Origin of the sequence: Pseudomonas sp. PAGU 2196 (genome assembly GCF_022179005.1) — a bacterium.
Lineage (GTDB): Bacteria > Pseudomonadota > Gammaproteobacteria > Pseudomonadales > Pseudomonadaceae > Aquipseudomonas > Aquipseudomonas kermanshahensis.
This window is the reverse complement of sequence record NZ_BNTL01000045.1, coordinates 1-55,736: the sequence shown is the minus strand read 5'-3', so window position 1 is coordinate 55,736 and position 55,736 is coordinate 1. Positions and strand designations below refer to the sequence as shown.

Sequence of the window (55,736 nt, the reverse complement as noted above, 5' to 3'; positions counted from 1 at the left end):
GGCCGAGCGCATCGCCTTCGGCAAAACCCTGAACGCCGGCCAAACCTGCGTGGCCCCCGACTACGTGCTGGTACCGCGCGAGCGGCTGGGGGCCTTCAGTGACGCTTACCAGTCCGCCGTCCACCGCCTGTTCCCGCGTATCGCCAACAACCCCGACTACACCGCCATCATCAACCCGCGGCAGTTGCAGCGCCTTCAGCACCTGCTGGACGACGCCCGTGACCAAGGCGCCCAGGTGCTCGACCTGTACCCAGGCGAGCCGCGCCAGGGCCGACGCCTGCCCCCTCACCTGCTGCTGGACGTGAACGACGAGATGCAGGTGATGCAGGACGAAATCTTCGGCCCGCTGCTGCCGCTGGTGCCCTACGACAGCCTCGACCAGGCATTGGCCTACATCAACCAGCGCCCTCGCCCACTGGCCCTTTACTACTTCGGCTACGACCGCAGCGAACAGGAACACGTGCTGCGTCACAGCCACTCCGGCGGCGTGTGCCTGAACGACACCCTGCTGCATGTGGCTCAGGACGACCTGCCCTTTGGCGGCATCGGGCCTTCCGGCATGGGCCATTACCACGGCCACGAGGGTTTTCTGACCTTCAGCAAGGCCAAGGCCGTGCTGGCCAAACAGCGCCTGAACGCTGCCCGCCTGATTTACCCACCGTATGGCAAGGCCTTGCAGCGCCTGGTCTACAAGCTGTTCATCCGCTGAGCCCAGGCCCATGCAGCGTCGCGACTTGCTCCGTTTCAGCCTGGGCGCCAGCGCCTTCCTCGCCACCACCAGCCTGGTCGGCTGCACGGCACAGTCGGCCGCGCCCGGTTACAACGTGCTGCGTGATGACGACCTGCCCCTGTTGAGCGCGCTGATCCCGGTGGTACTGGCCGGCACCCAGGCCGTCGAGGCGCTGGTGCTGCACAGCCTCGATCACAAACTGGCGGCGCTGTCGCCAGAAATGCTCAAGCTCACCCGGCAACTGTTCGACGTGCTCAGCCTGCCGCTGACCCGTGGCCCGCTGACTGGCGTGTGGGGCGCCTGGGAGCAGGCCAGCAGCGAGCAGATCAACGCATTTCTGCAACGCTGGCAGGACAGTTCGCTGAACCTGCTGCGCATGGGCCACGCCTCGTTGCTGCAATTGCTGCAGATGGCCTGGTATGAACGGCCGGAAGCCTGGGCCGCCTGCGGCTACCCAGGGCCACCGAAGATCTGACGACCACAAGAGCCTTGCCAATGCCTGTAATCGACCCGTTTCGCCAAGGCCTCGAACGCGGCTGGATCACCCACGACGGCTCGCGCCTGGCGCATGACCTGGCCCTGCAGGCCGATATCGCCGTGATCGGCAGCGGCGCTGGCGGCGCCACCAGCGCGCAGTTGCTCAGCGCCGCGGGGTTCAAGGTGCTGCTAATCGAAGAAGGCCCCCTGAAGACCAGCAGCGACTTCCACCTGCTGGAGAGCGAGGCCTACGCCAGCCTCTACCAGGAAGGCCTCGGCCGCATGAGCAAGGACGGCGCCATCACCATTCTGCAGGGCCGCGCCGTGGGCGGCACCACGCTGGTGAATTGGACCTCGAGCTTTCGCACGCCGCCACAGACCCTGGCCCATTGGGCCCGGGAGCACCAGGTCAATGGCTTGGACAACGAGGCGCTAGGCCCCTGGTTCGAGCGCATCGAACAGCAGCTGGGCATCAGCCCTTGGGCCTTGCCACCCAACGCCAACAACGAGGTCCTGCGCCGTGGCTGCGAACAACTCGGCTATCGCTGGGCGGTAATCCCGCGCAACGTGCGGGGTTGCTGGAACCTTGGCTATTGCGGCATGGGCTGCCCGGTCAACGCTAAGCAATCGATGCTGGTGACCAGCATTCCCGCCACCCTCGACCAGGGCGGCGAGCTACTCTATCTTGCGCGTGCCGAGCGCTTCGAGCACAACGGCGAGCGCATTACCCAGTTGCAGTGCACAGCCCTGGATGCCCAAGGGATAAACCCCACCGGCCGGCAGATCAGCGTGCGCGCCCGCCACTACATCCTCGCCGGGGGCGGTATCAACAGCCCAGCCCTGCTGCTGCGCTCCAACGCTCCCGACCCACACGCCCGCCTGGGCAAACGCACCTTCCTGCACCTGGTCAACTTCAGCGCGGCACGGTTCAAGGCGCGCATCGACCCCTATTACGGTGCTCCGCAGTCCATCTACAGCGATCACTTCCAATGGCTGGGCGGCAGCGGCGGCCCGGTCGGCTACAAACTGGAAGTGCCTCCGCTGCACCCGGCCCTGGCCAGCACCCTGCTGGGCGGACATGGCAGCGAAAATGCCCAGCGCATGGCCGAGCTGCCGCATACCCACGTGATGCTGGCGTTGCTGCGCGATGGCTTTCACCCAGAAAGCCAGGGTGGCACGGTCGAGCTGCGGGGCGATGGCTCGCCCGTGCTGGATTACCCGGTCAATGACTACCTGCGCGACGGTTTGCGCCGCGCCTACCGCAGCATGGCGCAGATCCAGTTTGCCGCCGGGGCCGAGCAGGTGTTGCCGGTGCACAGTGATGCCCGTTACACCAACAACCTTGGCGAAGCCCTGGCGATGATCGACGGCCTGCCACTGGCGCCGTTCCGCACACGCCTGGGCAGCGCCCACGTGATGGGCGGCTGTGCCCTGGGTGAAGACCCGCGACACGCGGTGTGCAACAGCCTGGGCCAGCATCACCAGCTGGAAAACCTGTCGATTCACGACGGCTCACTGTTCCCCACCAGCATCGGCGCCAACCCGCAATTGTCGGTGTACGCCATCAGCGCCAAGCTCACCGAGGCCCTGATCGCCCGCCTGGCACACAACGCATGACAACGAATGCACCCACTGTCTATAGTGCCATCAGCCGGCCGCATGACTTGGCCGGGCGCTATCGCTGCGCTACCATCCGACTCCCCAACGCACTCCAGCCAGGATGACGCGATGAACCGAGTGTTGTACCCGGGTACTTTCGACCCCATTACCAAAGGCCATGGCGACTTGGTCGAGCGCGCCTCGCGGCTCTTCGACCACGTGATTATCGCAGTGGCGGCCAGCCCGAAGAAAAACCCCCTGTTCCCGCTGGAACAACGGGTTGCGCTGGCCCGTGAGGTCACCAAGCACCTGCCCAATGTCGAAGTCATCGGCTTCTCTTCCCTGTTGGCGCATTTTGCCAAGGAACAGGGCGCCAACGTCTTCCTGCGTGGCCTGCGCGCGGTCTCCGACTTCGAGTACGAGTTCCAGCTGGCGAACATGAACCGGCAACTGGCACCCGATGTCGAGAGCCTGTTCCTGACGCCGTCGGAGCGTTATTCGTTCATTTCCTCGACGTTGGTCCGGGAAATCGCGGCATTGGGGGGCGATATCAGCAAATTCGTCCACCCCGTAGTGGCTGAGGCGCTGACCGAACGGTTCAAGAAGTAAGCCTGCACGCCTGATCATCGCGCCCGCGTGCACTGCGGGCGCGAATGCGGCACAATTGTGCCCACAGCGTTGAACATGCCCGGGCTGAGAGCCCCGGCCGGAGTCCCCATGTCCCTGATCATCACCGACGATTGCATCAACTGCGACGTCTGCGAACCCGAGTGCCCGAACGAGGCCATCTCCCAAGGCGAAGAGATCTACGTGATCGACCCTAACCTGTGCACCCAGTGCGTGGGTCATTACGACGAGCCCCAGTGCCAGCAGGTCTGCCCGGTCGACTGCATCCCCCTGGATGAAGCGCACCCAGAGACCGAAGAGCAGCTGATGGCCAAGTACCGCCTGATTACTGGCAAGGCCTGATAAGCGCCGACATCAGGGAATGCACGCTCCTCTGTAGGAGCAGCCTTGCGCTGCGAAGAGGCCGGTGAAAACGCTGCAAAACGTCGCTGCGTTCACCGGCCTCTTCGCAGCGCAAGGCTGCTCCCACAGGGCGCGCTTACATCCCACAGTGGTTCAGCGCTGGCAGCGTGGGCAGAACACGCTTGCCCGCTGGCCGAGCTTCACCTCGCGCAAGGTCGTGCCACACAGTTTGCACGGCATCCCGCCCCGCCCGTAGACGAACAGTTCCTGCTGGAAGTAGCCCGGCTGCCCATCCCCGCCAATGAAATCACGCAAGGTCGTGCCGCCCTGCTCGATGGCCGCTGCCAGCACGCGTTTAATCTCGATGGCCAGCTTCAGGTACCGCGCCCGCGAAATACCGCCCGCCTCGCGGCGTGGGTCGATGCCCGCAGCAAACAACGCTTCGGTGGCGTAGATGTTGCCCACCCCCACGACGATGGCGTTATCCATGATGAACGGCTTGACCGCCATCGAGCGCCCACGGGACAGCTGGAACAAACGCTCGCCATCGAACAGGTCGGTCAACGGCTCTGGCCCCAGACGCAGCAGCAGTTCGTGGTTGAGCGGGTCGAGGCTCCAGAGCATGGCGCCGAAACGGCGCGGGTCGGTGTAGCGCAGCATCAGCCCCGACTCCAGCTCGATATCCACGTGCTCGTGCTTGGCCGCCGGCAGGCCAAGCTCGACCAGGCGCAAATTGCCCGACATGCCCAAATGGCTGATCAACGTACCGACCTCGGCATTGATCAGCAGGTACTTGGCCCGCCGCTCGACGCTGACGATACGCTGCCCCGACAAGCGCACATCCAGGTCTTCGGGGATCGGCCAGCGCAGGCGCCGGTCACGCACCACCACCCGGCTGACCCGCTGGCCTTCCAGATGAGGCGCAATGCCGCGCCGGGTGGTTTCTACTTCGGGTAGTTCCGGCATGTGTCAGTGCCCGCCCAGCTCTCGAATATTCTGTTTGAGGTTTTCGAAGTCGTAGTCCGACAAGCCAATGTAGTCGAGCACCAGTGGCCCGACCACTTCCCATTCGTGGTCGACGCTCTGGCTGCCCAGTACCCGGTAGGACGCGCAGATGTGCTCGGCCATCTTCAGCACCGCCAGCAGGTTCTTCAGCTGGCTCTGGGTATTGCGCGAAGACTCGTCGCGGAACACGGCCAAGGCGTTGTGGTGGTTGGCGATGGCCGCTGTGAGGTGCTCGGGCAGGCGCCAGGACTTGGCGGTGAAGTACCCCACCACCGAGTGGTTGGTGTTGAACGCGCGGTTTTCCGTATCGACCACCCGCGTTTCGGCGCTGGCCTCGGCATAGGCCTCTTCCAGCACGTCCATGTAGTTGGGGAAGCGCTTGAGCATCAGCGGCACACCGCAATCATGGAACAGCCCGAGGGTGTAGGCCTCGTCAGCCGTCTGCATGCCGGTACGCTTGGCCAAGGTCAGGCAGGTCATGGCCACATCCTGCGCGGTGTCCCAGAAGCGGTTCAGGGTGACGATGGTCTCGTCGCTCATTTCGCCTTTGATCGACTGGGCGTTGATCAGGTTGATGATCGAACGGCTGCCCAGCAGGTTCACCGCCCGCTGGATCGAGCCGATCTTGTTGGAGAGGCCGAAATGCGGGGAGTTGACCAACTTGAGCAACGCGCCGGACAAGCCAGGGTCCTGGGAAATCAGCTTGGCGATGGTTTCCAGGTCTGGGTCGGGCATGTATTGCTCGAACTGCAGGTCGACCATGATCTGCGGTTGCGGCGGGATGGTGATGCCTTGCAAGGCTTGCTGGATCTGTTCGGCGCTGAGTTCTTGGGACATGCGTACACACTCATTGAGGACGGCGAATTCTAACACCGGATCGGCTGGCTTTAGCCCTGGCCAGCACTTTGTCGCGCCTGACCCCGAAGCGAAGGCCAACACGGTATACTCCCGCTCTTTTTTCCCGGAGCGACGTCATGTCCCTGCCCAGCCTACGCCTCAAAGCCAATGCCGACCGCCGCCTGCGCGCCGGCCACCTGTGGGTCTACAGCAATGAAGTCGACGTCGCCGCGACCCCGCTGCAAGGTTTCCAGGCCGGCCAGCAAGCGGTCCTCGAGGCTGCCAACGGCAAGCCGCTGGGCATCGTGGCGCTGAGCCCGAACAACCTGATCTGCGCGCGCCTGCTGTCGCGCGACATCAAGCTGCCGCTGGACAAGTCGCTGCTGGTACACCGCCTCAACGTCGCCCTGTCGCTGCGTGAGCGCCTGTTCGACAAGCCGTGCTACCGCCTGGTCTACGGCGACTCCGACCTGCTGCCAGGCCTGGTGGTCGACCGTTTCTTCGACATCCTCGTGGTCCAGCTGGCGTCGGCCACCATGGAACTGCACAAGGACGACGTGATCGCCGCCCTGGTGCAAGTGCTCAAGCCAAGCGGCATCTTGTTCAAGAACGATTCCGCCGCGCGTGATGCCGAAGGCCTGCAGCGCTACGTCGAAACCGTCTACGGCGAAGTGCCGGACTGGGTCCCGCTGGAAGAAAACGGCGTCAAGTTCGAAGCACCGGTACGTGAAGGCCAGAAGACCGGCTGGTTCTACGACCACCGCATGAACCGCGCACGCCTGGCGCCCTACGTCAAAGGCAAGCGCGTGCTCGACCTGTTCAGCTACATCGGTGGCTGGGGTGTGCAAGCCGGCGCGTTTGGCGCCAGCGAAGTGTTCTGTGTCGATGCGTCGGCTTTTGCCCTGGACGGCGTCGAGCGCAATGCCGCGCTCAACGGCATCAGCGAGAAGCTGACCTGCATCGAAGGTGACGTATTTGAAGCGCTGCGCGAGCTGAAGGCCGCCGAAGAACGCTTCGACGTGATCATTGCCGACCCACCCGCCTTCATCAAGCGCAAGAAAGACCTGAAAAACGGCGAAGCGGCCTACCGCCGCCTCAACGAACAGGCCATGCGCATGCTCAACAAGGACGGCATTCTGGTCAGCGCCTCGTGCTCGATGCACCTGCCCGAAGATGACCTGAACAACATCCTGCTGACCAGCGCCCGCCACCTGGACCGCAACATGCAACTGCTCGAGCGCGGCGGCCAAGGCCCGGACCACCCGGTGCACCCGGCCATTACCGAAACCCGCTACATCAAGAGCATTACCTGCCGGTTGCTGCCTAACAGCTGATTGGGCAATCACTGAAGCGTGCATTACCTCCCCCCTGTGGGAGCGGGTTTACCCGCGAAAGCGTCGGTGCATTCACCCTCGCATTCGCGGGTAAACCCGCTCCCACAGGGGTCGAGCTTGGGCTCTAAGGGATGCGCTCTGTCAGATATCCAGCACGTACGACGCGATCCCGAAGTACACCAGCACCCCCGCCGCATCGGCAATCGAGGTCACCAGCGGGCCACTGGCCGTCGCCGGGTCGAGCTTCAGCTTGGTGAACATGAACGGCAGGCTCATGCCGATCAGGCTACCCAGCAACACGATCACCAGCATGCTGCTGGCAACGATCAGGGCAATGTCCCCCCCACCGCGCAGCACGCCCAGCGATGCCACCGCCACGGCCATGGTCGCCCCCAGCGCCAGCGCAACCCCGCATTCGCGCCCGAGCATGCGCAGCCAATCACGCATGTGTACTTCGCCTGTCGCCAGGCCCCGCACCATCAAGGTCGCCGACTGCGCCCCGGCATTGCCCCCGCTGTCCACCAGCAGCGGCAGGAAGAACACCAGCACGATGTGCGCGGCAATGGTTTCCTCGAACGCCGCAATCCCCGCCCCCGAGAACAGGTTGCCAAAGACCAGCAACACCAGCCACAGCACCCGTTTGCGGTACAGCAGGCTGACGGTGGCATCGCGCAGGTTGCCCACATGGTTGGTGATGGAGGCGCCTTTGTGGAAGTCCTCGGTGGCCTCATCGACCACCACATCAAGTGCATCGTCGCAGGTCACCAGGCCTACCAGCCGCCCGGCCTCGTCCAGCACCGGCACAGCCAGCAGGTCGTGCTCGCGGATCAAGCGGGCCACGTCTTCCTGACGGGTCGTGGTACAGACGCAAATGACCTTGTGCACCATGATGTGATCAATCAGCGCTTCAGGCGCCGCCAGGATCAACTCGCGCAAGGACAAGGTCCCGAGCAGGTTGCGCTGCCCGTCGAGCACATAGGACTGGTAGATGGTTTCGGCATCGGCGGCCTCGCGGCGCAGCATGTCGATGGCCTGGCTGGCGCTGAGGCCGGCGTCCAGGCACGAGTACTCACTGGTCATCAGGTAACCGGCCGTGCCTTCGGGGTAGCCTTGCGGGTGAAGCAGGTCGTCACGACGGGCCTGGGCGGCCTGGCGCAGGTCAAGGGGTGAAACGAGCGTATCGGAGGTGTGCTGCATGAGGTTCTCCAGGCGCCGACGCAGGCACCCGCACACCTCAGCCACAGGGGCTCAAGCCTTCGGAAGCCCTGGCGACGACGCGCTCAGTGCCAATTTGCGAGTTCGGTATGAACTGAAACTGGGAAGGTCCATTGAGGGTGTATCTCGTGAAGCCGCACATGCGGCGGGCGGATCATAGTCAGCTTGGGCGGGCAGGTCAGCCCCTGAACCGGCGTTTCGGAAGCGTCCTACAAGCGACCGGTCATGAGGCGAAAGCCACCGCCCAGACACATCGCCATTCCCTCACAGCGCCAGCGGTGTAGAATCGGCCTATTCATCGCCAGTCATCCCCGGCGGGTTTATGAGCTCTGGTCGAGCACGCGGCGATCCCGTGGTGTCTTCGGCCCCATCCGTGCCAGTGGCAACCGGCCTAAGGCGCATAGGACAAGAGAAGCTCACTCCCCTTTTTGTGACCTGATTAAGCCGCCAGGAGTGCTTCATGCCTGATTATCGTTCCAAGACTTCCACCCAAGGCCGCAACATGGCTGGCGCCCGAGCCCTGTGGCGCGCCACCGGGATGAAGGACGAAGATTTCAAGAAACCGATCATCGCCATCGCCAACTCGTTCACCCAGTTCGTCCCGGGCCACGTGCACCTGAAGGACCTGGGCCAGCTGGTTGCCCGTGAGATCGAGCGCGCCGGTGGCGTGGCCAAGGAATTCAACACCATCGCGGTCGACGACGGCATCGCCATGGGCCACGACGGCATGCTGTATTCGCTGCCAAGCCGCGAGATCATCGCCGACGCCGTGGAGTACATGGTCAACGCCCACTGTGCCGACGCCATTGTCTGCATCTCGAACTGCGACAAGATCACCCCCGGCATGCTGATGGCCGCCCTGCGCCTGAACATCCCGGTGATCTTCGTCTCCGGCGGCCCGATGGAAGCCGGCAAGACCAAGCTGGCCAGCCACGGCCTGGACCTGGTCGACGCGATGGTCATCGCGGCTGACTCCACGGCCTCCGACGAGAAGGTTGCCGAATACGAGCGCAGCGCCTGCCCGACCTGCGGTTCGTGCTCTGGCATGTTCACCGCCAACTCGATGAACTGCCTGACCGAAGCCCTGGGCCTGGCCCTGCCGGGCAACGGCTCGACCCTGGCCACCCACTCCGACCGCGAGCAGCTGTTCCTCACTGCCGGCCGCACCATCGTCGAGCTGTGCAAGCGCTACTACGGCGAGAACGACGAGTCGGTCCTGCCACGTAGCATCGCCAACTTCAAGGCGTTCGAAAACGCCATGATGCTGGACATCGCCATGGGCGGTTCGACCAACACCATCCTGCACCTGCTGGCCGCGGCCCAGGAAGGCGAGGTGGCGTTCGACCTGCGGGACATCGACCGCTTGTCGCGCACAGTGCCGCAGCTGTGCAAGGTGGCGCCGAACATCCAGAAGTACCACATGGAAGACGTCCACCGCGCCGGCGGCATTTTTAGCATCCTCGGCTCGCTGGCCCGTGGCGGCCTGCTGCACACCGACCTGCCGACCGTGCACAGCCGCAGCATGGAAGAAGCCATCGCCAAGTGGGACATCACCCAGACCGACGACGAAGCGGTGCACACCTTCTTCAAAGCCGGCCCGGCGGGCATCCCGACCCAAACCGCATTCAGCCAGTCGACCCGTTGGGAAACCCTCGACGACGACCGTGAAAACGGCTGCATCCGCAGCTTCGAACACGCCTACTCGCAAGAGGGTGGCCTGGCGGTGCTGTACGGCAACATCGCCCTCGACGGTTGTGTGGTGAAGACCGCCGGTGTCGACGAGTCGATCCATGTGTTCGAAGGCAGCGCGAAGATCTTCGAAAGCCAGGACAGCGCCGTGCGCGGCATCCTCGCCGACGAAGTGAAGGCCGGTGACATCGTCATTATCCGTTACGAAGGCCCGAAGGGCGGCCCGGGCATGCAAGAGATGCTCTACCCGACCTCGTACCTGAAGTCCAAAGGCTTGGGCAAGGCGTGCGCCCTGCTCACCGACGGCCGCTTCTCAGGCGGTACCTCGGGCCTGTCGATCGGCCACGCCTCGCCGGAAGCCGCTGCAGGCGGCGCCATTGGCCTGGTGCGCGACGGCGACAAGGTGTTGATCGACATCCCCAACCGTTCGATCAACCTGCTGGTCAGCGACGAAGAGCTGGCCGAGCGCCGTGTCGAGCAGGACAAGAAAGGCTGGAAGCCAGCCGAAGTGCGCCCGCGCAAAGTGACCACGGCGCTCAAGGCCTACGCCCTGCTGGCGACCAGTGCCGACAAAGGTGCGGTGCGTAACAAAGCGATGCTCGACGGGCTGTAAGGCTTTCTAGCGTTTGAACAACCGGCGCCCTGTGCGCCGGTTTTTCATGCCTGTGGATAAGTTCCGAGTCAAAGCTCCCCACGCGAAGCGCATTGGCGCAATTGCGCCAGCAGCAGGGCCGCCGAGCGCTTTGGCTTCGCCGTCGAGGTCAGCATGAACTGCGCGTGAGGCAGTGCGGGCAGTGTCGTCACTTCCTGCAGGCCTGCGGCCAGTGCGCATGAGCGGGTGACCGGGGTTACCCCTAGGCCGCCGCTTACGGCAGTCATCAGCCCCCCGGCGCTGGGGCTCTGGCAAACAATCCGCCATTGTCGCCCTGCACGCGCCAACGCTTCGATGGCCGCCGCACGGTAGGGGCATTGATCGGAAAACACGGCCAAAGGTACAGGTGAGGTCGCATCATCGGTGGCCAGCGCCAGCGGCCCTCTCGCCCAGACCAACGGCTCGGACCAGAGCACCTCGCCACGCTCATCACCGCCGCAGCGGCTCCCCAGCACGATATCCAGCCCACCCGCGTGCATGAGCGCGAGCAACTCGCCGGTCAAGCCGACCTGCAGGGCAACCTCGGCATCGGGGTGCGCCACGGAAAACCGACGCAGGCAATCGATGATCGGGGCTTTGACCATCTCCTCGCTCAACCCCACGGACACCGTGCCGCAAACCCGCCTGCCGACGCCAAGGCTCGCGCGGGCATCGTCATGCAGTGCCAGGATGGTGCGGGCATAGCCTGCCAGCCGCGTGCCTGCCGGGGTCAGGCTGACCGAGCGCGTGGTGCGTTCCAGCAGCTTGTGCCCGGCTTCAGCCTCGAGCCGCCGAATGTGCGCGCTGATTGCCGATTGCGTGAGGTGCAGGCGCTCTGCCGCACGCGTGAAGCCCCCGCTGTCGGCAACGGCCAGCAAGCTACGCAGAAGGACGCTATCGAACACGGATTGATCACCTATTGGACTGAATGAGGCGAGCATACGTGATTTCTATAATGGATCGCCCTGAATCAGACTCTGCGCTCCCCCTGTGCCGTATATCGCCAGGGAAATGCCATCGACGCTGACAGGAGTAGCCCCGTGGTTGAACGTGTTCTTTATGTGTGTGCATCGCCGAGAGGCGAACGCTCGGTTTCCGCTCAGATTGCCGAAGTGTTCCTGGCCGCGTTGGCCGAGCGCAAAACCGTGGAGGTTGACCGCCTGGACCCTTGGGAATGCGAGCTGCCCGAAGTGGATGGCGACCTGCTGGCGGCCAAGTACGCCGGGCTTGCCGATGCCCCGCTTTCTCCCGCGCAAAACGCCGCCTGGGCACAGATCAGAACCCTCGCCAAACGCTTCCACCGGGCAGATACAGTGGTGTTCAGCGTCCCGCTGTGGAATTTCGGCATCCCCTACAAACTCAAGCACTTGATCGACGCCATTTCGCACAAGGGCGTATTGTTCACCTTCGATGAACAGGGGTTGAACGGCATGCTGGGTGGGCGCCGGGCGGTGGCCATCTACACGCGCGGGCTGGGTTATGGCCCCGACTCGCAGACGCCTGACCAAGCGTTCGGCCTGGAAAAACCCTTCCTCGATGCGTGGTTCCGCTTCGTCGGGATCAACCAGGTGCACAGCATCGTGGCCGAACAGACGCTTGGCGCCGAGGGCGCCAGCGTCCGCTCAAGCGCCATGGAAGCCGTGGCCATGCTGGCGCAGAACTTCGACCAACAACAAGCCAGAACGCTCATTGTCGGCCGAAGCGGCTGACCTGCACCGGGTTACTGGATCTGCTCAGGCGTGACGATCACCCAGTTCTTGTCCGCCGTCACCGGCAGCCCTTCCTTGGCCTGCGCGGCCGCCTGCTTGGCGATCATGCCGTTGAGCTGGTCCATGTACTTGGCCTTGCGGTTTATCCACAGGTGGATGCCCCCTTTGCCCACGTCCACCCCGTGGAACTGCATGTAGCCATCGCTGGTGGGCGTATCGCCGCCCACCAGCACCGGCCGCTTCCACTCGTCGATGTAGGTGAGGATCGCCGCCTGCTTGCCCGCCATCCAGGTCGCCGGGGTCCACAGATAAGGCGTCAGTTCCAGGCCTTCGTTGGCCTTGGGGTCATAGCTGCCGGCGCTGATCTGCTTGCGCGCCGTGGTCAGCTGGCCGTTGCTGCGGTCCTTCAGTAGCAGGCTGACGCCAATCACGTTCTGCGGTTTGACGTTGTAGCCGTACTTGGGGTCGGACGCGACCATGCGCACCAGTTCTTCGGACGCGGCAGAAATGACATACACCTCGATGCCGTTTTCCATCAGTTTGTTGAACAGCTCGGCCTGGCCGGCAAAGACCTTGGGCGGCTGCACCTCGATGGCCTTGACCTGGTCACCCTCGAAGTAGGTGCTGGGCACGGGTTTGCCGGAGGCCATCAAGGCGTCGACCTGGGCCTTCAGTTCCTTCAGGGTGAAGCCCGAGAACACCTGCGCCACCCAGGGGTAGCAGACCATGTCGTCGATTTCGCACAGGCGGTAGTAGTAACTGAACAGGCTTTCCTTGTGCTCGGCCGTGTCTTTGAAGGGGATCAGCTTCAACGAAGGGTCGAGCTTGTCGCGGGTCAGCAGCCCCTGGTTCTCCATGAACGGCAGCAGCGCCTCTTCAAGGTCGTAGCGGTAGCTGGTGTTGTCCATGTCGAACACCGCGTAGTTACCTTTGTTGGCATTGGCGGCGATCATGCTGTCGAGCTGTTTGGCGGCCTCGGCAGGCCAATGCTTGAGTTCGGTGGCCCAGGTTTGGGCACCGAACAGCAGGGACAGACCCAGGGCGAGGGCTTTCGGAGCGAACTTCATGTGCGAATCTCCTGAAATGACCGGGAAACGCTAGTCCAACCTACCGGCCCAGCAAGCCCTGACAACGACGTTGAAGCAGCTTGAAACGCCCTGTTCATTGCTATCTGCGACATTCCGTTATTCCATAAACGACTATGCACATTCCATTTGGGTATAAATTCGTTTGTTTTCAGGCTGTTAGCATTTCCGTTCGCAATCGCTCACAGAGGCGATGCCTCTTCTGTTTTTTGTTGGAGCTTCAATGAACCTGCCGCTGTCTCTCAACCTGCTGGCGTTCCTGGCCTTGCTGCTGGGCCTGGCACAAACTCGCCGCACCGACTGGAGCCTGGCCAAGAAGGTCTTGCTGGGCCTGGTGCTGGGCGTGGTGTTCGGCCTGGTCCTGCACACGATCTATGGCGCTGGCCACCCGGTATTGAAAGCCACCATCGCCTGGCTCGACCTGGTCGGCAACGGCTATGTCGGCTTGCTGCAGATGATCGTCATGCCGCTGATCTTCGCCTCGATCCTCAGCGCCGTGGCACGCTTGCACAATGCCTCCTCGCTTGGCCGCATCAGCGTGCTGAGCATCGGCACCTTGCTGCTGACCACTGCCATCGCCGCATTGATCGGCATCGTCTTGACCAACCTGTTCGGGCTGACCGCCGACGGCCTGGTGGCTGGCGTGCAGGAAAGCGCGCGGCTGCAAGCGATCCACAGCGACTATGCGGGCAAGGTCGCCGACCTCAATATCCCGCAACTGCTGCTGTCGTTCATCCCCAGCAACCCGGTAGGCGACCTGGCGCGGGCCAAGCCAACCTCGATCATCAGCGTGGTGATCTTCGCCGTGTTCGTCGGCCTGGCCGCCCTGCAACTGATCAAGGACGACGCCGAGAAAGGCGCGCGCGCCCTGTCGGCCATCGACACCCTGCAAGCCTGGGTCATGCGCCTGGTGCGCGTGGTGATGAAGCTCACCCCTTATGGTGTGCTGGCCTTGATGACCAAAGTGGTCGCCAGCTCCAACCTGGACGACATCCTCAAGCTGGGCAGCTTCGTCGTCGTTTCGTACATCGGCCTGGGGCTGATGTTCGTGGTGCACGCCGTCATCCTGGCGGCGACCGGCGTCAGCCCGCTGCGCTTCTTCCGCAAGGTGTGGCCAGTGCTGACCTTCGCCTTCACCAGCCGCTCCAGCGCCGCGAGCATCCCGCTGAACATCGAAGCGCAAACCCGTCGCCTGGGTGTGCCGCAGTCGATCGCCAGCTTCAGCGCCTCGTTCGGCACGACGATTGGTCAGAACGGTTGCGCCGGCCTGTACCCGGCCATGCTGGCCGTGATGGTTGCCCCGGCAGTGGGCATCGACACCTTCGACCCGCTGTGGATCGCGACCCTGGTCGCCATCGTCACCCTGAGCTCGGCCGGGGTAGCCGGAGTAGGCGGTGGTGCGACCTTCGCCGCGCTGATCGTGCTGCCGGCCATGGGCTTGCCGGTTGAGCTGGTAGCACTGCTGATTTCGGTGGAGCCGTTGATCGACATGGGCCGCACGGCACTGAACGTGAATGGCTCGATGACGGCCGGGGTGGTGACCAGCCAGCTGTTGAAAGAGACTGACCAGGACGTGTTAGCCGATGACCAGCATGCAACGCTGAGTCATAGCTGATACGGCAAGGCCGCCCCTACAGTGAAGACGCGGTCTTTTTGTAGGAGCGGCCTTGCGTCGCGATGGGGCGCGAGCGCCCCCCAAAAATCTCAAACCTTGTCCCAAACATCAAAGTGATACGCCGGCCCAGCCCCTTCAGGCGCTTGCGGCTCACTGCTCACCCGGCGCCACTGCGCCTCGTCGAACGCCGGGAACCACGCATCGCCCTCAGGCGACAGCTCGACCCGGGTCAGGTACATGCGGCTCACCAGCCCTTTCTCCAGCGCCTGCCCATACAGCTGCGCCCCGCCAATCAGCATCAGCTCATCGACGCCCTGCTCGCGCGCCCACTGTTCGGCGCGCACCAGTGCAGCTTCCAGCGAGGCGAACACCTCGGCACCGGCCAGCGCCAGCCCCGGCTGGCGGCTGACCACGATATTCAGCCGCCCCGGCAAAGGCCGGCCCAGCGAGTCCCAGGTCTTGCGCCCCATGATGATCGGCTTGCCCAGGGTCGTGGCCTTGAAGTACTTGAAATCCCCCGGCAGGTGCCAGGGCATGGAATTGTCGATGCCGATCACGCGGTTCTCGGCGAGGGCCGCGATCAGGCTGAGGGGGAGTGTGCTAGTCATGCCAGCGAGGATAGCAAACCCGCCGTGGGTTATGCTTCTGCCCTGACCTGTGCAATGGAAGACCTTGTGACTGGACCGACGCCACTGGACAAACGCTGGCTCACCGAAGCAGTACGCCTGCGCGAGGAACATGCCGGCCCCCTGGAAGACCAGGAAGCCAACCGCCACGCCCGCCAGGCCGGCGGCGACCTGGCGACCCGTATTGAAACGCGCGCGCTGTTCCTGGCCGAACGCGACGGCATGACAGCCGCCCTGCGCCACTGGAAGCAGGGCGCGCGCCTGGCACTGCTGGCCCTGTTGATCATGGCCGCCTTCAGCGGCGCGGGCCTGGCCTTCGCGGCGCTGGGCGATGGCCAACGCCCGGTGAATGTGTTCTGGGCACTGGGCAGCCTGCTGGGGTTGAACCTGGTGATGCTGCTGAGCTGGGCGATCGGCTTCAGCCTGAGCGGCGAACACGGCGCTGGGCTGGGCCGGCTTTGGTTGTGGCTGAGCGAACGCTTTGCCCGCGATGCCAAGGCCGCGCACCTTGCGCCCGCGTTGCTGGTGCTGCTGCAGCGCCAGCGCCTGAATCGCTGGCTGCTTGGCGTGCTGGTGCACGGGCTGTGGCTGCTGGCGATGATGACCGCGTTGGCGATGCTGTTGGCGTTGCTGGCCACACGGCGCTATGGCTTTGTCTGGGAAACCACCCTGCTTGCCGCCGAGCCGTTCATCCACATGACCCAGGCGCTCGGCGCCGTGCCTTCGCTGCTGGGCTTTGGCGTGCCGGACGAAGCCATGATCCGCGCCAGCGGCGACACGCTGCCGGCCCTGGACCTGGCCCGCCAGGCCTGGGCCAGCTGGTTGCTCGGTGTGGTGCTGGTCTATGGCCTGCTACCACGCCTGCTCTTGGCCGCACTGTGCCTGTGGCGCTGGCGCCAAGGCCGCGCACGCCTGGCGCTGGACCTCAGCCTGCCAGGCTACGCGGCATTGCGCGAAAGCCTTATGCCACGCAGCGAGCGCATCGGTGTGCAGGACGCCGCGCCCGACACCTTGCCCCACTTCGCTGCCGGGCAACTGGAAAGCGGCAGCAGCGGTGCCTTGCTGGTCGGCCTGGAGCTGGATGACCAGCGCCCCTGGCCGCCCGCCCTGCCCAAAAGCGTGACCGATGCCGGCGTGCTCGATAGTCGTGAATCACGCAACCGGCTGCTCGAACAACTCAGCCGCTTCCCCCCGGCGCGCCTGGCTATCGCCTGCGACCCACGCCGTTCGCCCGATCGCGGCAGCCTGGCGTTGCTGGCCGAGCTGGCACGCAACGCCGGCGCCACCCGTATCTGGCTGCTGCAGGCGGCCCCAGGCCAGGCCCTGGACGCCGAGCGCCTGGGCGACTGGCACGAAGCGCTGGACCGCCTCGGCCTGCCCCACGCCGACACCTCGCCCTTGACCTGGTTGGAGCATGGCCATGACTGAGCCGCTTAAACTGGCCGTGGTCGGCCACACCAATGTCGGCAAGACTTCGCTGCTGCGCACCTTGACCCGCGACGTGAGCTTTGGCGAGGTGTCCCATCGCCCCAGCACCACCCGCCATGTGGAGGGCGCACGCCTGTCGGTGGACGGCGAGCCCCTGCTGGAGCTGTATGACACCCCTGGCCTGGAAGACGCCATTGCCCTGCTCGACTACCTCGAACGGCTGGAGCGCCCGGGTGAGCGCCTGGACGGCCCGGCCCGGCTGGCACGCTTCCTCCAGGGCAGTGAGGCACGCCAACGCTTCGAGCAGGAGGCCAAGGTGCTGCGCCAGTTGCAGGCCAGCAATGCCGGCCTGTACGTGATCGACGCCCGCGAGCCAGTGCTGGCCAAGTACCGCGACGAACTGGAGGTGCTGGCCAGTTGCGGCAAGCCGCTGCTACCCGTGCTCAACTTCGTCGCCAGCAGCCAGCACCGCGAGCCCGAATGGCGTGAAGCCCTTGCCCGGCTTGGCCTTCACGCCTTGGTACGGTTCGACAGCGTGGCCCCGCCGGAAGACGGCGAGCGCCGCCTGTACGAAAGCCTGGCCCTGCTGCTGGAAGACGCCCGCCCTGCCCTGCAACGGCTGATCGACGACCAGCAGGCGCAACGCCAAGCCCGCCATCAAAGCGGTAAACGCCTGATCGCCGAGCTGCTGCTCGACTGCGCCGCCTGCCGGCGCAGCGTGGTGGCCGAGCCCGCCGCCGAAGCCAAGGCCATCGAAGCGCTGCGCCAGGATGTGCGGCAACGCGAACAGCGCTGTGTCGAAGCGCTGCTCAAGCTGTATGCCTTCCGCCGCGAAGACGCCCATGCCAGTGATTTGCCGTTGCTGGACGGTCGTTGGGGCGATGACCTGTTCAACCCCGAGACCTTGAAGCTGCTGGGCGTACGCCTGGGCAGTGGCGTGGCGGCGGGCGCTGCGGCCGGGGCCGGGGTCGATCTGTTGGTCGGAGGCCTGACCCTGGGCGCGGCGGCCTTGGCGGGTGCGATCGCGGGCGGCGCGCTGCAGACGGCACGCAATTACGGGTCGCGGTTGATGGGCAAGCTCAAAGGGCAGCGTGAGCTGACTGTGGACGATACGGTGTTGCGGCTGTTGGCATTGCGCCAGCAGCAGTTGATGGTGGCCCTGGATAACCGCGGGCATGCGGCGCAAGACAGCATTCGCTTGGGCGAGCTGGACGAGAAGGCCTGGCGCGAGGGCAAGTTGCCTGAAGCGTTGGTCAAGGCGCGGGCGCATCCGCAGTGGTCAACGCTCAACCCCGGGGCGCGGGTGAATCAGGCGGAGCGGCAGGAGCAGTTGGAGGCGTTGGTGTTGCAGATTTGAGTTTGTGTGGGGGCTGCTAGGTGTTCGCCTTTAGGGGGGCGGCGCCTGGGGGACCGAGCGCCGCCAACCCCTCCCCCTACCCCTACCCCTTCACTGCTGCGCCACCTTCTCCGACTTACCGTCATACCGCTTGCGCCACTCGGCCAGAATCTCGTCACGGTGCTTCGAGGCCCAGGCAAAGTCGTTCTTGATCAACCGCTGCTCATAATCAGCCGGCAACTCGGTCTGCGGCTTGGCAATACCCGGCGCGGCAAGCACCGCGAAGTTTTCCTTGTACAACGCCATGGCCGCAGGGCTGGCCGAAAAGTCTGCCAAGCGCTTGGCCGCATCGGCCTTTGGCGTGCCTTTGATCACCGCCGTCGCCTCGATCTCCCAGCCCAGGCCCTCCTTGGGCAGCACGATGTCCAGCGGCGCGCCTTGGCGCTTGAGCTGCACAGCGGGGTATTCGAACGAGATACCAATCGGGAACTCGCCCGCCGCCGCCAACTTGCAAGGCTTGGAGCCGGAGTGAACGTACTGGCCGATGTTCTGGTGCAAGGCGTCCATGTAGGCCCAGCCCTGAGGCTCGCCAAAGGTCTGCAGCCAGGCGCTGACATCCAGGAAGCCCGTACCAGACGAGGCCGGGTTGGGCATGACGATCTTGCCCTTGTACTCAGGCTTGGCCAGGTCCTGCCAGCTGACCGGCTTGCTCAGGCCCTGCTTCTCGGCCTCGATGGTGTTGAAGCAAATGGTCGCGGCCCAGACGTCCATGCCCACCCAGGCCGGTGGGTTGGCTGCGTCGCGGTAGTTCGCCGAGATTTTGCCAAGGTCCTTGGGCGCATAGGCTTCGAGCATGCCGTGCTGGTCAAGCACGGCCAGGCTGGAGGCCGCCAACCCCCACACCGCATCGGCTTGCGGGCGGTCTTTTTCAGCCAGCAGTTTGGCGGTAATGATGCCCGTGGAATCGCGTACCCACTTGATCTCGATGTCTGGGTTGGCCTTTTCGAAGGCCTGCTTGTAGGTCTTGAGCTGCTCGGCTTCCAGCGCGGTGTAGACCGTCAGCTGAGTGCCGGCGGCCGAAGCCTGCAGGCTGAACACGGCAGAAACGGCAGCAGCAAGTGCAAGGTGCTTGAACATGGTGGGGTTCCTTACAGGTCAGGCAGCCGCGGCGCGTTGGCGCCAGGCTTGGGAGCGGCGCAACAGGCCGCGTGAGGCTGCAGCCAGCAGCAATGAGGCGCTGGCGCTGGTCAGCAGAATCAAAGTCGACATGGCGGCGGCACCGCCGACGTTACCCGCGTCGTCCATGTTCAACACGGCAACGGCGGCGAGGATGGTGTCGGGGCTGTAGAGGAAGATCGCCGCCGACACGGTGGTCATCGCCGAGACGAACAGGTAGCGGATGATGTCCAGCAGCGCCGGTAGGCAGATCGGCACGGTTACCCGCAGAAAGTGCCGATACAGCGGCGCCTTGAGCGACAACGCGGCGGCCTCGAACTCGCCGTCGAGCTGGCGCAGTGCGGTGGTGGCGGTCATCTGCGCAGTGGTCAGGTAATGGGCAATGGTGCAGATGACCAACAAGCCCATGCTGCCGTACAGCACATGCAAGGGGTTGCCGCTGAGGTTGAAGAAGAACACGTAGCCCAGGCCCAGCACGAGGCCCGGCACCGCCATGGGGATGAAGCTGAGCAGGCGCAGCGACTGGTTGAGCAGGCGTTGGCCCTGGGTCTTTTCCATCAGGTAGGCACCGCAGAAAATCACCACGCTGCCGATCAATGCCGTGCCGATCGCCATGGTCACGCTGTTGCGGTAGGCCAGCCAGCCTCCGCCGGCGGTGTCCTCGAACAGGTAGTGCTTGAGCGACAGCGACAGGTTGTAGGGCCAGAAGGTGACCAGCGACGAATACACGGCCATGCCGATCACCAGCAACAGCACCGCGCAGACCACCGACACGACCGCCAGGAAGCAGGCATCGCGACGGCGCGAGGGCTTGGGCTCGAACACCTGCGCTCGCCCACTCATGGCCTCGCCCTGGCGGCGGCGCAGCCAGGCATCGACAGCAAAACTAAGCAGTGCCGGCACCAGCAAGACCATACCAATCAGGGCGCCGCGGCCAAATTGCTGCTGGCCAACGACGGCCTTGTAAGCCTCCAGGGCCAGCACCTGATAATCCCCCCCGACCACGACCGGGACGCCGAAGTCAGTGATGGTCAGGGTAAACACCAGGCAGAAGGCGGCGAATACCGCCTGGCGCGTGGCGGGCCAGGTAATGCTGGAGAACGCCCGCCAAGGCCCAGCGCCCATGCTGGAGGCGGCGTCGAACAGGCGCGCATCGGCCAGCGACAGGGCCGACAGCAGAATCATCAACGCATGCGGGAAGGTGTAAATGGCCTCGCCGAGCACGATCCCCCAAAAGCCGTAGATGTTGTCGCTCAGCAGCCCGCGCAGCAGGCCCTGGTTACCGAACAGGTAGACCAGCGCGATCGCCGGCAGCATCGACGGCGCCAGCAGGGGCAGCAACGAGATGCCCCGCCACAGGCCCTTGGCCGGGATCAGCGTGCGTTGCAACGCATAGGCGAACAGGTAAGCCAGTGGGATGACGATGGCCGCGACGGTGAGTGCCACCGACAAGCTATTGCCGAGCAGCCAGTGGAAGTTCTCGCTGGCGAACAGCGCTCGGGCAGCCGCCAGGCCGCCGCCCTGGCCGGCGTCACCGCTGAAGCCACGCCAGAAGATCGCCAGCAGCGGCATCAGCACCGCCAGTACCAGCAGCATCAACAGCAACCACTTCCCACCGACGACGAACAGCCGGTCACCCAAGGCAACGCCGTGGCGCGACGTGGCCTTGGCCGGGTTCAGCGGCAGGGACATTGGCGCGGCCATCCTAGGCGAACACCTGCAGGCTCTGCGGTGGCAGCGCCACCCAGATGTCCTGCGAGCCCAGCCGCGGCATGGCCTCGGGGGGCAGTTCGGCCAGCAAGGCATGGCCCGGCAAGGCTTTGAACTCGAAGCTCATGCGGCAGCGATTGCCGAGGAAGGTGATCTCGCGGACCTTGGCTGGAAACAGGTTTTCTTCATGCACCGGCGGGTTGACCGTGATCGCCTCCGGGCGGCAGAACAGGCGGCCGCTGCTGGCCCGCGCCGAGCCAGGCGACAAACGCATGCTCATGCCGCCGACCTGGGCCTGGCTGTCACCGCTGCGCTGGAACGGCAGCCAGTTACCCTGGCCAACGAACTCGGCAACGAAGGGCGTGGCTGGCTGGTCGTAGATGGCCTGCGGCGTGGCGTACTGCTCGACCTGGCCATTGTTCATCACGGCAATGCGGTCGGCCATCAGCATGGCCTCGTCCTGGTTGTGGGTAACCATCAAGGTGGTGATACCCAGCTGGCGTTGCAGCTGGCGCAGTTCGGTGCACAGGTGCTCGCGAACCCGCGCGTCCAGCGCCGACATCGGCTCGTCGAGCAGCAGCAGCGAAGGCGCCGGCGCCAGCGCGCGGGCCAGGGCCACACGCTGCTGCTGGCCGCCGGAAAGCTGCCCGGGGTACTTTTTTTCGCTACCGGACAAGCCGACCAGCTGGAGCATTTCGGCCACCCGCTGGCGGGCCTGTTCGCGGCCGCTGCCGGTCAGGCCATAGGCGATGTTGGCTTCGACGGTCAGGTTGGGGAACAGCGCGTAGGACTGGAACAGAATGCCGTAGTCGCGGGCCTGGGGTGGCAGCGCCGAGACGTCGCGCTCGCCGATATACAACTCACCGCGGTCCTGGCGTTCGAGGCCTGCGATGCAGCGCAACAGCGTGGTCTTGCCGCACCCGGACGGGCCGAGCAAGCACACCAGCTCGCCGGCGGCGATGTCCAGGGAGACATCGTTGAGCGCTGTGAAGGCGCCGAAGCGTTTGTGGATGTTGCGCACTTTCATCTGTGCGCCTGGGGTGGCGTTGTTCATGGCAAGGCCTCATCGAAGAGATGGGGCCATGCTAGGAAGGCTGTGCGACGGTTCTGTGGCTTTCAGGCAAAAGCGCGCGATAGTGGTATAGGCAGATTTTGTAGTGGCCTGTGCGGGCCTCTTCGCGGGGCAAGCCCGCTCCCCCAGCGACCGCACAGTGCCTGAAGGCAGCGGGATACCTGTGGGAGCGGGCTTGCCCGCGAAGAAGCCAACACAGACCTAGAACTGTGAACCGGCCACTTCCTGCGCAACCCCCAGAAACGCCGCCGGCAAACGCGCCTGGCGCCGCTCCTTCAGGCAATACAGGTACTCATGCATCACCGGTGCTTCCTCCAGCGCCAGCACCCGTAATTCTGGGTTGTGCGGCACTTCATGGAGGGCAATCACACTGATGCCAATGTTGCGCAGGACCGCTTCGCGAATCGACTCACGGCTACCAATCTCCAGCAACGTGCCGGCCTTCACACCGGCCTCCTGCAGCATTTGCTCGGTCAGCTTGCGTGTGGTCGACCCCGGCTCGCGCATCAACAGGCAATGCCCGGCCACCACGTCGATGGACACCACCTGACGATGCGCCAAGGGATGGTTGCGGTGCACGGCCACCACCAACGGGTCGGTGCCCAAAACCCGGCGCACCAACCGGGAATCCTCCACCAATTGCGACGAAGCGGCGATATCGACCCGGTAGTCCTCGAGCATTTCCAGCACCTGCTGCGAGTTGCCGATCTCCACTGCAACGTCTACCTGGGGCAGGCGCTCGCGGAAGACCTTCACCAGATCGAGGATGTAGTAAGGCGCCGTGGCCGCAATGCGCAGGCTGCCCTGGGCCTGGCCACTGTTGCGCAGTTCGAACTCGATGTCGGCCTCCTGCTGCAGCAGCGCCTTGACCCTCGGCAGCAGGCGCACGCCCTCCTCGCTCAACACCAGGCGCCGCCCGCCCCGGTAGAACAGCTCCACTGCGTACTGGCTTTCCAGGTTGCGGATCTGCGTGGTCACGGTGGGCTGGCTGAGCCCGAGCTTCTTCGCCGCCAGGGTGATGCTGCCCAGGCGGGCCACCATGTAGAAGGCTTTGAGCTCGGAACTCAGCATGCACGTCCTCTATTTGCGCAAAAGGCGCAAGCCGTTGAACACCACCAGCAGGCTCACGCCCATGTCGGCGAACACCGCCATCCACATGGTCGCCATGCCGGCAAAGGTGATCGCCAGGAATATCGCCTTGATGCCCAGGGCCAGAACGATGTTCTGCCTGAGAATCGCCGCACTTTGGCGCGACAGCCTGACGAAGGCCGGGATTTTGCGCAAGTCGTCGTCCATCAACGCCACGTCGGCCGTCTCGATGGCCGTGTCGGTGCCCGCGGCCGCCATGGCAAAGCCGATCTCGGCACGGGCGAGGGCCGGTGCGTCGTTGATACCGTCGCCAACCATGCCCACCCGATGGCCTTGGGCATACAGGGCCTCGATGGTCTTCAGCTTGTCGGCCGGCAGCAGGTTGCCTTCGGCGCGATCGATGCCGACCTGGGCGGCGATGGCCTCGGCGGTATGGGGATTGTCGCCGGTAAGCATGACCGTCTTGATACCCAGTTCATGCAATTCGGCAATCGCCTGGCGGCTGCTCTGCTTGAGCGTGTCGGCCACGGCGAACAGGGCCAGCGGGCCACTGCGGTCGAGCAGCAGGACCACGGTCTTGCCCTGACGCTCCAGCGCATCCAGTTGCGCCTCCAACTCAGGCGAGCACAGGCCCAGTTCCTCGACCAGGCGGTGATTGCCCAGGTGGTAAAGCTCACCCTCGATCACCCCCCGCACACCGCGACCGGCCAATGCGGCGAAGCCGTCGACCGCGCTCAAGGCCAAACCTTGCGCCTTGCCGAATTGGGCGATGGCACGTGAGACCGGGTGGTCCGAGCGCTCGGCCAAGCTGGCAGCCAACGCCTGGGCCCGGCCTTCGAACAGGGGGTCCAAGGCCTTCGCATCGGTCTGCACTGGCTTGCCGTGGGTCAGGGTGCCGGTCTTGTCGAGGGCCAGGAAGTCCAGCTTGCGCCCGCCTTCCAGGTACACCCCACCCTTGATCAGGATGCCCTTGCGCGCGGCTGCAGCCAGGCCACTGACGATGGTCACCGGGGTTGAAATGACCAAGGCGCACGGGCAGGCCACCACCAGCAGCACCAAGGCGCGGTAGACCCAGTCGAACCAGGCGCCTGCCATGAACAGCGGCGGGATGACCGCTACCGCCAAGGCTACGGCGAACACCACGGGTGTGTAGATGCGCGAGAATCGGTCGACAAAACGCTGCGTCGGCGCCCGGGCACCTTGGGCCTCTTCGACGGCCTTGATGATGCGCGCCAGCGTCGATTGCCCAGCGCCGGCAGTGACGCGAAACTCCAGCGCACCGGCCTGGTTGATGGTGCCGGCGAACAGCTTGTCGCCCACGGCTTTTTCCACTGGTAGGCTTTCACCGGTGATCGGCGCCTGATCGACGCTGGATTGGCCACTGGTCACTTCGCCATCCAGGCCGATGCGCTCGCCTGGCCGTACCCGTACCAAGGCACCGATGGCCACCTCGCGCACTTCCACTTCGCGCCACTGGCCATCGGCTTGCAGCACTGTCGCCCTGTCAGGGGTGAGCTGCATCAGGCCGCTGATGGCATTGCGAGCGCGGTCCAGGGAGCGCGCTTCGATCAGCTCGGCGACCGTGAACAACACCATCACCATGGCCGCTTCCGGCCACTGGCCGATCAGCACAGCGCCAGTCACGGCAATGCTCATCAGCGCGTTGATGTTGAGGTTGCGGTTTTTCAGGGCAATCCAGCCCTTCTTGTAGGTGCCCAAGCCGCAACCCAGGATCGCCGCCAAGGCCAGCGCCGCCACCAGCCATTCAGGTGCAAGCCCGGTGAAATGCACGATTTCGGCAGCGATGGCGGCGATACCGGATAACGCCAGCGGCCACCAGCGGGTCTTGCTAGGCGGGGCAGCGTTCGCGGCGGCGTCGTCCCCTTCGATGAGGGGCTCGGCCTTCATGCCCAGGCTGTCGATAGCCCGCTCGATCTCGGCGGTACCGGCCAGCGTGTGGCGCACGCCAAGCACGCGGTTGATCAGGTTGAACTCCAACTGCTCGATGCCCGCCAGCTTGCCCAGCTTGTCCTGGATCAGCGTTTGCTCGGTGGGGCAGTCCATGGCCTCGATACGGAAGCGGCTGAGCTGTGCGTCGCCGCTGGCTTTTTCGCTCAACTGCACCAACGCCGGGGCGGCCGCGCTGCCGCAGCAGCTGTGGGCGTGGTGGTCATGCTTGTGGTGGGGGCTGGCAGGCTGGTTCATTGGGTCATCCTTAAAGTGAGCCTGTTGCCAAGTGAACACCCTGTAGCCACTATAGGGTCAAGCCATCCGCTGGAGATTTCGCGATGAAGATTGGAGAACTGGCAAAAGCCACCGATTGCGCCGTGGAGACCATCCGCTATTACGAGCGCGAGCAACTGTTGCCGGAGCCGGCGCGCACCGACGGCAACTACCGGCTCTACACCCAGGCCCACGTCGAGCGGCTGACCTTCATCCGCAACTGCCGGACCCTGGACATGACCCTGGACGAAATCCGCAGCCTGCTACGCCTGCGCGACAGCCCCGAAGGGTCGTGCGGCAGCGTCAATGCGTTGATCGACGAGCATATCGTCCATGTACAGGCGCGTATCGATGGTTTGGTGGCGTTGCAGGAGCAGCTGGTGGAGCTGCGACAGAGGTGCAGCGCGCCGGGGAGTGAATGCGCGATCTTGCAGCAACTGGAGGTGAACGGGGCGGTATCTGTACCGGAAGGCGATCATTCGCATGTGGGGCGAAGCCACGGGCATTGAGATTGCTGGGGGCGCTTTGCGCCCCAATCGCGACGCAAGGCAGCCCCGGCAATCTAGAAAATCACACCGCCATCGGCGCCGTCATCGGCGCATGATGCTCATACCCTTCCAGGCTGAAATCACTCGGCTCGATCTTCTCCAGCCACTCCGGCTCATACTTGCCGGTGTCGGCAAACGCCGGCACGCGATCGCTGATCACCAGCTTCGGCGCCTCGAGCGGTTCGCGCTTGAGCTGCTCGTTGAGCATGTCCAGGTGGTTTTCGTACACATGGGCATCGCCAATGAAATACGTGAACCAGCGCGGGGTGTAGCCGGTCAGGCGGCCGAACAGCGACAGCAAGGCCGCGCCCTCGGTGAGGTTGAACGGCGTGCCCAAGCCCAGGTCGTTGGAGCGAATGTACAGGGTCAGGGAAATTTCGCGAGTCTCGGCATTCGGGTGGAACTGGTACAGCAGGTGGCACGGCGGCAGGGCCATTTCATCCAACTGGGCGCAGTTCCAGCCATGGAACAGGATGCGCCGGCTGCCCGGGTCATTGGCGATGGTGTCCAGGCACTGCCGCACCTGGTCGATGGCCTTGTACAGGATGACAAAGGCCTGGCCGTCTTCCTCGTCCTGGGCAATCTTGCGGAAACCCTGTTTTTCGGCCATTTCGATGGCCGCCGGGTTGCTCAGCGGGATGCGTTTGTAGCCCGGCCATTGGCGCCACTGAACGCCGTAGATCTCGCCCAGGTCGTCATGCCCCTGGCGGAACGGGTTGGCCAGCCATTGGGCGTTTTCGTTGGCGTTCTGGTCCCAGACCTTGCAGCCCAGCTCACGGAATTCACCCGCGTTTTTCACGCCCCGCAGAAAACCGACCATCTCGCCGATGGCCGACTTGAAGGCCAGCTTGCGCGTGGTGATGGCCGGAAAGCCCTTCTGCAGGTCGAAACGCAGCATGGCGCCCGGCAGGCTGATGGTGCGGATGCCGGTACGGTTTTCCTGAAGGGTGCCGTTTTCGATGACGTCACGGACCAGGTCCAGATACTGTTTCATGGCTTACCTGTAGCAAGAACGGCAGAGGGATCACCCCTGCCGTTGGGAGTCAGATGGCGGGTTTCGCCGTAGGTTTGCGATTATAAGCCCACCAGATCAATCCGAGGCCGGCCAGAATCATCGGGATGCAGAGTATCTGACCCATGGTCAGCCAACCCCAGGCAATGTAGCCCAGCTGGGCATCCGGCACGCGAACGAACTCGACGATGAAGCGGAAGATCCCGTAGAACAGCGCGAACATGCCGGATACCGCCATGGTAGGGCGTGGCTTGCGCGAATACAGCCACAGGATCAGGAACAGCGCCACGCCTTCCAGGGCGAATTGATACAGCTGCGAGGGGTGGCGCGGCAGCTGGGCGGGGTCGCTGAACGGTGGGAACACCATCGCCCACGGCACGTCGGTCGCCTTGCCCCACAGCTCGGCATTGATGAAGTTGCCGATACGCCCGGCACCCAGGCCGATCGGCACCATTGGCGCGACGAAGTCCATCAGCTCGAAGAACGACTTGTTGTTGCGCTTGCCGAACCATACCGCCGCCAGCATCACGCCGATGAAGCCGCCGTGGAACGACATGCCGCCCTTCCACACCTCGAAGATCAGCGTCGGGTTCGCCAGGTAGGCGTGCAGGTCGTAAAACAGCACGTAACCCAGGCGGCCCCCGACGATCACCCCCATCGATAGCCAGAACACCAGGTCGGACAGCTTTTCACGGGACCAAGTGGGGTCGAAGCGGTTCAGCCGACGCGAGGCAAGCAGCCAGGCGCCGCCGATGCCGACCAGGTACATCAGGCCGTACCAGTGGATTTTCAGCGGCCCGAGGGCCACGGCCACGGGGTCTATCTGCGGGTAAGGCAGCATGGATATTCCTCTAGTTTCAAATCAGCGAGCTAAATCAAAAAGCTGAGGCCGACGCAGAACAGCAGCGCGGCGAACAAACGCTTGAGCAGGCGTGGCGACAGTTTGTGCGCCAGGCGCGCGCCGAAGCGGGCGAAAAACATGCTGGTCACGGCAATGCCGACCAGCGCAGGCAGGTACACGTAGCCCAGGCTGTGGGCCGGCAAGTGTTCTTCGTGCCAGCCAAGCCACATGAAGCTCAGGGCACTGGCCACGGCAATGGGCAGGCCACAGGCCGAGGACGTTGCCACCGCCTGCTGCATGGGCAGGCTGCGCCACGTCAGGAACGGCACGGTCAGCGAGCCGCCACCAATACCGAAAATCGCCGAAGCCCAGCCAATCACCCCACCTGCTGCGGTCAGCGCGGGCTTGCCAGGGATGCCGCGGCTGGCCTTGGGTTTGAAGTCCAGGGCCATTTGCGCGGCAATGATCAGGGCGAACACACCGATGATCTTCTGCAGCAGCGGGCCCTGGATCAACGAGGCGGTCTTGGCGCCGATACCAGCGCCAATCAGGATGCCCAGGGTCATCCAGGCGAAGATCGGCCACTGCACCGCGCCCCGGCGATGGTGTTCGAGCACCGCGTTGATCGAGGTGAAGATGATGGTTGCCAACGACGTGCCGACAGCCAGGTGGGTCAATACCGAGGGGTCGAAGCCCTGCAAGGTGAAGCTGAACACCAGCACCGGCACGATGATGATGCCACCGCCAACGCCGAACAGCCCGGCCAGCACGCCGGCACATGCACCTAACAGCAGATAGAGTACGAACTCCATTCGTTGCCCCTGAGAAAATCAATCCGGCATGGTAACGGAAGCCGGCCCTGAGGCTCTAGTGAACTTCGTGACAGGATGGATCAGCACCACCGCAGTGAGTAGAGTGGCAAAAAACACAGAGGCCCAACCGATGTGCCTGATCGTATTCGCCTGGCGGCCGGGGCATGCCCTGCCGCTGATCGTGGCGGCCAACCGCGACGAGTTCTATGCCCGGCCCACGCAGGCCCTGACCGCCTGGGAGGATGCCCCTGGCGTCTATGCCGGGCGTGACCTGGAGGCTGGCGGTACCTGGCTGGGCGTGGGGCCGCAGGGGCGCTTTGCGGCGCTGACCAACATTCGCGACCCTGGGCAAGCCTTGGGCGTGCGCTCGCGCGGGGAGCTGGTGGCGGGGTTTCTGCACGGTGAGCTTGGCGTGGAAGCCTATCTTGACCAGGTGGCCAGCGGCAGCCGCCAGTATTCGGGGTTCAACTTGCTGGTGGGCGATGGGGCGCAATTAGGCTTTCTGCACGCCCGAGACGCCGCGCCGCGCTTGCTGGTGCCTGGGGTTTATGGGTTATCCAATGCCGGGTTGGATACGCCGTGGCCGAAGCTGGTGAAGGCGCGCAGCGGGCTGGAGGGGTTGCTTGAGTCAGCAGACCCGCAGCGCTTGCTGGCGTTGCTAGCCGATGGTGAGCCGGCAGCCGAGAGTGAGTTGCCGGAAACGGGTGTGGGGTTGGCGACCGAGAAGCTGTTGTCGAGTGTGTTTATTGCCAGCCAGAATTATGGGACGCGGGCGAGTACTGTGCTGATCGTGGATGATCAGGGGAGAAGACGGCTGGTTGAGCGCAGTTTCGGGCCGTTTGGGGGGCATTTGGGAGAAGTTGAGGTGGTGGCCTGACCCACTGGTGCTTTAGCTGGGCCGGCGTCTTCGCGGGGCAAGCCCGCTCCCACAGGGTTCGGCGCCCTTTCTGTGGGAGCGGGCTTGCCCCGCGAAGCGGCCGGTACAGGTATCACAGGGTCTTGTTCGCCCCAGGCCCGATCATGCGCGCCAACCCTAGGTTCTTCAGCGCCAATTGCAGCGAGCTGTGGATAACTTGCGGGTTGTCATGGCTCATGGCTTCGGCCAGCAGCTCCTTGGCCTTGCTCATGTTGATCTGGCGCAGCATCCACTTCACCTTGGGCAGGTTGGTGGCGTTCATCGACAAGCTGTCGAAGCCCATCGCCATCAACAGCACCGCCGCCGCCGGGTCACCGGCCATCTCGCCGCAAATGCTCACCGGCTTGCCCTCGCCATGGGCATCGCGCACCACCGTGTTCAAGGCTTGCAGCACGGCCGGGTGCAGGTAATCGTACAGGTCGGCGACCCGTGGGTTGTTGCGGTCGACCGCCAGCAGGTACTGGGTCAGGTCGTTGGAACCGACCGACAGGAAGTCCACCTGCCGCGCCAGCTCTTTGGTCTGGTACACCGCCGCAGGGATCTCGACCATCACGCCAACCGGCGGCATCGGCACATCGGTGCCTTCGTCACGCACCTCGCCCCACGCGCGGTGGATCAGGTGCAGTGCCTCTTCCAGCTCGTGAATGCCAGAAATCATCGGCAGCAGGATGCGCAGGTTGTTCAAACCTTCGCTGGCCTTGAGCATGGCGCGGGTCTGGACCAGGAAGATTTCTGGGTGGTCGAGGGTAACGCGAATGCCGCGCCAACCCAGGAAGGGGTTTTCTTCCTTGATCGGGAAGTACGACAGCGCCTTGTCCCCGCCGATATCCAGGGTACGCATGGTCACTGGCAGCGGGTGGAAGGCCGCCAGCTGTTCGCGGTAGATCGCCAGCTGCTCTTTCTCACTGGGGAAGCGCTGGTTGATCATGAACGGCACTTCGGTGCGGTACAGGCCTACCCCTTCGGCACCACGCTGCTGGGCACGGGCGACGTCGGCCAGCAGGCCGGTGTTGACCCACAGCGGCATGCGGTGGCCATCCGGGGTGACGCAGGGCAGCTCGCGCAGCGCATCCAGGCCTTGCGCCAGCTGGCGCTCCTCCTCGACCACTTCGCTGTACTGCTTGCGCAACACGTCGCTGGGGTTGGTGAACACCTCGCCCTTGTAGCCGTCGACGATCAGCTCGATGCCATCGACCTTGGAATACGGCAGGTCGACCAGGCCCATCACCGTCGGAATACCCATGGCGCGGGCCAGGATCGCGACGTGGGAGTTGCCCGAACCCAATACCGACACCAGGCCGACCAGCTTGCCCTCCGGCACTTCGCCCAGCATCGCTGGCGTCAGTTCTTCGCTGACCAGGATGGTATTGTCGGCGTACACCAGCGATTGCGAGCGAGCCTCCTGCAGGTAGGCGAGCAGCCGGCGGCCAAGGTCCTTGACGTCCGAAGCGCGCTCACGCAGGTAGTCATCGTCCATCAGCTCGAAGCGGTTGACGTGCTCGCCGACCACTTGGCGCAAGGCGCCCTGGGCCCACTGGCCGGTCTTGATGACCTCGGTCACCTCGCCGCCCAAGGCGGCGTCTTCGAGCATCATCAGGTACACGTCGAACAACGCGCGCTCTTCGGGCCGCAGCTGGGTAGCCAGCTTGGCCGACAGCTTGCGCATGTCGGCGCGCACGCCTTCAAGGGCGTTCTGGAACAGTTTGAGTTCGGCGTCGATGTCCTCGACAGTCTTGTCCGGCACCACTTCGAGGTCGGCCGGCGGCAACATCACCACTGCGCGGCCAACGGCGGCGCCTGGCGAGCCCGGCACGCCGACGAAGCGAGCCTCCTGAATGCCCTTGCCCTGGCGGCCCAGGCCACGGATCGAGCCGGTCGCCTCGGCGTGGGCGATAACCCCGGCGAGCTGGGCACTCATGGTGACCAGGAAGGCTTCTTCGCCCTCATCGAACTGGCGGCGTTCCTTCTGCTGGATGACCAGCACCCCGACCACCCGACGGTGGTGAATGATCGGTGCACCCAGGAAAGAGGCGAACTTTTCTTCACCGGTTTCGGCAAAGTAGCGATAACGCGGGTGATCGGCGGCGTTTTCCAGGTTCAGCGGCTCTTCCCGGGTACCGACCAGGCCGACCAGGCCCTCGTTGGGGGCCATGCTGACCTTGCCGATCGAACGCTTGTTCAGGCCCTCGGTGGCCATCAGCACGAAGCGGTTGGTTTCCGGGTCAAGCAGGTAGACGGAGCAGACCTGGCTGCCCATGGCCTCCTTGACGCGCAAGACAATGATCCCCAACGCCGTCTTGAGATCTTTGGCGGAGTTCACTTCCTGGACGATCTTGCGCAGCGTATTGAGCATGGCTCGGGGTCGAACTCCGTCGTCAGTCGCGCGTCAGAAGACGCGGTGCTAGCTCTTTCAGGGCGCGACGGTAGACCTCGCGCTTGAATGTCACAACCTGGCCCAGCGGGTACCAATAGCTGACCCAGCGCCAGCCGTCGAACTCCGGCTTGCCCGTCAGGTCCATCCGCACCCTTTGTTCGTTGCTTACCAGACGCAGCAGGAACCACTTCTGCTTCTGGCCAATGCACAGCGGCTGGCTGTGCGTACGCACCAGACGCTGGGGTAAACGATAACGCAACCAGCCACGCGTGCAGGCAAGAATTTCCACATCGTCGCGTTCAAGGCCAACTTCTTCGTTCAGCTCGCGGTACAGGGCATCTTCCGGCGTCTCGTCAGGGTTGATGCCACCCTGGGGAAATTGCCAGGCATCCTGGTTGATCCGTCGAGCCCATAGCACCTGCCCGGCATCATTCGTGAGAATGATCCCGACATTGGGGCGAAAACCATCCGGGTCGATCACGGCAGCAACCTCGCAAACGCATGTCACCGCATTGTTCCACAAAGCCTGCGAGCGCAGCAACGCGCCCGCCAAGCTTATGTGCAGCGAGGTGAAAACTCCGTATTCTGCGGGCCTACCTTGTAGCTGATGCGAGTGAACGCGATGCGCCTGGCTTTATTCGACCTGGACAATACCCTCCTCGGTGGCGACAGCGACCATGCCTGGGGTGACTATCTGTGCGAGCGCGGCATCCTCGACCCGGTCGCCTACAAACAACGCAACGATGCCTTCTATCAGCACTACCTGAACGGCACCCTGGACTTGCAGGCCTACCTGGCCTTTTCCATGGAGATTCTGGCGGCAACGCCTATGGCCCAGCTCGACGCGTGGCACCGCGATTTCATGCGGGACTGCATCGAGCCGATCATCCTGCCCAAAGCCCTGGCGTTGCTGCAGCAGCACCGCGAGGCGGGCGACAAACTGGTGATCATCACCGCCACCAACCGTTTCGTGACCGCGCCAATCGCCCGCCGTTTGGGCGTGCGTACCCTGCTGGCGACCGAATGCGAGACCGAAGATGGCCGCTACACCGGGCGCAGTACCGATATAGCGTGTTTCCGTGAAGGGAAAGTGACGAGGTTGCAGCGCTGGATGCTGGAAAACGGCTACGACCTTGAAGACAGCTATTTCTACAGCGATTCGATGAATGACCTGCCGTTGCTGCAGCAGGTGACGCATGCGGTGGCGGTGGACCCGGATCCGAACCTGCGGGCGGAAGCCGAGCAGTGTGGGTGGCCGGTGATTTCGCTGAGGGATTGAGTATTCCTGTTCCGGCCTCTTCGCGGGGCAAGCCCGCTCCCACAGAGTCATCACATCCCTCAGGCTTGTGGTGGTCCGGTGGGAGCGGGCTTGCCCCGCGAAGAGGCCGGCATGGACAGCACAAGGCCATCAGACTGGCTTGGCCCCCATCAAGCCGGCAATGGACAAGAAGCAAACCCCGCTGAACACCGCCAAGGCCAAGGTAAACCGCAGCCCCACCACCTGCGCCTTGCGCAGCCGGTTCAAGCGCACCAGCAGCCACCACACGGCAAACGCACCCAGCGTATAGATGACGCTGGATGCCAGCACCCAGGTCTGCCCCAGTGGCCAGCCGACCAGGTGCACCAGCCACCAGCCAGTGACCGGCATGCTCACCAGGCACACGCCCATGACCAACCAGACGAACACCAGCGGCCGGCGCAGCAATTTGCCGTAGGCCTCGGCATCGCCCAGCCGGCGGGCGCGAACTGTCCAGATCACCAAGCCCAGCGCGCCCAGAAGCAGCAGCGCAGTGGCGGTGATGTGCAAGGCCTTGAGCGTCGTCAGGTGTTCCATGTCTTCATATCCATGCGCGATGAGCCAAGCTTAGTCGCTCAACCCAAAAACAACCGGTAAGCCGGGTTATCGGTCTCGTCCCAATACGGGTAACCGATCTTGGCCAGCGCCGCTGGCACCAGGTGGCGTTCGTCTTCCGGTACCTGCAAGCCCGCCACCACGCGCCCGTCGGCAGCGCCATGGTTGCGGTAGTGAAACATCGAGATATTCCAGCGCCCGCCCAGCTTGTTGAGGAAGTTGAACAACGCACCCGGCCGCTCGGGGAACTCGAAGCGCAGCACGATCTCATCACTGGCGCCGGCCGAATGGCCACCCACCATGTGACGAATGTGCAGCTTGGCCAGTTCGTTGTCGGTCAGGTCGGTAACCGGGAAGCCCTGCTCGGTCAGTTGCTGCACCAACACCGCACGCGGGTCGTTCTCTGGGTGGGTCTGCACGCCGACGAAGATGTGCGCCTCGTCGGAGGTGTGCTTGCGGTAGTTGAATTCGGTGATCTGGCGCTTGCCGATCGCCTCGCAGAACGCCTTGAAGCTGCCCGGGCGCTCGGGGATGGTGACGGCGATGATGGCTTCGCGTTTTTCACCCAGTTCGGCACGCTCGGCCACATGGCGCAGGCGGTCGAAGTTGACGTTGGCGCCTGAATCGATGGCAACCAGGGTCTGGCCGGTCACGCCATACAGCTCGACATACTTCTTGATGCCGGCAACCCCCAGCGCGCCAGCAGGTTCGGTGATCGAGCGGGTATCGTCGTAGATATCCTTGATGGCTGCACAGATCTCGTCAGTACTGACAGTGATCACCTCATCCACATGCAGGCGGCAGATGTCGAAGGTGTGCTGGCCAATCTGCGCCACCGCCACACCGTCGGCGAACAGCCCGACCTGCGGCAACACCACGCGCTCACCCGCGGCCATGGCGGCCTGCAGGCAGTTGGAGTCGTCCGGCTCGACGCCGATGACTTTGATTTCCGGGCGCAGGTATTTCACGTAGGCCGCGATGCCGGCGATCAGGCCGCCGCCGCCGACCGGCACGAAAATCGCGTCCAGCCGGCCCGGGTGCTGACGCAGGATCTCCATGGCCACCGTGCCTTGCCCGGCGATGGTATGCGGGTCGTCGTAGGGGTGGATGTAGACGAAGCCCTTCTCATCGACCAGCTTGAGCGAGTAGGCCAGCGCCTCGGGGAAGGTGTCGCCGTGCAATACCACCTTGCCGCCCCGCGAACGCACGCCTTCGATTTTGATCTCCGGGGTGGTCTTGGGCATCACGATGGTTGCCTTGATCCCCAGCTCACGCGCCGCCAGGGCAAGGCCCTGGGCATGGTTGCCGGCCGAGGCGGTGACCACGCCGCGGGCCAGCTCTTCTGGGGTCAGTTGCGCCAGCTTGTTGTACGCCCCGCGAATCTTGAACGAGAACACCGGCTGCAGGTCTTCGCGCTTGAGCAAGATCTGGTTGCCGAGGCGTTTGCTCAGCTGCCCGGCGCTCTGCAGCGGCGTTTCGACGGCGACGTCATAGACGCGCGAGGTGAGGATCTTCTTGACGTACTGTTCGAGCATCGGGAAAGCATCACTGGCCGCGGGACAAGGGCTGCGAGTCTACCCCAGCGCTACGTCGGGCGACCACAGCAAAGCCGCGCAAGCCGCTATACTAAGCCCCTTTGAAACCCAGCCCCTTTGAAAACCTCCCCGCCCCTCTCGGAGCCCGCATGACCCAGGACCAACTCAAACAGGCCGTCGCCCAGGCCGCTGTCGACTTCATTCTGCCCAAGCTGGATGAAAAGAGCGTCGTCGGCGTCGGTACCGGTTCGACCGCCAACTTCTTCATCGACGCCCTGGCTCAGCACAAGACCGCCTTCGATGGCGCGGTCGCCAGCTCCGAGGCCACCGCCCAGCGTCTGAAGGGTCATGGCATCCCGGTCTACGAGCTGAACAGCGTCAGCGAGCTGGAGTTCTATGTGGACGGCGCCGACGAGAGCGACGCGCACCTGAACCTGATCAAGGGCGGTGGCGCGGCCCTGACTCGCGAGAAGATCGTCGCGGCCGTGGCCAAGACCTTCATCTGCATCGCCGATGCCAGCAAGCTGGTACCGGTGCTGGGCGCCTTCCCGCTGCCCGTCGAAGTGATCCCGATGGCCCGCAGCCACGTGGCGCGCCAGCTGGTCAAGCTGGGCGGTGACCCGGTGTACCGCGAGGGTGTGCTGACCGACAACGGTAACGTGATCCTGGACGTGTACAACCTGCAGATCACCAACCCGGTCGAGCTCGAAGCGCAGATCAATGCGATCGTGGGCGTGGTGACCAACGGCCTGTTCGCGGCACGCCCGGCGGACTTGCTGCTGCTCGGTACCGCTGAAGGTGTGAAAACCCTCAAGGCCGAGTGATGCTATTCGCGGGGCAAGCCCGCTCCCACAGATGCCCACCTTTTTCAGATTCCGTGGCCCCCCTGTGGGAGCGGGCTTGCCCCGCGAAAAAGCCCTCAAAACCAGTCAATCTGCCGGCTGTTTGAACACGTAAAACAGGTTCGGCTCACTGACCAGGTAAATGCTCCCCGCCTCATCCATCGCAATCCCTTCCGCCTGCGGCACCGTCGCCTTCAACCCCTGGTACCCCTTGCGCAGCGACAAGGTACTGAGCGGCTTGCCCTTCACATCCAGTTCCAGCACCAGCCGCGATTCATCCGACAGCGCCAACAAATGGCCGCTGCGCTCGTCGAACTGCAAACTCGACAGGTCCCGCACAAACAAACGTGAATCACGCTTGCGGTCCTGCACCACATGCACGGCATAAGGCTGCTCGGGGTTGTCATGCGGGAAGCCATGCACCTCGTAGATCAACATCGGGTCACGTTCCTTGGCCACGAACAGGCGCTTGCCGGCCGAGTCGTACGCCAGCCCCTCGAACCCCTTGTTACCGTTCAGGCCAATGCCCAGGGTCAACTGCTCGGCATCGCCGGCATCGAGGAACAGCGTATCGTCGTCCAGGCGCACGCGAATCAGCCGTTGCTGGCGCTCGTCGGTGATCACATAGCTGTTGGGGCCCACGTATTCCACCGCCTCCGGGTCGCCAAAGCCGGTCAGTGGCACGCGCCGCAGGATGCGCCCGTCCAGCGACAGCTCGATCAGCTCCGAACGTGCATTGGTCACGGTGAACAGGGTCTTGCGGTCTGGGTCGTAGGTCAGCGCCGAAATGTCATCGTCCAGACCCTCGACAGGCTGCGCCTCGACCACCACCCGATAACGGTCCAGGCCGATGCCCTGCTCGGCTGGCTGCCACCAGGTCTTGAGGTTGAACCAGCCGCGCTCGAACAGGCGAAACTCCTGCCCGGCCCAGCCGAGCAAGAGCAGGCCAATGAAGGCCGGAATCAGTGACAGACGAAGATAGCGACGCATTTGGGGACAGACTCGACGTAAGGGTGGCGAATCTAACCATGAACAACTGAATCAAAGCTTAATGCCAGCATCCGAAAAATCTGATGTTGCTGTCAGTTTTTCTTGAACCGATAGAACAGCGCCGGTTCGCTGACCATGTACAGGTTGCCCTGGTCATCCATGGCCACGCCTTCAGCACGCGGGATGGTGTGCTCAAGGCCGTTGAAACCGCCCAGCAAGGTCATGAAGCTGACTTGCTGGCCCTGCTCATCCAGCTCCAGCAGCATGTTGGAGTCCGCCGACAGCACCAGCAGGTGTCCGGTGCGCGGGTCGACGCCAAGGGCCGACAGGTTGCGCAGGTCGAGTTCATCATTGGGCAGCAACTGCTTGTCACCCTTCAGCGGGCTACGGCCATCGGTGCTCCAGGTGTATAGCTTGGGCGGGCGCTCTTCGCCGATCACCAGGCGTTGACGCATCGGGTCCCAGGCCACGGCCTCGAAGCCCTTGTTGCTCTTCACCGACTTGCCCAGGTCGTAGCTCGGGAAGTCGCCATGGTTAAGCGACGTGGTGTGCGCATCCACCTTGACCACAGTCAGGTCGTGCAGCCGTTCGTCGACGATTGCCAGGTGCCCGTCCTCCATCACGGCCAGCCCTTCCGGGTTGTTCCAGCCATTCAATGGAATCTGGCGCAGCACGTTACCGTCCAGGCTGAGCTCGACCAGGAACGGATTCTTGCCCATGACAGCGAACAGGGTGCGGGTTTGCGGGTTGAAGGCCACGTCCGAGGCTTCGTCATCGTCCATGCCGGGCAGCGGTTTGGCGTCGATATCGGCCTGATAGGCCGGCAGCCAGACGCTCTCGCTTTGCTCGGCGGTGCTTTCAAAGCTTTCCTTCACCCACAGTGCCCCGCGGTCATCCCAGTGCATGGCCACGGATACGCCATAGCCGATCACCGCTGCAACCGCCAGGCCGAACGGCCAGCGCAGGTAGAAGCGACGCTTGGGAGTTGCCGGGGCGCTGGAGCGAGATGGCATACGTGGATCCTGGGAAAATGGGCGTAGGTCCGCGCATTATCCAGATAAGGTGTGAAAAATCGGTAAACAGTGCCGGCCTCTTCGCGGGCAAGCCCGCGAAGAAGGCAACGCGGTTCCGGTTCAGAGCACCCGGCTTTCGAAGCGGCTCACACCCGGCAACTCAATCACCAGCTCATCACCGACATTGAACGGCCCTACGCCCGCCGGCGTACCGGTCAAGATCACATCCCCCGCCTGCAACGAGAAATGCGCCGCCATGTACTGGATCATCGGCACGATCGGGTTGAGCATCAACGCGCTGTTGCCGTCCTGCACCACTTTGCCATTGAGGGTCAGGCGCACCGGGATGTCGGTCACATCCTCGAAACTGGCCGCCGAAACGAACGGCGGCAGCACGCAGGCGCCGTCAAAGCTCTTGCACAGCTCCCAAGGCAGGCCCTTTTCCTTGAGCTTGGCCTGCACGTCGCGCAGGGTCAGGTCGAGCGCCGGGGCGTAACCGGAGATGGCGTCCAGCACCTCTTCTTCGGTTGGCTTGGTGGACAACGGCTTGCCCAGCAGCACAGCAATCTCGGCCTCGTAATGCACAACGCCACGGTCGGTCGGGATCTTGAAACCACCTTCCAGCGGCACCACGCAACTGCCCGGCTTGATGAACAGCAACGGCTCGCTGGGGATCGGGTTGTCCAGTTCCTTGGCATGCTCGGCATAGTTACGGCCGATGCACACCACCTTGCCCAACGGGAAGTGGATGCGCGTGCCGTCTACGTACTGGTGCTGGTAACTCATGGCCGACTCCTCTGCATACTGCTTATTATTCAGGAGCGAAGATCTTACCCGGATTCATGACGCCGTTAGGGTCGAAGACGGCCTTTATTGCCTTCATGCAGGCGATTTCTTCGGCCGAGCGGCTGTAGCCGAGGTAGTCACGCTTGGTCATGCCCACGCCATGCTCGGCCGAGATCGAGCCGTTGTAGCGCTGGACGATTTCGAACACCCACTTGTTGACCTTGGCGCAGGAGGCAAAGAAGTCATCTTTGCTCATGGCGTCGGGCTTGAGGATGTTCAGGTGCAGGTTGCCATCGCCGATATGGCCGTACCAGACCACCTCGTAGTCCGGGTAATGCTCGCCGACGATGGCATCGATGTCGCGCAAAAACGCCGGCACCTTGGAGACGGTGACAGAAATGTCGTTTTTGTACGGGGTCCAGTGGGAGATGGTTTCGGACAGGTACTCACGCAGCTTCCACAGGTTTTTCAGCTGGGTTTCGCTCTGGCTCATCACCCCGTCCAGCACCCAGCCCTGCTCGACACAGTGCTCGAAAGTGGCCAAGGCTTCGTTGGCGACCTCTTCGGTGCTGGCCTCGAACTCCAGCAGGGCATAAAACGGGCAATCGGTCTCGAAAGGCGCCGGCACATCGCCACGGCCCATGATCTTGGCCAGGCCCTTGTCGGAAAAGAACTCGAAGGCCGTCAGGTCGAGCTTGGCCTGGAAGGCATGCAGCACCGGCATGATCGAGTCGAAGTCCGGCGTGCCTAGCACCATCGCGGTGAGGTTGCGCGGGGCGCGGTCCAGGCGCATGGTCGCTTCGACCACAAAGCCCAGCGTGCCCTCGGCACCAATGAACAGCTGCCGCAGATCGTAACCGGTGGCGTTCTTGATCAGGTCTTTGTTCAGCTCCAGCAGCTCGCCCTTGCCGGTGACCACTTTCAGCCCGGCAACCCAGTTGCGGGTCATACCGTAGCGAATCACCTTGATGCCGCCGGCGTTGGTGCCGATGTTACCGCCAATCTGGCTGGAGCCGCTGGAGGCGAAGTCCACCGGGTAATACAGGCCTTGCTCCTCGGCATACGCCTGCAATTGCCGGGTAATCACCCCCGGCTGGCACACCACCGTACGGTCGAACGCATTGAAATCGAGAATCTGGTTCATGTAGTCGAACGCGACCACGACCTCGCCATTGGCCGCCACGGCACCGCCCGACAGCCCGGTACGCCCACCGGAAGGCACCAGCGCAACCTGATGGCGGTTGGCCCAGGCAACGATGGCCTGCACCTGCGCGATGCTCTTGGGGAACACGATGGCCGTGGGCGCTGGCGGGTAATGCTTGGTCCAGTCCTTGCCGTAGGCTTCGAGGGAAACGGCGTCAGTCAGGACCTTGCCAGGGTCGACAAGGGTCATCAGTTCATCAATAACAGCGGGGTGGGTCATCGCTGGAACTCTCGACTTATTCATAGTCACCCTGAGCACTCTTCACCTGTCGGGATAAGCTCAGATTGTGTCGCGTATGCTAGCATAGCCCTCCCGCTGTTCATGCTAAGGCCGACGCCGCGCCTAGCATCACCCCTCGCCATTTTTTCTCCGGGATACAGGTTTACGCAGATGAGCAAGACTTCTCTCGACAAGAGCAAGATCAGGTTCCTTCTTCTTGAAGGTGTGCACCAGAACGCGGTCGATACCCTCAAGGCTGCCGGCTACACCAACATCGAATACCTCACTGGTTCGTTGCCGGAAGCCGAGCTGAAGGAAAAGATCGCCGATGCCCACTTCATCGGCATCCGCTCGCGCACGCAACTGACTGAAGAGATCTTCGACTGCGCGAAGAAGCTGGTTGCGGTCGGCTGCTTCTGCATCGGTACCAACCAGGTCGACCTGGAAGCGGCCCGCGAGCGCGGTATCGCCGTGTTCAACGCCCCGTACTCGAACACCCGTTCGGTCGCCGAACTGGTGCTGGCCGAGGCCATCCTGCTGCTGCGCGGCATCCCCGAGAAGAACGCTTCGTGCCACCGTGGTGGCTGGATCAAGAGCGCGGCCAACTCCTTCGAGATCCGTGGCAAGAAGCTGGGCATCGTCGGCTACGGCTCGATCGGCACCCAACTGTCGGTCCTGGCTGAAAACTTAGGCATGCAGGTGTACTTCTTCGACCCGCTGACCAAGCTGCCGCTGGGCAACGCCGTCCAGGTCGCCAGCCTGCACGAGCTGCTGGGCCTGGCCGACATCGTCTCGCTGCATGTGCCTGAGCTGCCATCCACCCAGTGGATGATCGGCGAGAAGGAAATCCGCGCGATGAAGAAGGGCTCGATCCTGATCAACGCCGCCCGCGGTACCGTGGTCGAGCTGGATCACCTGGCTGCCGCGATCAAGGACAAGCACCTGATCGGCGCCGCCATCGACGTGTTCCCGGTCGAGCCGCGCTCCAACGACGAAGAGTTCGAAAGCCCGCTGCGCGGCCTGGACAACGTCATCCTGACCCCGCACATCGGTGGTTCCACCGCCGAGGCCCAGGCGAACATCGGCCTGGAAGTTGCCGAGAAGTTGGTCAAGTACAGCGACAACGGTACCTCGGTGTCTTCGGTCAACTTCCCGGAAGTTGCCCTGCCGGCGCACCCAGGCAAACACCGCCTGCTGCACATCCACGAAAACATCCCTGGCGTGCTCAGCGAGATCAACAAGGTCTTCGCCGAGAACGGCATCAACATCTCCGGTCAGTTCCTGCAGACCAACGAGAAAGTGGGTTACGTGGTGATCGACGTCGACGCCGAGTACTCGGACCTGGCGCAAGAGAAACTGCAGCACGTGAAGGGCACTATCCGCTCCCGCGTTCTGTTCTAAGTTTCAGGGCGGCATGAAAAAGGGAGGCCCTGGTGGCCTCCCTTTTTCGTGGGTGATTACTTCACCTCGACGGTGATCTTCTTCGATTCGACGCTCGGCTTGAACGGCACGTGGTACTTGTCGCCCAATACCAACTGCAAGGTGTGCTTGCCTGGGGTCAGGGTAATGGTCGCCTCGGTTTGTGCCTTGCCGAAGTGCAGCACTTGCGGGCCGGCCGGCAGCGGCGCGTTGTTCTCAGGCATCAGGCTGGTTGGCAGGGGCATGTCGGCCACCGGCTCTTTATCGACATCCACCAGCAGGTGGTGATGCCCGGTATGCGGGGTCTGATCACCCGCAGGCTTGAGCGCCATGCCCTCGATGCCGAACTTGACGGTGAAGGTCTTGTCGACCGTTGCGCCATCGGCGGGGGAAACGATGACGACCTTGGCATCCTTGGGCGGCTCCTGGCTCTTCAGGGCATCCGCGGCACTGGCGAACACCGAGGCCCCCATCAGCAGACCGGCTACGGCAGCACGCGAAAATAGGCTGTTCATTCACTTCTCCTGTGATTCACTTAAAGACCACTGCCGTTAAAACGTGCGACAGCGGTAGATCACCATAGCCCACAAAGAGAAATATTTCAGTTAGGGTTAAACCTCGCCAAGGCTTCAAGGTCATAGGCTGCGCTCGACCACGACGAGGAAGAAAGCCGTGGCGAATGAAATTCATCTGCCGAATAAAAAAGGGGCATTCATGCGTTCGACCCTAGGCGTACTGCTTGCAGTACTGATCAGTCCATTGGCCCAAGCCGAGCTGATAGACGACATCAACGACCGCGGCGAACTGCGCATTGCCGTGCAGTCCGATACACCGCCCTATGTATTCAAGGAAAACGACCACCTCACGGGTTTCGAGATCGAGTTCGGGCAAATCCTGGCCAAGGAACTGGACCTGCGGGCTGAATTCATTGAAACGCCAGCTGAAGAAGTTCTGCCGGGCGTGGAGAGTGGCAAGTACGACATCACCTTGAATGAACAGAACACCAGTAAACAGTTGGACGTGAGCCAGCCTTATGGTGAGAAGAAACAGGTCATTCCGTTCCAAAAAGACAACCCGGCGTTCGAGAGCGCGGTGAACAATGCCCTGCAACGGATCAAGGACGATGGGCGCATGGCAGAGCTGGAGCAGAAGTGGTTCAAGGGTACCCAGGAGACGGCTGCAGGCCAGTAGATGTTTATTGCCTGCCCCGGCCTCTTCGCGGGGCAAGCCCACAGGTTTTTCACCGGTCTTGAGAACCGTGCAGTATCTGTGGGAGCGGGCTTGCCCGCGAAGAGGCCGGGGCAGGATTAAGCTGAAAGCCCAGCCAACGCTTGTTGTGCTTCATCCAGCTCAAGCTCGCTGAACACCAGCACCCCTTCCCGGCGCAGCAGCGCCGTGGTCACGCCCTCCCCCGACACCTTCACCCCGCTGAAGGTGCCATCGTAGGTCAGGCGATTACCACACGAAGGGCTGCCAGACTTGAGCACCGCGACTTGAATCCCGTGCCGGCGCACCAGCGCCAACGCCAGCTGAGCACCGGCCAGAAACGCGTCGCTGACGTCCTCACCCGTCACCGTCAGCACCTGTGCCTGGCCATCGAGCACCGCGCTGCCCTGCCCGCCTGGGATCTCCGCAGGCGGTCGCGGTGTGGGCAAGCCACCGGCCACTTCCGGGCACAAGGGCACTACCCGCCCTGCCGCCTGCCAGGCTTGCAACACATCCGGATGGCCACTGGCGCGGCCGTCATAGCGCACCGGCTGCCCCAGCAGGCATGCGCTGACCAGCACCTTGGGCAACTCAGAACAGGTCATTGCCACGGCGCCGGAACCAGCCAGTCAACGACAGGCGCTCACGCCCGGCCGGCAATACCTCATGGGGCACATCGCCCGACAGGAACACCACCAGGCATCCGGCCACGGGCTGCACATCGTGCTCGACACCCTGCGCCAGGAACATGCGCAGCTGGCCGCCATCCTGCGGCTGCCAGTCTTCGTTCAAATAGAGCACTGCCGAAACCATGCGCCGGTCATCGTCACGAAAGCGATCCAGATGGCGGCGATAGAACGCGCCCGGCGGGTACAGGGCAAAATGGCATTCGAAATCTTCAAGGCCCAGGAACAGCCCCTGGTTGATGGCCAGGCGCAGCTGGTCCATGGCCGCCAGGTACTGGTCGCAGGCAGCGGCCTGGCCGGGGTCGATCCACTGGATCTGATCACCGCGGATCGCCTCGCGGATCTCCTGTGAAGCCCCGCGGCCAACCCCTGCCGGGTTGAGTTCGCCTTCGGCGTCACGGCGCCGGCACTCGGCCGCCAGCGCGCGCACCAGGTCGCCAGGCAAAAAGAGCGCCTGCTGGGACCAGCCATGGGTGGCCAGATCGTCAACGACGGCCGCAAGCATCGGGTGTTCAGGGGAGATGTGCATGGCGCGCATCATATCCATTAGCCTTGCACTCGCACAGCGCCACTTGGCCGAGAAGCGCGCTGATATCTCGACAAACCGACGCTGGGCCAAGGACAATGGCAGCCTGCCGACAGGAGTCCTGAATGCGCCGTCTGTTTTCCCTGATTCTGCTGATGATCTGCACCATGCCTGTCTGGGCAGACAGCCTGGATCAACTGTACAAGGCCGCCGGCTGGCCCGACCAGCGCGCCCACTTCAACGATGCCCTGAGCGCCGCCCAGGAACGCTATCGCAACAGCCTGCCGCCTGCCGTCTACCAAGCGCTGGTCAACAACAGCAATCAGCGCTTCCAGGCCCAGGCCGTGGACCGTCGTGCCCAAGCGAAACTGCGCGCAACCCTGAGCAACCCTGCGCCAGCGCTGGCCTTCTTCCAGTCGCCGCTGGGCCGCAAGGTGGTGGCTGCCGAACTGCAGGCCACGCGCAAGGACCAGTTGGCCAAGAACGCCAAAGGCCTGCCGAAGGTCCAGGCCAGTGACGACCGCCTGTTGCTTATCGGCCACTTGGCCCAGGCGTTGCCCGCCCGCGAGGCCGGTGCAGAGGTCAGCCTGGCGATTGCCGGCGTCGCCGCCGACAGCCTCAGTTCGATGATCCCGGGCCTGTTCGGCGGCGGCCAGGCCCAGAGCCTGCTCGATGGCCAGCGCCAACGCCTGATGGGCCAGATCGGCGAGGACCTCAACAATACGCTGTTGTACGTGTACCGCGACTTGTCCGACGCCGAGCTGGAACAATTCGCCAACTTCGCCGAATCGCCTGAGGGCAAGGCGTATTACCAGGCGGCACTGGCTGCCGTGCGCGCCGGCCTGGCGGTCGGCCAGAGTGCTGCCGACCTCAAGTGATCAGCCCAGGCGCTGGTCGATGAAGGTGAAGTAGCGCTGGCGAATGCCGGGCAGTTCATTGGCCAGGTGGTGCCGCGCCTCGGGCAGCATGAGTATTTGCGGCTCAGTGAACTTGGCCTTGAGCACCTCGAGGTTGTAGGGCCAGTCCACCGTGCCGTCCGCCTCACCCTGCACGATCAAGGGCCGCCGTGTGCTGCGTGGCGCGGCTTCTATGCGCTTGACCCAGGCGATCAGTGCGCCAACCCAGGCCGTGGGTAAACGACGCGGTTGCAGGGGGTCGGCCTCCAGAAACGCTAGGAAGGCCGGGTCGTTGGTGTTTTCGCTGAAGCGCCGTTCGATGCCGTTGACGAAATGGCGTAGCACGCAATAGCTGAGCTTCGACCAACGCCAGGAGCAGGGCCGTACCAGCGGCGCGAGCAGGATCACCTGCCCATCGGCCGGGCTTTGCTCGCCCCGGTGCAACAGGTGGTCGACCACGATGGCGCCGCCCGTGCTTTGCCCGCACAAATGCCAAGGCCGCGGCAGGTCCAGCCTGCGCGCTTGCTCGAAGAGTGCATCGAGCACCTGCTGATACAGCGAAAAGTCGCTGATGCTGGCCCGCTCACCGCTGGAAAGGCCATGGCCGGGCAGGTCACAGCTGATCACTGCATAACCCTGGCCCAGTGCCCACTCGATCACATGCCGGTAAAGGCCCATGTGGTCGTAATAGCCATGCAGCAGGAACACCGTGGCCACCGGCTGCGGCGGCAGCCAGACTTGCCCGACCAACTCGAACCCGGCCGCTTGAAAGCCACCCAGCCAACTGTGCACGGGCAGGTCCAGGCCATAAAAATGCTGGTAATCGCGCCCCTGTGCCGACAACGGCTGGCGATCGGTCAAGGGCGCGAGGCTGGCACGCAGAAGGTCGGGGAGCAAAGCGGCGGGCATCGGGTACATCCAGAGCGAAGCGAGTATTGATCTGTGATATTCAGCTCTAGCTGGCGTCGTGGCAAGCTTGCTCACCCTCGAACAACCAACACCTATCAAATTGTGGGAGCGGCCTTGTGTCGCGAAAGGGCCAATGACTCCTCATGAATAGCCGAATCATCAAAACATCGTGCACGGCAATCGCCCTACTGGTTGGCGTTGGCATTCTCTGGCAGGCCTACACCACCTTCCAGTCCCGCTACCTGCGCCCGTTCGACAACCAGGCCACCCTGTTCGACGGCAGCCAACTGCGCCTGCCCGCAGAACTGGCTGGCCCCGGCCCGATCCGTGTGGTGCACTTCTGGGACCCGGCCTGCCCCTGCAATGTGGGCAACCAGCAGCACCTGGCCGACCTGGTCAGCCACTTCGCAGGCGACGGCGTCAGCTTCCATGTGCTGCAAAAACCCGGCAGCCACGGCCAGTTGCCCGCGAACCTCAGCGCCCTCAAGCCCCTCGCCAGCCTGCCCGGCAGCGAACACCTGCCCGCCTCCCCGGCCGTGGCCATCTGGGACCGACAAGGCCACCTCGCCTACTTCGGGCCTTACAGTGAAGGGGCGGTGTGCAACGCCAGCAACAGTTTCATCGAACCGATCCTCAAGGCGTTGATCGACAACCGCCAGGTGACCGCCTCCAACACCTTGGCGGTGGGTTGCTACTGCCCTTGGGCCGGCTGACGCACCCGCGCCGGGTTACCGACCACCACCGCACCCGCCGGCACATCGCGGGTGACCACACTGCCCGCGCCGACCACCGCGTTGTCGCCAAGGGTCACCCCCGGCAGGATGATCGCCCCGCCACCAATCCACACATTGTTGCCAATACTCACCGGCCGGCCGCTTTCCAACCCGGTGCGCCGCAGCTCAGGGTCGAGTGGGTGGTCGGCGGTGTAGATCTGCACCGCCGGACCAATCTGGCAATCGTCGCCGATGCGCACCGGCAGCACGTCGAGGATCACGCAGTTGAAGTTGATGAAGGTGTTGCGGCCAATGCTGATGTTGTAGCCATAGTCGCAATAGAACGGCGGGCGGATCACCGTGCCGTCGCCGGCCTGGCCAAAATGCTCGGCGAGCAGGCCGTGACGTGCGTCGTTGAGCAGCTCGAAACTGCTGTTGTAGCGCTGCATCCAGTGCTTGTTGGCAATTTGCTCGGCCTGCAGCTCGGGGCAGCCGGCATGGTAGAGCTGGCCTGCGAGCATTTTCTGTTTTTCGCTGAGGGACATGGAAACTCCTTTCGAGGGCTATGCTCTGTGCGCGAATCCGTCGATGATCGGACCACAGTTTCCGCTCGAATGCACAAGGAGTCTCGATGAAGCGCAGCCTGACCCTGTTGGCCGTGGTAATCGCCGTGGCCGCTGGCGCCGGATACGGGTACGTGCACGGCAAGCTGCCGCAACGCGAGGGCGAAGTGGCGATCGCCGGCCTGCAGGCGCCGGTCAGCGTGCGCTATGACAGCCGCGGCGTTCCGCACCTGCAGGCACAGAACGAACAGGACCTGTACCGCGCCCTCGGCTTTGTGCACGCCCAGGACCGGTTGTTCCAGATGGAGATCATGCGCCGCCTGGCGCGCGGTGAGTTGGCCGAAGTGCTGGGCGAAAAACTCGTGCCCACCGACACCCTGTTCCGCAGCTTGCGTATTCGCGACCAAGCGGCGCTGATGGTGCAGCGGCAGAACCGCCAATCACCCGCCTGGCAGGCCCTGCAAGCCTACCTGGAGGGCATCAACAGCTGGCAGGCCAGCCACCCCAAGCCGATCGAGTTCGACCTGCTGGGCATCACCCCCCGCCCGTTCACCGCTGAAGACACCCTGAGCATCGCCGGTTACCTGGCCTACAGCTTCGCCGCCGCGTTCCGCACCGAGCCCGCGCTCACCTATATTCGCGACCAGCTCGGCCCGCAGTACCTGAACATCTTCGACCTCGACTGGCAACCCGAAGGCGCCCTGGCCGCGCCCTTGGCGGCCGCCGACTGGCGCAGCCTGGAGGCACTTGCCCGGCTTAGCCACGACGCGTTGGGCGACGCGGGTATCCCGCAATTCGAAGGCAGCAACGCCTGGGCCGTCGCCGGCAGCCGCACCCGCAGCGGCAAGCCACTGCTGGCCGGTGACCCACACATCAGCTTCGCGGTACCGGCGGTGTGGTACGAGGCCGAATTGTCGGCCCCTGGGTTCAACCTGTATGGCTACTTCCAGGCACTGAACCCCTTCGCGCTGCTCGGCCACAACCGCGACTTCGGCTGGAGCCTGACGATGTTCCAGAACGATGACGTCGACCTGATCGCCGAACGGACCAACCCCGAAAACACCGACCAGGTGATGATCGACGGCACCTGGCAAACCTTGCAAAAGACCGAGCAAACCCTCGCCGTCAAAGGCGAGGCGCCCGTCACCCTCAGCCTGCGCCGCTCGCCCCACGGCCCGATCGTCAACGAGGTATTGGGCGCTACCGCCGGGACCACGCCGGTGGCCATGTGGTGGGCGTTTCTGGAAACCGAAAACCCGATCCTCGACGGGTTTTACCAGCTCAACCGCGCCGACACCCTGGGCAAGATGCGCGAGGCGGCCGCCAAGGTTCAGGCGCCTGGGCTGAACTTCGTCTGGGCCAATGACCGTGGCGATATCGGCTGGTGGGCTGCGGCACAACTGCCGATCCGCCCGGCGGGAGTCAACCCGACATTCATCCTCGATGGCGCCAGCCCGCAGGCAGACAAGCTCGGTTTCTACCCCTTCAGCGCCAACCCGCAGCAAGAAAACCCCGCACGCGGCTACATCGTGTCGGCCAACTACCAACCGCCCTCGGCCGTGCCCGTGCCGGGTTACTACAACCTGCCGGACCGTGGCCGCCAGCTCGACCGTCACCTGGCCAACCCTGACGTGAAGTGGGATACCCAAAACAGCCAGGCCCTGCAGCTGGACACCGCCAGCGACCATGGCCCACGCACCCTTGCACCGCTGCTGGCGACGCTGCGCTCAGTGGCCGAAGGGGACGAGGAAAAGGAGCTGGTCGAGCAACTGGCCGCCTGGAGCGGTGACTACCCCCTGGACTCGATCAGCGCCACGTTGTTCAACCAGTTTTTGTATGAACTGGCGTTCGCGGCCCTACATGACGAACTGGGCGACACCTGGTTCCCGGTGCTGATCAGCACCCGCGCAATCGATGCCGCGCTGCCTCGTTTGGCCGCCGATGCCGAGTCGCCATGGTGGAGCACGCGGGGAGCAAACGAACGCACCGACCGCACTGCGATCGTGCGCATCGCCTGGCAAAAAAGCGTGAAGCACCTGCGAGACACCCTGGGCAGCGACCCGGCCAGTTGGCAATGGGGCAAAGCCCATACCCTGACCCATAACCATCCGCTTGGCGTGAAGAAGCCGCTGAACCTGCTGTTCAACGTCGGCCCGTTCGCGGCGCCTGGCACGCATGAGGTGCCCAACAACCTGTCGGCGAAAATTGGGCCGGCACCTTGGCCGGTGACGTATGGCCCTTCGACACGCAGGCTGATCGACTTTGCCGATGCCGGGCAGGCCTTGACCAGTAACCCGGTCGGGCAAAGCGGGGTACCGTTTGATAAGCACTATTCGGATCAGGCTGCAGGGTACATCGAGGGGCAGTACCAACGGGCGCAGATGGGGGTGATTCCGGCGCAGAGTACCTTGCGATTGGTGCCGGCTGAGTAAGGGGCTGCTACGCACCCCATTCGCGGGACAAGCCCGCTCCCACAGGAGTGACGCCACAGTTAGCGACGCGCCTGTGGGAGCGGGCTTGCCCCGCGAATGGGCCGCATAGCGGCCCTCGTTACACGATCAACCCTGCCACTTGCCCCCTTCGACAATCACGCTCTCAGGCTTGGTGTCATCGCTCAGTTCCTTGCGCACATACTGGTCATACAGCTTGAGCAGAAACTTCTCTTCACCCAGCTTGGCCAGCTCGGCATTCACCCAGTCGCGCAACTCGGTGTTGCCCTTCTTCACCGCCGGGGCAATCGGTGCCTCGTCGCCTAGCAGCTCAGGCAACACGCGGTAGCCTGGGTTCTGCTTGGCCCAGCTGAACACCATCATCGTCACCACTGGCACCACGGCCGATATCTGGCTGACCAAAACCCACCCGGACTGGAAGCTGCTCAAGTTCGAGAAAAACAGCGAGTCACTGCAAGCCCTGGCCACTGGCCGCGGCGATGCCTATGCCCAGGACAACCTGATTGTCGGCCAGGTCGTCGAGTTTCTGCACCGCGCTGCCGTCAGCAACGATGGCTTGCACGGCGACGCGCAGGTTGGGGTTGGTGAAGTCCACCGCTTCCTTGCGCTCTGGCGTTACGGTCATGTTGGCCAGGATAAGGTCGACCTTGTCACTCTGCAGGAACGGAATGCGGCTGGCCGGCTCCACGGCAACGAACTCGACTTTGTTCTCGTCGCCCAGCAGGTCCTTGGCCAAGCGGCGACCGATGTCGGTATCGAAGCCGACATAGCGCCCCTTTTCATCGACGAAACCGAAGGGTGGCTTGTCGGTGAATACGCCGACGATCAGTTTGTCGCGGGCCTTGATGGTTTCCAGGTAGCTGGTGGCCGGCGAGGCCGCTGCGGGTTTGGTGGGTTCTTCGGCCTTGTTGCAGCCGGCCAGCAGGGCCAGGCCGAACAGCGGCGCCAGCAGTTTGGTGAGGTTGGCAGTTTTCATGACAGTTCCTTGTGCAGTGTCTTCGGCAGGCTTTCTACAAAGGAGAATTTCTCCAGGAACTGCTGCGCGCGTGCGGTCTGCGGTCGGGTGAAGAAGCTCTCGGGCTCGCTCTGTTCAAGGACCCTGCCGGCCTCCATGAACACGATGCGGTCGGCCACCGCGCGGGCGAAGGCCATTTCATGGGTAACGATGAGCAGGGTCATGCCGTCGCGGGCCAGGCCCTGGATCACCTGCAGCACCTCCTTGACCATTTCCGGGTCGAGGGCCGCCGTGACTTCATCGAACAGCATTACCTCGGGGTTCATGCACAGCGACCGGACGATCGCGATGCGTTGCTGCTGGCCGCCGGACAACTGCCGCGGGTAGGCATCGCGCTTGTCCAGCAGCCCCACCCGCGCCAGCAGCGCCTCGGCCTGGGCCTGGGCTTCGGCGCGCTCGCGCTTTTGCACCTTGAGCGGGCCAAGCAACAGGTTGTCGATCACACTCATGTGGCCGAACAGGTGGTAACTCTGGAACACCATGCCTACCCGCTGGCGCACATGGCGCCAGTCGGTGCGTGGGTCGAGCAGCTCCTGGCCGTCCAGGCGCAGGTGGCCACTGTGGGCTTGTTCCAGGCCATTCAAGCAGCGCAGCAAGGTACTCTTGCCACAACCGCTAGGCCCCAGCACTACCAGCACCTCGCCGGCTTGCACCTTGAGGTCGACGTCCTTGAGCACCTGCTGCTCACCAAAAAACTTGTTGAAACCCTGGAATTCGATCAATGCGCTCATGAGTGTGCCCAACGGCGTTCCAGCACGCGCGAAGCGGCGGACAGCGGATAACAGATGATGAAGAAGAACAGGAACAACGCGCCGTAGATCAGCACCGACTCGTAGGTACGCTCGATGATCTGCTGGCCTGCCTTGATCACCTCGACAACGCCGATCAATACCGCCAACGAGCTGGTCTTGATGATCCGCGTATAGAGGTTGATGGTCGGCGGGGTCATGCGCTTGAGTGCCTGGGGCAGCAGCACATAGCCATACAGCTGCCAGCCGGACAGGCCGATCGACAGCCCGGCCTCACGCTGGCCACGTGGCAGCGAACGCAACGCGCCGCGCACCACCTCACCGATTTCGCTGGCACCCCACAGGCCCAGCACCACCACCGCGCACCAGAAACTGGGGATGCTCACGCCAAAGAAGATCGGCAGGCCGAAAAACACCAGGTACAGCCAGACCAGCACGGGGATGGCACGGAACAGCTCCAGATACACCTGCAGAACGATGTTCAGGCCACGGTTGCCAAGGGTGGCCAACACGCCATACAGCACGCCGCCCAAGGTGGCGAAGAGCATGCCCAACGCCGAAATGGCCAAGGTCTGTGCTGCGCCGCTGGCCAGTTGCGGCAGCGACACCCACAGCAGTTCAGGCGCCGAACTGGCCATGCTGCAGCCTCCTTTCCAGGTACCGCAGCAGCAATGACAGCGGCAGAAACAGCAGCACGCAAAGCAGGGTCAGCACAGCGAGCATTTCGTAGGTTTTGTAGTACAGCGCGATGTAGTTCTTGGTGGTGTAGAGGATCTCGGGAACGGCCACGGCCGAAACGACGGTGGTTTCCTTGAGCAGGAAAATGAAGTTGGCGAACAGCGCTGGCAGGCTGAGGATGCTGGCCTGAGGCAGAATCACATGGCGCAGCAGTTGGCCCTCGGACAGACCGATGGAGCGCCCGGACTCCAGTTGAGCGCGCGGCACTGCTTCCACACCGGCACGCAGTACCTCGGTCAGGTAAGCGCCGCCCATGAACGTCATGGTGATGATCGCTGCAGTGAAGCCGGAGATCTTCAGGCCCACGCTGGGCAAGGCGAAGTACACGAAGAACAGCTGGATCAACAACGGGGTATTGCGCGCCAGCTCGACGTAGCCTTTGACCAGGCGCGACAGGTAGGGCGTACGCAGCACCAGTAGCGTGGCGTTGACCAGGGCTACCAGCAACGAGGTGGCGATGGCGATCAGGCCCACCTGCAAGGTCACGCCCACGGCGTTGAGAAACGCCGGCAGGGTGCTGAGGATGAAAGGGATATCGAAGGTCATGGGTAGAACAGTCATGCGGGGTGCGAGGAGCACGATCACTAGACTTTAAAGCTATAAAAAACTTTCAATAAATATCTTTATTGCATATCAATAGTACGGACTAACGCACCAACAAAAACGCCGACGCAATGGCGTCGGCGTTTTCAGGCGCGGGGCTCCGAACGGATTAGAACGCCGGCAGCACGGCACCGCTGTATTTCTTGGCGATGAACGCTTTCACTTCCGGGCTGGTCAGGGCTTTGGCCAGTTTCTGGATAGCGTCGCTGTCCTTGTTGTCCGGGCGGGCAACCAGGAAGTTGACGTACGGCGAGTCGGCGCCTTCGATCACCAGCGCGTCCTTGGCCGGGTTCAGGCCAGCTTCCAGGGCGTAGTTGGTGTTGATCATGTCCAGGTCAACCTGATCCAGCACACGCGGCAGCATGGCCGATTCCAGCTCGCGGAACTTCAGTTTCTTCGGGTTCTCGGCGATGTCTTTCGGGGTGGCCAGGGCGTTTTTCGGGTCTTTCAGGGTAATCAGGCCAGCCTTCTGCAACAGCAGCAGGGCGCGGCCGCTGTTGCTGCCTTCGTTAGGGATGGCAACGGTAGCGCCTTCTTTGAGCTCGCTCAGGTTCTTGACCTTCTTCGAGTAGCCACCGAACGGTTCAACGTGTACACCGACCACGGTTTCCAGGTGGGTGCCCTTGCCTTCGTTGAAGTTTTGCAGGTACGGCAGGGTCTGGAAGTAGTTGGCGTCCAGGCGTTTCTGGTCAACCTGCACGTTCGGCTGCACGTAGTCGGTGAAGACCTTGATCTGCAGGTCCACACCTTCTTTGGCGAGGGTCGGCTTGATCAGCTCGAGGATCTCGGCATGCGGCACCGGGGTGGCGGCAACCACCAGTTTCTCGGCGGCGTTGGCCAGGCCGGCGAACGACAGGGCAGCGGCCAGGGCGGTGGTCAGCAGGGTCTTCTTCATGGTGGTCCTTATTCTGAATCTGGGCCATCGGCGATGGCGAAGTCGTGTGCCCTGCCCCGTGTCGGGTGAGCGTGAAGCGGACAATACCGAGATTTCTTATGCCGCAACAATATCTTTTAATTCGCTGCTTATTCCAAAAACAAACTGCCATCACCGCCTTTGCTTATGAGCACTGTCTAGCGCGCAGGGTTGGCCAGGTCGAGGTCTTCCGGCTGGATCTCTTCGCTGTCATTCACCAGCAAGGCGAAGTGGATGACGTTCTCCAGCTCGCGGGTGTTGCCGGGCCAGGCATGGGCTTCCAGCACCTGCTGGGCGGCGTCGCTGATCAGCGGCACCGAGCGCTGCAGGCGGGCGGTATAGATACCCACGAAGTACTCGGCCAGCGGCAGGATATCGCCACGTCGCTCGCGCAACGGCGGCAGCTCCAACGCGCCCTCACGCAGGTACTGGTACAAGCGCTCATTGAACCTGCCGGCCTTCACCACCCGCGCCAGGTCGATGCTGGTCGCCGCCACCAGGCGCACATCCACAGGCTGGGGCTGCTGCGCGCCGACGCGTGTCACTTCACGGTTTTCCAGTGCGGCCAGCAGCTTGCCCTGAATCTCCAGCGGCAAGTCGGCAATCTCGTCCAGGTACAGCGTGCCGCCGTTGGCCGAGCCGAACCAACCGGCGCGGCTGCTGGCGGTGCCGCCGTGGGTACCGGCGCTGTAACCGAACAACTCGGCGTCGGCATAGGTCGGGCTTATGGCCGCGCAGTTGACCGAGACGAACAGCCCGGCGCGGTCACTGGCGCGGTGAATCTGCCGTGCCAGCAACTCCTTGCCGGTGCCGGTCTCGCCACGAATCAACACCGGCAAGGGCTGCGGCGCCAGGCGTTCGAGGTCTTCGCGCAGCTGTTGCGAGCGCGGGTCGATGAACACCAGGGCCTTTGCACGAATGCTCAGTGGGCTCTTGTCCAGCTCGGGAAAGGTCAGCAGCGGCTGGCCAAACGGGTTTTGAAAAGTCATGAAAAACTCCCGCCCCAGGCCTTCGGTGGCCGGGCGTCAGGCAAAGGGTAATCAGTCGGGGGGCGATCAGGCGCGGCGCAGTGCGCGTTGCTCCACCCGGCTCTGCAAGCGGTACAGGTAGGCGAAGCCTTGTTCCCAACGCTCGTGGCCGGACTTGACGTTGATGTGCCCGGCGTTGGTCAGCAAGCCCACTTCGGCCCCCCAGGCCTGGGCCAGGAGCAGCGCGCGCGGCACGCTTACCGCCGGGTCGTTGTCGGAGCTGACCACCTGGCTTGGGAACGGCAACGCCTGCATCGGAATCGGCGCGAAGTTGCGCAGTGCTGGCGCGCAGGTCGGCCGCTCGACATCCGCCGGCGCCACCAGCAATGCGCCACGTACCTGGCGCAGCAACGCCGGGCTGGCCTCGGCGGCCCAGTGGGCGACCGTGACGCAGCCCAGGCTGTGTGCGATGAGAATCACCGGCGAGCGTTCGGCGGCAATCGCCTGCTCCAGGGCCTGCACCCAATCGCGCCGTTGCGGGGTCAGCCAGTCGTGCTGCTCGACCCGGGCGCTGTTGGGCAGGGTGCGCTGCCAGTGACTCTGCCAATGGTTGTCTGGCGATCCTTGCCAGCCCGGCACAATCAGGTAACGAATCGACTCATTGCGCATGGGGACGCCTCCAGTAAGTTTGCGTGCTTGGAGACCAGTATAGGGAGGCAGTTATATTCGTAAAGGAATAAGAAGCTATTTGTTAATAACCTAAATGAATTTCTTTGGGGGGGGGTGCGAAGCGATTGTTGCGAGGATGGGGATGGCCACGGGGGGGCCTGGCTTGGGGGAGGGCGGTGGGGCATATATCGACCGCCGCCCGCGCGGCGCTTCG

Annotated in this window: 53 protein-coding genes and 1 pseudogene (1 of these 54 running past the window's edge); 20 read left to right on the top strand and 34 right to left on the bottom strand. The window is 63.6% G+C overall.

What is annotated here, in order from left to right:
- The 5 genes from MFF34_RS27260 to MFF34_RS27240 all read left to right on the top strand — a co-directional run.
- On the top strand, positions 1–709 hold the 3' portion of the coding sequence (locus tag MFF34_RS27260; protein ID WP_238217672.1) for a coniferyl aldehyde dehydrogenase. The gene continues 722 nt to the left of window position 1, outside the view; 709 of the gene's 1,431 nt are visible here — the last part of the coding sequence; the start codon falls outside the window, past its left edge; the stop codon is at positions 707–709.
- 10 nt (positions 710–719) lie between these two features.
- Positions 720–1,205, top strand: coding sequence for a twin-arginine translocation pathway signal protein (locus tag MFF34_RS27255; protein ID WP_238217640.1), 486 nt, complete (start codon positions 720–722; stop codon positions 1,203–1,205).
- 20 nt (positions 1,206–1,225) lie between these two features.
- Positions 1,226–2,824 carry a GMC family oxidoreductase gene (locus MFF34_RS27250; RefSeq protein WP_238217638.1) on the top strand — a complete coding sequence of 533 codons (1,599 nt, stop codon included), beginning with the start codon at positions 1,226–1,228 and terminating at the stop codon, positions 2,822–2,824.
- A 111-nt stretch (positions 2,825–2,935) separates the two neighbouring features.
- Complete coding sequence (gene coaD / locus MFF34_RS27245; protein WP_016489662.1) at positions 2,936–3,415, top strand: pantetheine-phosphate adenylyltransferase; 480 nt, start codon at positions 2,936–2,938, stop codon at positions 3,413–3,415.
- A 108-nt stretch (positions 3,416–3,523) separates the two neighbouring features.
- Positions 3,524–3,775 carry a YfhL family 4Fe-4S dicluster ferredoxin gene (locus tag MFF34_RS27240; protein WP_027592315.1) on the top strand — a complete coding sequence of 84 codons (252 nt, stop codon included), beginning with the start codon at positions 3,524–3,526 and terminating at the stop codon, positions 3,773–3,775.
- 153 nt (positions 3,776–3,928) lie between these two features.
- On the opposite strand, the gene mutM is transcribed toward MFF34_RS27240, so the two are convergent.
- Both mutM and MFF34_RS27230 read right to left on the bottom strand, forming a co-directional pair.
- Complete coding sequence (gene mutM, locus MFF34_RS27235) at positions 3,929–4,741, bottom strand: bifunctional DNA-formamidopyrimidine glycosylase/DNA-(apurinic or apyrimidinic site) lyase (RefSeq protein WP_027592314.1); 813 nt, start codon at positions 4,739–4,741, stop codon at positions 3,929–3,931.
- A 3-nt stretch (positions 4,742–4,744) separates the two neighbouring features.
- Entirely contained in the window at positions 4,745–5,563 is an 819-nt protein-coding gene (locus tag MFF34_RS27230; protein WP_238217688.1) for an HDOD domain-containing protein, read from the bottom strand.
- 191 nt (positions 5,564–5,754) lie between these two features.
- Between MFF34_RS27230 and MFF34_RS27225 the strand changes: the two genes are divergently transcribed.
- The gene (locus MFF34_RS27225; protein WP_238217636.1) at positions 5,755–6,951 is read left to right on the top strand and encodes a class I SAM-dependent rRNA methyltransferase; all 1,197 of its coding nucleotides are present in this window, start codon (positions 5,755–5,757) and stop codon (positions 6,949–6,951) included.
- 141 nt (positions 6,952–7,092) lie between these two features.
- On the opposite strand, the gene mgtE is transcribed toward MFF34_RS27225, so the two are convergent.
- Positions 7,093–8,148, bottom strand: coding sequence for a magnesium transporter (gene mgtE, locus MFF34_RS27220; protein WP_238217634.1), 1,056 nt, complete (start codon positions 8,146–8,148; stop codon positions 7,093–7,095).
- A 478-nt stretch (positions 8,149–8,626) separates the two neighbouring features.
- Between mgtE and ilvD the strand changes: the two genes are divergently transcribed.
- A complete protein-coding gene (gene ilvD, locus MFF34_RS27215) occupies positions 8,627–10,468 on the top strand; it encodes a dihydroxy-acid dehydratase (RefSeq protein WP_238217633.1) in 1,842 nt (613 codons plus the stop codon).
- A gap of 68 nt (positions 10,469–10,536) precedes the next feature.
- Here ilvD and MFF34_RS27210 read toward each other — a convergent pair whose 3' ends face one another.
- Positions 10,537–11,391, bottom strand: a complete 855-nt coding sequence (locus MFF34_RS27210) for a LysR family transcriptional regulator (RefSeq protein WP_238217631.1) — start codon at positions 11,389–11,391, stop codon at positions 10,537–10,539.
- Positions 11,392–11,526: 135 nt separating this feature from the next.
- Between MFF34_RS27210 and MFF34_RS27205 the strand changes: the two genes are divergently transcribed.
- Complete coding sequence (locus tag MFF34_RS27205; RefSeq protein WP_238217629.1) at positions 11,527–12,195, top strand: FMN-dependent NADH-azoreductase; 669 nt, start codon at positions 11,527–11,529, stop codon at positions 12,193–12,195.
- Positions 12,196–12,206: 11 nt separating this feature from the next.
- On the opposite strand, the gene MFF34_RS27200 is transcribed toward MFF34_RS27205, so the two are convergent.
- On the bottom strand, positions 12,207–13,262 hold the full coding sequence (locus tag MFF34_RS27200) for a haloacid dehalogenase-like hydrolase (RefSeq protein WP_238217627.1): 1,056 nt from the start codon (positions 13,260–13,262) through the stop codon (positions 12,207–12,209).
- A gap of 241 nt (positions 13,263–13,503) precedes the next feature.
- Here MFF34_RS27200 and MFF34_RS27195 point away from each other — a divergent pair, with 241 nt between their 5' ends.
- Positions 13,504–14,895, top strand: coding sequence for an L-cystine transporter (locus MFF34_RS27195; RefSeq protein ID WP_027592307.1), 1,392 nt, complete (start codon positions 13,504–13,506; stop codon positions 14,893–14,895).
- A gap of 89 nt (positions 14,896–14,984) precedes the next feature.
- Here the strand turns inward: MFF34_RS27195 and MFF34_RS27190 are convergent, their stop codons facing one another.
- Positions 14,985–15,503 (bottom strand): dihydrofolate reductase, encoded by a 519-nt coding sequence (locus MFF34_RS27190; protein ID WP_027592306.1) that lies wholly within the window; start codon positions 15,501–15,503, stop codon positions 14,985–14,987.
- 54 nt (positions 15,504–15,557) lie between these two features.
- Here MFF34_RS27190 and MFF34_RS27185 point away from each other — a divergent pair, with 54 nt between their 5' ends.
- Positions 15,558–16,949 carry a DUF2868 domain-containing protein gene (locus MFF34_RS27185; protein WP_238217625.1) on the top strand — a complete coding sequence of 464 codons (1,392 nt, stop codon included), beginning with the start codon at positions 15,558–15,560 and terminating at the stop codon, positions 16,947–16,949.
- Positions 16,942–18,306 carry a GTPase/DUF3482 domain-containing protein gene (locus MFF34_RS27180; RefSeq protein WP_186682847.1) on the top strand — a complete coding sequence of 455 codons (1,365 nt, stop codon included), beginning with the start codon at positions 16,942–16,944 and terminating at the stop codon, positions 18,304–18,306. The genes MFF34_RS27185 and MFF34_RS27180 overlap by 8 nt, the downstream gene beginning before the upstream one ends.
- Before the next feature lie 90 nt (positions 18,307–18,396).
- Here the strand turns inward: MFF34_RS27180 and MFF34_RS27175 are convergent, their stop codons facing one another.
- The 5 genes from MFF34_RS27175 to MFF34_RS27155 all read right to left on the bottom strand — a co-directional run bounded on the left by MFF34_RS27175 (position 18,397) and on the right by MFF34_RS27155 (position 25,537).
- Positions 18,397–19,422 (bottom strand): putative 2-aminoethylphosphonate ABC transporter substrate-binding protein, encoded by a 1,026-nt coding sequence (locus MFF34_RS27175; RefSeq protein ID WP_238217623.1) that lies wholly within the window; start codon positions 19,420–19,422, stop codon positions 18,397–18,399.
- 18 nt (positions 19,423–19,440) lie between these two features.
- Positions 19,441–21,165 carry a putative 2-aminoethylphosphonate ABC transporter permease subunit gene (locus MFF34_RS27170; protein ID WP_238217622.1) on the bottom strand — a complete coding sequence of 575 codons (1,725 nt, stop codon included), beginning with the start codon at positions 21,163–21,165 and terminating at the stop codon, positions 19,441–19,443.
- A gap of 1 nt (position 21,166) precedes the next feature.
- The gene (locus MFF34_RS27165) at positions 21,167–22,225 is read right to left on the bottom strand and encodes a putative 2-aminoethylphosphonate ABC transporter ATP-binding protein (RefSeq protein ID WP_238217619.1); all 1,059 of its coding nucleotides are present in this window, start codon (positions 22,223–22,225) and stop codon (positions 21,167–21,169) included.
- Positions 22,226–22,444: 219 nt separating this feature from the next.
- Entirely contained in the window at positions 22,445–23,314 is an 870-nt protein-coding gene (locus MFF34_RS27160) for a LysR family transcriptional regulator (RefSeq protein WP_238217617.1), read from the bottom strand.
- Between the two features lie 9 nt (positions 23,315–23,323).
- On the bottom strand, positions 23,324–25,537 hold the full coding sequence (locus MFF34_RS27155) for a heavy metal translocating P-type ATPase (protein ID WP_238217616.1): 2,214 nt from the start codon (positions 25,535–25,537) through the stop codon (positions 23,324–23,326).
- Positions 25,538–25,620: 83 nt separating this feature from the next.
- On the opposite strand from MFF34_RS27155, the gene cadR reads away from it, so the two are divergent.
- Positions 25,621–26,064: a cadmium resistance transcriptional regulator CadR gene (cadR, locus tag MFF34_RS27150; protein WP_099430714.1), complete on the top strand. Its 444-nt coding sequence runs from the start codon at positions 25,621–25,623 to the stop codon at positions 26,062–26,064.
- 61 nt (positions 26,065–26,125) lie between these two features.
- Here cadR and MFF34_RS27145 read toward each other — a convergent pair whose 3' ends face one another.
- Genes MFF34_RS27145 through MFF34_RS27135 form a run of 3 tightly spaced genes read right to left on the bottom strand, consistent with a single transcriptional unit; the run spans position 26,126 to position 28,768 of the window.
- Positions 26,126–27,097, bottom strand: coding sequence for a thymidylate synthase (locus MFF34_RS27145; RefSeq protein WP_099455647.1), 972 nt, complete (start codon positions 27,095–27,097; stop codon positions 26,126–26,128).
- Between the two features lie 49 nt (positions 27,098–27,146).
- Positions 27,147–27,956 (bottom strand): prolipoprotein diacylglyceryl transferase, encoded by an 810-nt coding sequence (gene lgt / locus MFF34_RS27140; RefSeq protein ID WP_027592296.1) that lies wholly within the window; start codon positions 27,954–27,956, stop codon positions 27,147–27,149.
- Between the two features lie 29 nt (positions 27,957–27,985).
- On the bottom strand, positions 27,986–28,768 hold the full coding sequence (locus MFF34_RS27135; RefSeq protein ID WP_099430715.1) for a sulfite exporter TauE/SafE family protein: 783 nt from the start codon (positions 28,766–28,768) through the stop codon (positions 27,986–27,988).
- Between the two features lie 130 nt (positions 28,769–28,898).
- Here MFF34_RS27135 and MFF34_RS27130 point away from each other — a divergent pair, with 130 nt between their 5' ends.
- Positions 28,899–29,645, top strand: coding sequence for an NRDE family protein (locus MFF34_RS27130; RefSeq protein WP_238217614.1), 747 nt, complete (start codon positions 28,899–28,901; stop codon positions 29,643–29,645).
- 112 nt (positions 29,646–29,757) lie between these two features.
- Here MFF34_RS27130 and ptsP read toward each other — a convergent pair whose 3' ends face one another.
- Together ptsP and MFF34_RS27120 are read right to left on the bottom strand one after the other, a co-directional pair.
- Positions 29,758–32,037 carry a phosphoenolpyruvate--protein phosphotransferase gene (gene ptsP, locus MFF34_RS27125; RefSeq protein ID WP_099455649.1) on the bottom strand — a complete coding sequence of 760 codons (2,280 nt, stop codon included), beginning with the start codon at positions 32,035–32,037 and terminating at the stop codon, positions 29,758–29,760.
- Between the two features lie 22 nt (positions 32,038–32,059).
- Positions 32,060–32,539 carry an RNA pyrophosphohydrolase gene (locus MFF34_RS27120; protein WP_003249017.1) on the bottom strand — a complete coding sequence of 160 codons (480 nt, stop codon included), beginning with the start codon at positions 32,537–32,539 and terminating at the stop codon, positions 32,060–32,062.
- A 141-nt stretch (positions 32,540–32,680) separates the two neighbouring features.
- Here MFF34_RS27120 and MFF34_RS27115 point away from each other — a divergent pair, with 141 nt between their 5' ends.
- Entirely contained in the window at positions 32,681–33,337 is a 657-nt protein-coding gene (locus MFF34_RS27115) for an HAD family phosphatase (RefSeq protein ID WP_238217612.1), read from the top strand.
- A 129-nt stretch (positions 33,338–33,466) separates the two neighbouring features.
- On the opposite strand, the gene MFF34_RS27110 is transcribed toward MFF34_RS27115, so the two are convergent.
- Both MFF34_RS27110 and ilvA read right to left on the bottom strand, forming a co-directional pair.
- Positions 33,467–33,892, bottom strand: a complete 426-nt coding sequence (locus tag MFF34_RS27110) for a DUF2269 family protein (RefSeq protein WP_186704150.1) — start codon at positions 33,890–33,892, stop codon at positions 33,467–33,469.
- A gap of 38 nt (positions 33,893–33,930) precedes the next feature.
- Positions 33,931–35,445, bottom strand: a complete 1,515-nt coding sequence (gene ilvA / locus MFF34_RS27105) for a threonine ammonia-lyase, biosynthetic (protein WP_027592290.1) — start codon at positions 35,443–35,445, stop codon at positions 33,931–33,933.
- Positions 35,446–35,594: 149 nt separating this feature from the next.
- Between ilvA and rpiA the strand changes: the two genes are divergently transcribed.
- Positions 35,595–36,269, top strand: coding sequence for a ribose-5-phosphate isomerase RpiA (gene rpiA, locus MFF34_RS27100; protein ID WP_027592289.1), 675 nt, complete (start codon positions 35,595–35,597; stop codon positions 36,267–36,269).
- A gap of 105 nt (positions 36,270–36,374) precedes the next feature.
- Here the strand turns inward: rpiA and MFF34_RS27095 are convergent, their stop codons facing one another.
- From MFF34_RS27095 to MFF34_RS27080, 4 genes are all read right to left on the bottom strand, one after another.
- Positions 36,375–37,277, bottom strand: coding sequence for an SdiA-regulated domain-containing protein (locus MFF34_RS27095; protein ID WP_238217611.1), 903 nt, complete (start codon positions 37,275–37,277; stop codon positions 36,375–36,377).
- Between the two features lie 92 nt (positions 37,278–37,369).
- Entirely contained in the window at positions 37,370–38,290 is a 921-nt protein-coding gene (locus MFF34_RS27090; RefSeq protein ID WP_238217609.1) for an SdiA-regulated domain-containing protein, read from the bottom strand.
- A 120-nt stretch (positions 38,291–38,410) separates the two neighbouring features.
- Positions 38,411–39,076 (bottom strand): fumarylacetoacetate hydrolase family protein, encoded by a 666-nt coding sequence (locus MFF34_RS27085; protein WP_085272215.1) that lies wholly within the window; start codon positions 39,074–39,076, stop codon positions 38,411–38,413.
- Between the two features lie 25 nt (positions 39,077–39,101).
- Entirely contained in the window at positions 39,102–40,499 is a 1,398-nt protein-coding gene (locus tag MFF34_RS27080) for an FAD-binding oxidoreductase (RefSeq protein ID WP_238217607.1), read from the bottom strand.
- 171 nt (positions 40,500–40,670) lie between these two features.
- Between MFF34_RS27080 and serA the strand changes: the two genes are divergently transcribed.
- Positions 40,671–41,900, top strand: a complete 1,230-nt coding sequence (gene serA / locus MFF34_RS27075; RefSeq protein WP_027592284.1) for a phosphoglycerate dehydrogenase — start codon at positions 40,671–40,673, stop codon at positions 41,898–41,900.
- Between the two features lie 56 nt (positions 41,901–41,956).
- On the opposite strand, the gene MFF34_RS27070 is transcribed toward serA, so the two are convergent.
- Entirely contained in the window at positions 41,957–42,433 is a 477-nt protein-coding gene (locus MFF34_RS27070; protein ID WP_238217605.1) for a DUF4399 domain-containing protein, read from the bottom strand.
- Positions 42,434–42,632: 199 nt separating this feature from the next.
- On the opposite strand from MFF34_RS27070, the gene MFF34_RS27065 reads away from it, so the two are divergent.
- On the top strand, positions 42,633–43,109 hold the full coding sequence (locus MFF34_RS27065; protein ID WP_238217603.1) for a transporter substrate-binding domain-containing protein: 477 nt from the start codon (positions 42,633–42,635) through the stop codon (positions 43,107–43,109).
- A 116-nt stretch (positions 43,110–43,225) separates the two neighbouring features.
- On the opposite strand, the gene MFF34_RS27060 is transcribed toward MFF34_RS27065, so the two are convergent.
- Positions 43,226–43,729 carry a DUF523 domain-containing protein gene (locus tag MFF34_RS27060; protein ID WP_238217602.1) on the bottom strand — a complete coding sequence of 168 codons (504 nt, stop codon included), beginning with the start codon at positions 43,727–43,729 and terminating at the stop codon, positions 43,226–43,228.
- Positions 43,716–44,348, bottom strand: coding sequence for a 2OG-Fe(II) oxygenase (locus MFF34_RS27055; RefSeq protein WP_027592280.1), 633 nt, complete (start codon positions 44,346–44,348; stop codon positions 43,716–43,718). The genes MFF34_RS27060 and MFF34_RS27055 overlap by 14 nt, the downstream gene beginning before the upstream one ends.
- A gap of 113 nt (positions 44,349–44,461) precedes the next feature.
- Between MFF34_RS27055 and MFF34_RS27050 the strand changes: the two genes are divergently transcribed.
- Positions 44,462–45,214, top strand: a complete 753-nt coding sequence (locus tag MFF34_RS27050; RefSeq protein WP_027592279.1) for a DUF2059 domain-containing protein — start codon at positions 44,462–44,464, stop codon at positions 45,212–45,214.
- On the opposite strand, the gene MFF34_RS27045 is transcribed toward MFF34_RS27050, so the two are convergent.
- Positions 45,215–46,141: an alpha/beta hydrolase gene (locus MFF34_RS27045; RefSeq protein ID WP_238217600.1), complete on the bottom strand. Its 927-nt coding sequence runs from the start codon at positions 46,139–46,141 to the stop codon at positions 45,215–45,217.
- A 143-nt stretch (positions 46,142–46,284) separates the two neighbouring features.
- Here MFF34_RS27045 and MFF34_RS27040 point away from each other — a divergent pair, with 143 nt between their 5' ends.
- Positions 46,285–46,854: a DUF6436 domain-containing protein gene (locus MFF34_RS27040; protein ID WP_238217598.1), complete on the top strand. Its 570-nt coding sequence runs from the start codon at positions 46,285–46,287 to the stop codon at positions 46,852–46,854.
- Here MFF34_RS27040 and MFF34_RS27035 read toward each other — a convergent pair.
- Positions 46,833–47,399, bottom strand: a complete 567-nt coding sequence (locus MFF34_RS27035; protein WP_238217596.1) for a sugar O-acetyltransferase — start codon at positions 47,397–47,399, stop codon at positions 46,833–46,835. The genes MFF34_RS27040 and MFF34_RS27035 overlap by 22 nt on opposite strands.
- 86 nt (positions 47,400–47,485) lie before the next feature.
- Here MFF34_RS27035 and MFF34_RS27030 point away from each other — a divergent pair, with 86 nt between their 5' ends.
- Complete coding sequence (locus tag MFF34_RS27030) at positions 47,486–49,849, top strand: penicillin acylase family protein (protein ID WP_238217594.1); 2,364 nt, start codon at positions 47,486–47,488, stop codon at positions 49,847–49,849.
- Positions 49,850–49,975: 126 nt separating this feature from the next.
- Here MFF34_RS27030 and MFF34_RS28425 read toward each other — a convergent pair.
- From MFF34_RS28425 to MFF34_RS26995, 7 genes and pseudogenes are all read right to left on the bottom strand, one after another.
- Positions 49,976–50,843, bottom strand: a pseudogene (locus tag MFF34_RS28425) (transporter substrate-binding domain-containing protein).
- On the bottom strand, positions 50,840–51,613 hold the full coding sequence (locus MFF34_RS27020; RefSeq protein WP_238217686.1) for an amino acid ABC transporter ATP-binding protein: 774 nt from the start codon (positions 51,611–51,613) through the stop codon (positions 50,840–50,842). Before MFF34_RS27020 ends, MFF34_RS28425 begins: the two are co-directional and overlap by 4 nt.
- Positions 51,610–52,269: an amino acid ABC transporter permease gene (locus MFF34_RS27015; RefSeq protein ID WP_238217592.1), complete on the bottom strand. Its 660-nt coding sequence runs from the start codon at positions 52,267–52,269 to the stop codon at positions 51,610–51,612. The genes MFF34_RS27020 and MFF34_RS27015 overlap by 4 nt, the downstream gene beginning before the upstream one ends.
- On the bottom strand, positions 52,250–52,915 hold the full coding sequence (locus MFF34_RS27010; RefSeq protein ID WP_027592271.1) for an amino acid ABC transporter permease: 666 nt from the start codon (positions 52,913–52,915) through the stop codon (positions 52,250–52,252). The genes MFF34_RS27015 and MFF34_RS27010 overlap by 20 nt, the downstream gene beginning before the upstream one ends.
- Before the next feature lie 166 nt (positions 52,916–53,081).
- The gene (locus MFF34_RS27005; RefSeq protein WP_099430729.1) at positions 53,082–53,867 is read right to left on the bottom strand and encodes a MetQ/NlpA family ABC transporter substrate-binding protein; all 786 of its coding nucleotides are present in this window, start codon (positions 53,865–53,867) and stop codon (positions 53,082–53,084) included.
- Positions 53,868–54,043: 176 nt separating this feature from the next.
- On the bottom strand, positions 54,044–54,874 hold the full coding sequence (locus MFF34_RS27000; RefSeq protein ID WP_085272209.1) for a sigma 54-interacting transcriptional regulator: 831 nt from the start codon (positions 54,872–54,874) through the stop codon (positions 54,044–54,046).
- Between the two features lie 66 nt (positions 54,875–54,940).
- On the bottom strand, positions 54,941–55,522 hold the full coding sequence (locus tag MFF34_RS26995) for an alpha/beta hydrolase (protein ID WP_238217590.1): 582 nt from the start codon (positions 55,520–55,522) through the stop codon (positions 54,941–54,943).
- Between the last annotated feature and the right edge of the window lie 214 nt (positions 55,523–55,736).

Coding starts and splice junctions, on each gene's coding strand:
- MFF34_RS27255 (WP_238217640.1), top strand. CDS start 720: ATGCAGCGTCGCGACTTGCTCCGTTTCAGCCTGGGCGCCAGCGCCTTC.
- MFF34_RS27250 (WP_238217638.1), top strand. CDS start 1,226: ATGCCTGTAATCGACCCGTTTCGCCAAGGCCTCGAACGCGGCTGGATC.
- coaD (WP_016489662.1), top strand. CDS start 2,936: ATGAACCGAGTGTTGTACCCGGGTACTTTCGACCCCATTACCAAAGGC.
- MFF34_RS27240 (WP_027592315.1), top strand. CDS start 3,524: ATGTCCCTGATCATCACCGACGATTGCATCAACTGCGACGTCTGCGAA.
- mutM (WP_027592314.1), bottom strand. CDS start 4,741: ATGCCGGAACTACCCGAAGTAGAAACCACCCGGCGCGGCATTGCGCCT.
- MFF34_RS27225 (WP_238217636.1), top strand. CDS start 5,755: ATGTCCCTGCCCAGCCTACGCCTCAAAGCCAATGCCGACCGCCGCCTG.
- mgtE (WP_238217634.1), bottom strand. CDS start 8,148: ATGCAGCACACCTCCGATACGCTCGTTTCACCCCTTGACCTGCGCCAG.
- ilvD (WP_238217633.1), top strand. CDS start 8,627: ATGCCTGATTATCGTTCCAAGACTTCCACCCAAGGCCGCAACATGGCT.
- MFF34_RS27200 (WP_238217627.1), bottom strand. CDS start 13,262: ATGAAGTTCGCTCCGAAAGCCCTCGCCCTGGGTCTGTCCCTGCTGTTC.
- MFF34_RS27195 (WP_027592307.1), top strand. CDS start 13,504: ATGAACCTGCCGCTGTCTCTCAACCTGCTGGCGTTCCTGGCCTTGCTG.
- MFF34_RS27190 (WP_027592306.1), bottom strand. CDS start 15,503: ATGACTAGCACACTCCCCCTCAGCCTGATCGCGGCCCTCGCCGAGAAC.
- MFF34_RS27185 (WP_238217625.1), top strand. CDS start 15,558: ATGGAAGACCTTGTGACTGGACCGACGCCACTGGACAAACGCTGGCTC.
- MFF34_RS27180 (WP_186682847.1), top strand. CDS start 16,942: ATGACTGAGCCGCTTAAACTGGCCGTGGTCGGCCACACCAATGTCGGC.
- MFF34_RS27175 (WP_238217623.1), bottom strand. CDS start 19,422: ATGTTCAAGCACCTTGCACTTGCTGCTGCCGTTTCTGCCGTGTTCAGC.
- MFF34_RS27170 (WP_238217622.1), bottom strand. CDS start 21,165: ATGGCCGCGCCAATGTCCCTGCCGCTGAACCCGGCCAAGGCCACGTCG.
- MFF34_RS27165 (WP_238217619.1), bottom strand. CDS start 22,225: ATGAACAACGCCACCCCAGGCGCACAGATGAAAGTGCGCAACATCCAC.
- MFF34_RS27160 (WP_238217617.1), bottom strand. CDS start 23,314: ATGCTGAGTTCCGAGCTCAAAGCCTTCTACATGGTGGCCCGCCTGGGC.
- MFF34_RS27155 (WP_238217616.1), bottom strand. CDS start 25,537: ATGAACCAGCCTGCCAGCCCCCACCACAAGCATGACCACCACGCCCAC.
- cadR (WP_099430714.1), top strand. CDS start 25,621: ATGAAGATTGGAGAACTGGCAAAAGCCACCGATTGCGCCGTGGAGACC.
- MFF34_RS27145 (WP_099455647.1), bottom strand. CDS start 27,097: ATGAAACAGTATCTGGACCTGGTCCGTGACGTCATCGAAAACGGCACC.
- lgt (WP_027592296.1), bottom strand. CDS start 27,956: ATGCTGCCTTACCCGCAGATAGACCCCGTGGCCGTGGCCCTCGGGCCG.
- MFF34_RS27135 (WP_099430715.1), bottom strand. CDS start 28,768: ATGGAGTTCGTACTCTATCTGCTGTTAGGTGCATGTGCCGGCGTGCTG.
- MFF34_RS27130 (WP_238217614.1), top strand. CDS start 28,899: ATGTGCCTGATCGTATTCGCCTGGCGGCCGGGGCATGCCCTGCCGCTG.
- ptsP (WP_099455649.1), bottom strand. CDS start 32,037: ATGCTCAATACGCTGCGCAAGATCGTCCAGGAAGTGAACTCCGCCAAA.
- MFF34_RS27115 (WP_238217612.1), top strand. CDS start 32,681: ATGCGCCTGGCTTTATTCGACCTGGACAATACCCTCCTCGGTGGCGAC.
- MFF34_RS27110 (WP_186704150.1), bottom strand. CDS start 33,892: ATGGAACACCTGACGACGCTCAAGGCCTTGCACATCACCGCCACTGCG.
- ilvA (WP_027592290.1), bottom strand. CDS start 35,445: ATGCTCGAACAGTACGTCAAGAAGATCCTCACCTCGCGCGTCTATGAC.
- rpiA (WP_027592289.1), top strand. CDS start 35,595: ATGACCCAGGACCAACTCAAACAGGCCGTCGCCCAGGCCGCTGTCGAC.
- MFF34_RS27095 (WP_238217611.1), bottom strand. CDS start 37,277: ATGCGTCGCTATCTTCGTCTGTCACTGATTCCGGCCTTCATTGGCCTG.
- MFF34_RS27090 (WP_238217609.1), bottom strand. CDS start 38,290: ATGCCATCTCGCTCCAGCGCCCCGGCAACTCCCAAGCGTCGCTTCTAC.
- MFF34_RS27085 (WP_085272215.1), bottom strand. CDS start 39,076: ATGAGTTACCAGCACCAGTACGTAGACGGCACGCGCATCCACTTCCCG.
- MFF34_RS27080 (WP_238217607.1), bottom strand. CDS start 40,499: ATGACCCACCCCGCTGTTATTGATGAACTGATGACCCTTGTCGACCCT.
- serA (WP_027592284.1), top strand. CDS start 40,671: ATGAGCAAGACTTCTCTCGACAAGAGCAAGATCAGGTTCCTTCTTCTT.
- MFF34_RS27070 (WP_238217605.1), bottom strand. CDS start 42,433: ATGAACAGCCTATTTTCGCGTGCTGCCGTAGCCGGTCTGCTGATGGGG.
- MFF34_RS27065 (WP_238217603.1), top strand. CDS start 42,633: ATGCGTTCGACCCTAGGCGTACTGCTTGCAGTACTGATCAGTCCATTG.
- MFF34_RS27060 (WP_238217602.1), bottom strand. CDS start 43,729: ATGACCTGTTCTGAGTTGCCCAAGGTGCTGGTCAGCGCATGCCTGCTG.
- MFF34_RS27055 (WP_027592280.1), bottom strand. CDS start 44,348: ATGCGCGCCATGCACATCTCCCCTGAACACCCGATGCTTGCGGCCGTC.
- MFF34_RS27050 (WP_027592279.1), top strand. CDS start 44,462: ATGCGCCGTCTGTTTTCCCTGATTCTGCTGATGATCTGCACCATGCCT.
- MFF34_RS27045 (WP_238217600.1), bottom strand. CDS start 46,141: ATGCCCGCCGCTTTGCTCCCCGACCTTCTGCGTGCCAGCCTCGCGCCC.
- MFF34_RS27040 (WP_238217598.1), top strand. CDS start 46,285: ATGAATAGCCGAATCATCAAAACATCGTGCACGGCAATCGCCCTACTG.
- MFF34_RS27035 (WP_238217596.1), bottom strand. CDS start 47,399: ATGTCCCTCAGCGAAAAACAGAAAATGCTCGCAGGCCAGCTCTACCAT.
- MFF34_RS27030 (WP_238217594.1), top strand. CDS start 47,486: ATGAAGCGCAGCCTGACCCTGTTGGCCGTGGTAATCGCCGTGGCCGCT.
- MFF34_RS27020 (WP_238217686.1), bottom strand. CDS start 51,613: ATGAGCGCATTGATCGAATTCCAGGGTTTCAACAAGTTTTTTGGTGAG.
- MFF34_RS27015 (WP_238217592.1), bottom strand. CDS start 52,269: ATGGCCAGTTCGGCGCCTGAACTGCTGTGGGTGTCGCTGCCGCAACTG.
- MFF34_RS27010 (WP_027592271.1), bottom strand. CDS start 52,915: ATGACCTTCGATATCCCTTTCATCCTCAGCACCCTGCCGGCGTTTCTC.
- MFF34_RS27005 (WP_099430729.1), bottom strand. CDS start 53,867: ATGAAGAAGACCCTGCTGACCACCGCCCTGGCCGCTGCCCTGTCGTTC.
- MFF34_RS27000 (WP_085272209.1), bottom strand. CDS start 54,874: ATGACTTTTCAAAACCCGTTTGGCCAGCCGCTGCTGACCTTTCCCGAG.
- MFF34_RS26995 (WP_238217590.1), bottom strand. CDS start 55,522: ATGCGCAATGAGTCGATTCGTTACCTGATTGTGCCGGGCTGGCAAGGA.